The 57,449-nt window shown below is 62.8% G+C and carries 51 protein-coding genes and 1 pseudogene (2 of these 52 running past the window's edge); 41 read left to right on the top strand and 11 right to left on the bottom strand.

Translation table 11 applies throughout. The features are described 5' to 3' along the window. From IEX16_RS04590 to IEX16_RS04550, 9 genes are all read left to right on the top strand, one after another. On the top strand, positions 1 to 199 hold the 3' portion of the coding sequence (locus tag IEX16_RS04590; RefSeq protein WP_188707037.1) for an IclR family transcriptional regulator. Its footprint begins 530 nt before the window's first position; 199 of the gene's 729 nt are visible here — the last part of the coding sequence; its start codon lies beyond the left edge, outside the window; its stop codon occupies positions 197 to 199. A 171-nt stretch (positions 200 to 370) separates the two neighbouring features. Then, positions 371 to 1,390, top strand: coding sequence for a Bug family tripartite tricarboxylate transporter substrate binding protein (locus IEX16_RS04585; protein ID WP_188707036.1), 1,020 nt, complete (start codon positions 371 to 373; stop codon positions 1,388 to 1,390). Between the two features lie 28 nt (positions 1,391 to 1,418). After that, on the top strand, positions 1,419 to 2,432 hold the full coding sequence (locus IEX16_RS04580) for an NADP-dependent oxidoreductase (protein WP_188707033.1): 1,014 nt from the start codon (positions 1,419 to 1,421) through the stop codon (positions 2,430 to 2,432). 73 nt (positions 2,433 to 2,505) lie between these two features. Beyond that, positions 2,506 to 3,957 (top strand): NAD-dependent succinate-semialdehyde dehydrogenase, encoded by a 1,452-nt coding sequence (locus tag IEX16_RS04575; protein WP_188707031.1) that lies wholly within the window; start codon positions 2,506 to 2,508, stop codon positions 3,955 to 3,957. Positions 3,958 to 3,991: 34 nt separating this feature from the next. Continuing rightward, positions 3,992 to 5,107, top strand: a complete 1,116-nt coding sequence (locus tag IEX16_RS04570; protein ID WP_188707029.1) for an iron-containing alcohol dehydrogenase — start codon at positions 3,992 to 3,994, stop codon at positions 5,105 to 5,107. A 90-nt stretch (positions 5,108 to 5,197) separates the two neighbouring features. After that, positions 5,198 to 5,914, top strand: a complete 717-nt coding sequence (locus IEX16_RS04565; RefSeq protein ID WP_188707027.1) for a haloacid dehalogenase type II — start codon at positions 5,198 to 5,200, stop codon at positions 5,912 to 5,914. A gap of 40 nt (positions 5,915 to 5,954) precedes the next feature. Next, positions 5,955 to 8,171, top strand: a complete 2,217-nt coding sequence (locus IEX16_RS04560; protein ID WP_188707025.1) for a malate synthase G — start codon at positions 5,955 to 5,957, stop codon at positions 8,169 to 8,171. A 379-nt stretch (positions 8,172 to 8,550) separates the two neighbouring features. Then, positions 8,551 to 9,120 carry a fasciclin domain-containing protein gene (locus tag IEX16_RS04555; protein ID WP_188707023.1) on the top strand — a complete coding sequence of 190 codons (570 nt, stop codon included), beginning with the start codon at positions 8,551 to 8,553 and terminating at the stop codon, positions 9,118 to 9,120. Positions 9,121 to 9,341: 221 nt separating this feature from the next. Continuing rightward, a complete protein-coding gene (locus IEX16_RS04550; protein ID WP_229676168.1) occupies positions 9,342 to 9,719 on the top strand; it encodes a DUF1631 family protein in 378 nt (125 codons plus the stop codon). A gap of 300 nt (positions 9,720 to 10,019) precedes the next feature. On the opposite strand, the gene IEX16_RS04545 is transcribed toward IEX16_RS04550, so the two are convergent. Further along, a complete protein-coding gene (locus IEX16_RS04545) occupies positions 10,020 to 10,556 on the bottom strand; it encodes a type II secretion system protein N (RefSeq protein ID WP_188707021.1) in 537 nt (178 codons plus the stop codon). Between the two features lie 169 nt (positions 10,557 to 10,725). Between IEX16_RS04545 and gspG the strand changes: the two genes are divergently transcribed. The 11 genes from gspG to gspF all read left to right on the top strand — a co-directional run bounded on the left by gspG (position 10,726) and on the right by gspF (position 21,541). After that, a complete protein-coding gene (gene gspG / locus IEX16_RS04540; protein ID WP_308421326.1) occupies positions 10,726 to 11,175 on the top strand; it encodes a type II secretion system major pseudopilin GspG in 450 nt (149 codons plus the stop codon). Positions 11,176 to 11,270: 95 nt separating this feature from the next. Further along, entirely contained in the window at positions 11,271 to 11,777 is a 507-nt protein-coding gene (locus tag IEX16_RS04535) for a prepilin-type N-terminal cleavage/methylation domain-containing protein (protein ID WP_188707019.1), read from the top strand. Next, positions 11,774 to 12,157 carry a type II secretion system minor pseudopilin GspI gene (gspI, locus tag IEX16_RS04530; RefSeq protein ID WP_188707016.1) on the top strand — a complete coding sequence of 128 codons (384 nt, stop codon included), beginning with the start codon at positions 11,774 to 11,776 and terminating at the stop codon, positions 12,155 to 12,157. Before IEX16_RS04535 ends, gspI begins: the two co-directional genes overlap by 4 nt. After that, a complete protein-coding gene (locus tag IEX16_RS04525; protein ID WP_229676166.1) occupies positions 12,150 to 12,920 on the top strand; it encodes a PulJ/GspJ family protein in 771 nt (256 codons plus the stop codon). Before gspI ends, IEX16_RS04525 begins: the two co-directional genes overlap by 8 nt. Next, entirely contained in the window at positions 12,917 to 13,954 is a 1,038-nt protein-coding gene (gene gspK / locus IEX16_RS04520; protein ID WP_308421325.1) for a type II secretion system minor pseudopilin GspK, read from the top strand. The genes IEX16_RS04525 and gspK overlap by 4 nt, the downstream gene beginning before the upstream one ends. Further along, positions 13,951 to 15,186 carry a type II secretion system protein GspL gene (gene gspL / locus IEX16_RS04515; RefSeq protein WP_188707011.1) on the top strand — a complete coding sequence of 412 codons (1,236 nt, stop codon included), beginning with the start codon at positions 13,951 to 13,953 and terminating at the stop codon, positions 15,184 to 15,186. The genes gspK and gspL overlap by 4 nt, the downstream gene beginning before the upstream one ends. Continuing rightward, on the top strand, positions 15,183 to 15,689 hold the full coding sequence (locus tag IEX16_RS04510) for a type II secretion system protein M (RefSeq protein WP_188707009.1): 507 nt from the start codon (positions 15,183 to 15,185) through the stop codon (positions 15,687 to 15,689). The genes gspL and IEX16_RS04510 overlap by 4 nt, the downstream gene beginning before the upstream one ends. A 40-nt stretch (positions 15,690 to 15,729) precedes the next feature. Beyond that, on the top strand, positions 15,730 to 16,533 hold the full coding sequence (gspN, locus tag IEX16_RS04505; RefSeq protein WP_188707008.1) for a type II secretion system protein N: 804 nt from the start codon (positions 15,730 to 15,732) through the stop codon (positions 16,531 to 16,533). Between the two features lie 82 nt (positions 16,534 to 16,615). Then, a complete protein-coding gene (gene gspD, locus IEX16_RS04500) occupies positions 16,616 to 18,817 on the top strand; it encodes a type II secretion system secretin GspD (RefSeq protein WP_188707184.1) in 2,202 nt (733 codons plus the stop codon). A gap of 5 nt (positions 18,818 to 18,822) precedes the next feature. Further along, complete coding sequence (gspE, locus tag IEX16_RS04495) at positions 18,823 to 20,247, top strand: type II secretion system ATPase GspE (RefSeq protein ID WP_188707007.1); 1,425 nt, start codon at positions 18,823 to 18,825, stop codon at positions 20,245 to 20,247. Between the two features lie 61 nt (positions 20,248 to 20,308). Beyond that, the gene (gene gspF / locus IEX16_RS04490) at positions 20,309 to 21,541 is read left to right on the top strand and encodes a type II secretion system inner membrane protein GspF (protein ID WP_188707005.1); all 1,233 of its coding nucleotides are present in this window, start codon (positions 20,309 to 20,311) and stop codon (positions 21,539 to 21,541) included. Between the two features lie 55 nt (positions 21,542 to 21,596). Here gspF and IEX16_RS04485 read toward each other — a convergent pair whose 3' ends face one another. The 3 genes from IEX16_RS04485 to IEX16_RS04475 form a co-directional block, all read right to left on the bottom strand. Next, complete coding sequence (locus IEX16_RS04485; protein ID WP_188707003.1) at positions 21,597 to 22,517, bottom strand: ZIP family metal transporter; 921 nt, start codon at positions 22,515 to 22,517, stop codon at positions 21,597 to 21,599. 61 nt (positions 22,518 to 22,578) lie between these two features. Beyond that, positions 22,579 to 23,553 (bottom strand): ferritin-like domain-containing protein, encoded by a 975-nt coding sequence (locus IEX16_RS04480; protein WP_188707001.1) that lies wholly within the window; start codon positions 23,551 to 23,553, stop codon positions 22,579 to 22,581. Positions 23,554 to 24,036: 483 nt separating this feature from the next. Continuing rightward, positions 24,037 to 25,071: a hypothetical protein gene (locus IEX16_RS04475; protein ID WP_229676165.1), complete on the bottom strand. Its 1,035-nt coding sequence runs from the start codon at positions 25,069 to 25,071 to the stop codon at positions 24,037 to 24,039. An 823-nt stretch (positions 25,072 to 25,894) separates the two neighbouring features. On the opposite strand from IEX16_RS04475, the gene IEX16_RS04470 reads away from it, so the two are divergent. From IEX16_RS04470 to IEX16_RS04455, 4 genes are all read left to right on the top strand, one after another. Next, entirely contained in the window at positions 25,895 to 26,329 is a 435-nt protein-coding gene (locus tag IEX16_RS04470) for a hypothetical protein (protein WP_188706997.1), read from the top strand. A gap of 48 nt (positions 26,330 to 26,377) precedes the next feature. Then, positions 26,378 to 27,178 carry a Crp/Fnr family transcriptional regulator gene (locus IEX16_RS04465; protein WP_229676164.1) on the top strand — a complete coding sequence of 267 codons (801 nt, stop codon included), beginning with the start codon at positions 26,378 to 26,380 and terminating at the stop codon, positions 27,176 to 27,178. A gap of 448 nt (positions 27,179 to 27,626) precedes the next feature. Continuing rightward, a complete protein-coding gene (locus IEX16_RS04460) occupies positions 27,627 to 28,382 on the top strand; it encodes a YoaK family protein (protein WP_188706996.1) in 756 nt (251 codons plus the stop codon). 14 nt (positions 28,383 to 28,396) lie between these two features. Continuing rightward, entirely contained in the window at positions 28,397 to 29,191 is a 795-nt protein-coding gene (locus tag IEX16_RS04455) for a fused MFS/spermidine synthase (protein ID WP_188706994.1), read from the top strand. 27 nt (positions 29,192 to 29,218) lie between these two features. On the opposite strand, the gene IEX16_RS04450 is transcribed toward IEX16_RS04455, so the two are convergent. After that, positions 29,219 to 30,568: a zinc-binding metallopeptidase family protein gene (locus tag IEX16_RS04450; RefSeq protein ID WP_188706992.1), complete on the bottom strand. Its 1,350-nt coding sequence runs from the start codon at positions 30,566 to 30,568 to the stop codon at positions 29,219 to 29,221. 165 nt (positions 30,569 to 30,733) lie between these two features. On the opposite strand from IEX16_RS04450, the gene IEX16_RS04445 reads away from it, so the two are divergent. The 3 genes from IEX16_RS04445 to IEX16_RS04435 are packed head-to-tail and all read left to right on the top strand — an operon-like array spanning position 30,734 to position 33,209. Next, entirely contained in the window at positions 30,734 to 30,925 is a 192-nt protein-coding gene (locus tag IEX16_RS04445) for a 4-oxalocrotonate tautomerase (protein WP_188706990.1), read from the top strand. A 48-nt stretch (positions 30,926 to 30,973) separates the two neighbouring features. Continuing rightward, positions 30,974 to 32,419 (top strand): DHA2 family efflux MFS transporter permease subunit, encoded by a 1,446-nt coding sequence (locus IEX16_RS04440; protein ID WP_188707180.1) that lies wholly within the window; start codon positions 30,974 to 30,976, stop codon positions 32,417 to 32,419. A gap of 4 nt (positions 32,420 to 32,423) precedes the next feature. Beyond that, positions 32,424 to 33,209: a class II glutamine amidotransferase gene (locus IEX16_RS04435; RefSeq protein WP_188706987.1), complete on the top strand. Its 786-nt coding sequence runs from the start codon at positions 32,424 to 32,426 to the stop codon at positions 33,207 to 33,209. Between the two features lie 65 nt (positions 33,210 to 33,274). Here IEX16_RS04435 and gshB read toward each other — a convergent pair whose 3' ends face one another. From gshB to IEX16_RS04415, 4 genes are all read right to left on the bottom strand, one after another. Beyond that, complete coding sequence (gshB, locus tag IEX16_RS04430) at positions 33,275 to 34,222, bottom strand: glutathione synthase (RefSeq protein ID WP_188706985.1); 948 nt, start codon at positions 34,220 to 34,222, stop codon at positions 33,275 to 33,277. Between the two features lie 189 nt (positions 34,223 to 34,411). Further along, on the bottom strand, positions 34,412 to 37,954 hold the full coding sequence (locus IEX16_RS04425; protein WP_188706983.1) for a PAS domain S-box protein: 3,543 nt from the start codon (positions 37,952 to 37,954) through the stop codon (positions 34,412 to 34,414). 213 nt (positions 37,955 to 38,167) lie between these two features. After that, positions 38,168 to 41,119: a DNA topoisomerase III gene (locus IEX16_RS04420; protein ID WP_188706981.1), complete on the bottom strand. Its 2,952-nt coding sequence runs from the start codon at positions 41,117 to 41,119 to the stop codon at positions 38,168 to 38,170. After that, positions 41,116 to 41,640 carry a TlpA family protein disulfide reductase gene (locus tag IEX16_RS04415; protein WP_188706979.1) on the bottom strand — a complete coding sequence of 175 codons (525 nt, stop codon included), beginning with the start codon at positions 41,638 to 41,640 and terminating at the stop codon, positions 41,116 to 41,118. The genes IEX16_RS04420 and IEX16_RS04415 overlap by 4 nt, the downstream gene beginning before the upstream one ends. A gap of 85 nt (positions 41,641 to 41,725) precedes the next feature. On the opposite strand from IEX16_RS04415, the gene IEX16_RS04410 reads away from it, so the two are divergent. From IEX16_RS04410 to IEX16_RS04390, 5 genes are all read left to right on the top strand, one after another. Continuing rightward, positions 41,726 to 42,463: an SET domain-containing protein gene (locus IEX16_RS04410; protein WP_188706977.1), complete on the top strand. Its 738-nt coding sequence runs from the start codon at positions 41,726 to 41,728 to the stop codon at positions 42,461 to 42,463. A 13-nt stretch (positions 42,464 to 42,476) separates the two neighbouring features. Further along, positions 42,477 to 43,340, top strand: coding sequence for a biotin--[acetyl-CoA-carboxylase] ligase (locus IEX16_RS04405; protein WP_188706975.1), 864 nt, complete (start codon positions 42,477 to 42,479; stop codon positions 43,338 to 43,340). Then, positions 43,334 to 44,005 (top strand): SPOR domain-containing protein, encoded by a 672-nt coding sequence (locus IEX16_RS04400; protein ID WP_188706973.1) that lies wholly within the window; start codon positions 43,334 to 43,336, stop codon positions 44,003 to 44,005. Before IEX16_RS04405 ends, IEX16_RS04400 begins: the two co-directional genes overlap by 7 nt. A gap of 194 nt (positions 44,006 to 44,199) precedes the next feature. After that, the gene (locus IEX16_RS04395) at positions 44,200 to 44,679 is read left to right on the top strand and encodes a response regulator (protein WP_188706971.1); all 480 of its coding nucleotides are present in this window, start codon (positions 44,200 to 44,202) and stop codon (positions 44,677 to 44,679) included. A gap of 196 nt (positions 44,680 to 44,875) precedes the next feature. Next, positions 44,876 to 46,132: an MFS transporter gene (locus IEX16_RS04390; protein ID WP_188706969.1), complete on the top strand. Its 1,257-nt coding sequence runs from the start codon at positions 44,876 to 44,878 to the stop codon at positions 46,130 to 46,132. Here IEX16_RS04390 and IEX16_RS04385 read toward each other — a convergent pair. After that, on the bottom strand, positions 46,123 to 47,034 hold the full coding sequence (locus IEX16_RS04385; RefSeq protein ID WP_188706967.1) for a LysR family transcriptional regulator: 912 nt from the start codon (positions 47,032 to 47,034) through the stop codon (positions 46,123 to 46,125). The genes IEX16_RS04390 and IEX16_RS04385 overlap by 10 nt on opposite strands. 117 nt (positions 47,035 to 47,151) lie before the next feature. On the opposite strand from IEX16_RS04385, the gene IEX16_RS04380 reads away from it, so the two are divergent. From IEX16_RS04380 to IEX16_RS04345, 8 genes are all read left to right on the top strand, one after another. Further along, entirely contained in the window at positions 47,152 to 47,577 is a 426-nt protein-coding gene (locus IEX16_RS04380; RefSeq protein WP_188706965.1) for a GlcG/HbpS family heme-binding protein, read from the top strand. Between the two features lie 8 nt (positions 47,578 to 47,585). Continuing rightward, positions 47,586 to 48,623, top strand: a complete 1,038-nt coding sequence (locus IEX16_RS04375; RefSeq protein WP_188706963.1) for an amidohydrolase family protein — start codon at positions 47,586 to 47,588, stop codon at positions 48,621 to 48,623. Then, on the top strand, positions 48,620 to 49,525 hold the full coding sequence (locus tag IEX16_RS04370) for a VOC family protein (protein WP_188706961.1): 906 nt from the start codon (positions 48,620 to 48,622) through the stop codon (positions 49,523 to 49,525). The genes IEX16_RS04375 and IEX16_RS04370 overlap by 4 nt, the downstream gene beginning before the upstream one ends. A gap of 32 nt (positions 49,526 to 49,557) precedes the next feature. Continuing rightward, a complete protein-coding gene (locus IEX16_RS04365) occupies positions 49,558 to 50,421 on the top strand; it encodes a fumarylacetoacetate hydrolase family protein (protein ID WP_188706960.1) in 864 nt (287 codons plus the stop codon). Further along, positions 50,421 to 52,001: a bifunctional 3-(3-hydroxy-phenyl)propionate/3-hydroxycinnamic acid hydroxylase gene (locus IEX16_RS04360; RefSeq protein WP_188706958.1), complete on the top strand. Its 1,581-nt coding sequence runs from the start codon at positions 50,421 to 50,423 to the stop codon at positions 51,999 to 52,001. Before IEX16_RS04365 ends, IEX16_RS04360 begins: the two co-directional genes overlap by 1 nt. A gap of 46 nt (positions 52,002 to 52,047) precedes the next feature. Beyond that, a complete protein-coding gene (locus tag IEX16_RS04355) occupies positions 52,048 to 53,031 on the top strand; it encodes a Bug family tripartite tricarboxylate transporter substrate binding protein (RefSeq protein ID WP_188706956.1) in 984 nt (327 codons plus the stop codon). A gap of 406 nt (positions 53,032 to 53,437) precedes the next feature. Continuing rightward, positions 53,438 to 53,689, top strand: a complete 252-nt coding sequence (locus IEX16_RS04350) for a GlsB/YeaQ/YmgE family stress response membrane protein (RefSeq protein ID WP_188706954.1) — start codon at positions 53,438 to 53,440, stop codon at positions 53,687 to 53,689. Positions 53,690 to 53,850: 161 nt separating this feature from the next. After that, positions 53,851 to 56,640 carry a PAS domain S-box protein gene (locus IEX16_RS04345; protein ID WP_188706952.1) on the top strand — a complete coding sequence of 930 codons (2,790 nt, stop codon included), beginning with the start codon at positions 53,851 to 53,853 and terminating at the stop codon, positions 56,638 to 56,640. A gap of 138 nt (positions 56,641 to 56,778) precedes the next feature. Here the strand turns inward: IEX16_RS04345 and IEX16_RS04340 are convergent. Then, a pseudogene (locus tag IEX16_RS04340) lies at positions 56,779 to 56,979 on the bottom strand (flavin reductase family protein); the annotation flags it as partial. A 214-nt stretch (positions 56,980 to 57,193) separates the two neighbouring features. On the opposite strand from IEX16_RS04340, the gene IEX16_RS04335 reads away from it, so the two are divergent. Beyond that, on the top strand, positions 57,194 to 57,449 hold the 5' portion of the coding sequence (locus IEX16_RS04335; RefSeq protein ID WP_188706950.1) for an ABC transporter substrate-binding protein. 878 nt of this gene lie beyond the right edge of the window; only the first 256 of its 1,134 coding nucleotides appear in the window; its start codon is at positions 57,194 to 57,196; the stop codon falls past the right edge of the window.

The raw sequence follows: 57,449 nt of genomic DNA, 5'->3' as shown, positions 1-57,449 counted from the left end.
CGCGCGGATACGCCACCAGGGCTACTACGCTGCCAGCGGCGACCGCCTGGCCGGGGTGGCCGGCATTTCGGCGCCGGTTTTCAAGGCTGACGGCAGCCTTGGCGGCGCCCTGACCCTGACCATGCCGACCAGCCGTTACCAGGACAGGCATATCGAATCGGTGCTCAAGTTGGCCGGCAGTCTCACCGGTCAGGTCTAGAAACGCCTTGAATGCTTTCGCGGCTTGATGCAGTCGCCGGCGCTGCAGGTGCTGAAGCCGGAATCTCAGTGTGCAGCAGACAACACGCCAGCCGTCGGCTTGACAGGCCATTTTGGGCTCTATAGAATTATAGAACCAAGTTCTGTAAGATAGAATATGACTGGAGACCTGATGAATTCTGTACCTGCCCACACCCTGACCGACATGGGCCAGCCACGCCGCCGCCAGTTGCTGGCCCTGGCCGGCGCCACGCTGCTGACGTCCCTGACCGGCACCCGCGCCCTGGCGCAGGCCGACTGGCCCAACCGCCCCATCCGTTTCATCGTGCCCTTCTCGGCAGGTGGCGCCGCCGACACCGCCGCCCGCGCGATGGGCGCCAAGGTCGGCGACATCCTCGGCCAGTCCATCATCATTGAGAACCGCACCGGCGGCAACGCCGTCGTCGCGGCCAATGCGGTGCTCGGCATGCCAAAGGACGGCTATACCTTCATCTGGGACGCAGCGAACCAGCTCACCAACCCGCTGCTGCTCAAAGACCTGACTTTCGACTACGCCAAAGCGTTTGCGCCGGTCACCATGGGCGTGCGGGTGGCCCAGGCGCTGGTGGTGCGCAACGACTTTCCGGCGCGGACGGTGGAAGAGTTCATCGCCTATGCCAAAGCCAGGCCCGGCACCGTGTCATGCGGCACCCCGCCCGCCGGTGCCATGGGCCACCTGGCCATGGCGCTGTTGCAGCAACGTGCCGGCATCAAGCTGATCCACGCGCCCTACCGCGGAGGCGCCGATGCCGGCCGCGACCTGATGGGCGGACAGATCGACTCGGCCCTGATCACCACATCGACCGCACGCGGCGCAGTCGCGGCCGGCAAGGCACGCATCCTTGCGCTCACCAGCGCGCAGCGCAACCCGGCCTACCAGGATGTGCCGACGCTGGCAGAGCGTGGCTTCCCCCGCTACGACATGGATGACTGGTTCGCGTTGTTCGCCGCAAGCGGCACGCCCGTGTCCATCATCAACCGCATGCAGCAGGCTGTGGCCCAGGCCGCCCGGGACCCGGCGCTGACAGCGATTCTGGCGCCGCTGGGCGCAGTGGCTGTTGCCAACACGCCTCAGGAGTTCGGCGTCTGGCTGACGCAGCAGCGTGAGGTGCTCGACAAGGTCATCCGCGAAGCCAACATCACCCTGAGCTGAACACGCCACCCCGCCGCCGATATCTGTCATGACGCCCTCCGACAAGAACCGCAAGGTCATTTACGCCAAACGCCCGAGCGGCGCCCCCACCACCGACTGCTTCGCGCTGCAGGACATGCCTGTGCCGGTGCCCGGCGACGGGCAGGCGCTGATCCGCAACGATTACCTGTCGGTCGATCCGTACATCCGGATGCGCATGGAAGAAAAGGATTCCTACGCGCCGGTGATGGCGATCGGTGAAACACTGGTCGGGCGCACCGTCGGGCAGGTCGTCATCAGCCAGATCGGCGGATTGGCAGCGGGCGACTGGGTGGTAGGCCGGCTCGGCTGGCAGGATTTCAGCGTGGCCGGGGCGGCCGACCTGCAAAAAATCGACCTGGCTGCCGCGCCCGCCACGGCCTACCTCGGCGCCCTGGGCTCCACCGGCATCACCGCCTGGGTCGGCCTGATGACATTCGGGCGCCCCCAGGCTGGTGAGACCGTGCTGGTGTCGGCCGCTTCCGGCGCCGTCGGCAGCGTGGTCGGCCAGCTCGCCAAACTCCAGGGTTGCCGTGCCGTCGGCATTGCCGGTGGCGCCGCCAAATGCGCGCTGGTCAAGGAGGCTTTCGGGTTTGACGACTGCGTCGACTACAAGTCGCCGCGTTTTGCCGAAGAACTGGCCGCAGCCGTTCCCGCCGGCGTGGATGTGTACTTCGACAACGTGGGCGGACCCATCCTGGACGCGGTGCTTCCGCTGCTAAACAACTTCGCGCGCATCCCGCTGTGTGGCCTGGTGTCGCAATACAACGCGACCGAGCCTTATGGTGTGAAGCACCTGCGCGAGATCTTCAACCGCCGCGTCACGATGCGCGGCTTTGTGCTGTCTGACCACAAGGACCTCTGGCCCGCCGCCACGCAGGCGCTGGCCCAGGCCTATGCCGCGGGCAAACTGGCATACCGCGAGACCATCGCCGACGGGCTGGAGAACGCGCCGCAGGCCTTCATTGACATGCTTGACGGCCGCAACGTCGGCAAGCAGCTGGTGCGCCTGCGCCCGGCCTGAAGCGCGGGCCTGGCAAGGCCTGCCTGCGTCATCGTTGCCCTTATCTTTTCGCCGACACCCCAAAGACCGACCCATGCAAGAAGCGTATTCCATCATCAACAGCCAGCGCTGGGCCAGCCCCGGCGTGCGCGCCGTCGGCATCGTGAATCCGGCCACCGAAGAGGCCATCGGCCGGGTCGAGCTGATTGACGCGCAGGGACTGGATCAGGCCCTGGCGGCCGCAGCGCGCGGCTTCATGCTGTGGAAAAACACGTCGGCGTATGAGCGCGCAGCCATCCTGCGCAAGGCCGTCGGCATCATCCGCTCGCGCCAGGACGAGATCGCCCGCGTCATGACGCTGGAGCAGGGCAAGCCGCTGGCCGAAGCGCTCGCCGAAGTGGTCGCATCCGCCGACAACATCGAATGGATGGCCGAGGAAGCGACCCGCGCCTACGGCCGCCTGCTGGTGCCGCGCAACGCGGGCATCCACCAGCTGGTGCGGCGCGAACCGGTCGGCCCGGTCGCGAGTTTTTGCCCCTGGAACTTTCCCGCCCTCACGCCGGCGCGCAAGATCGCCGGTGCGCTGGCTGCGGGCTGCTCGCTGATCCTGAAACCGGCTGAAGAAACGCCACTCACCGCGCTGCATATTGTCAATGCCTTCCATGAAGCCGGCGTGCCAGGCGAGGTGCTGGGCCTGGTGTACGGCGACCCGCAGCAGGTGTCCGAACACCTGATTGCCTCGCCGGTGATCCGCAAGATCTCCTTCACCGGCTCGACGCCGGTGGGCAAGCTGTTGCTGGGTCTGGCTGCGCGGGGGGTCAAGCGCGCGACCATGGAACTCGGCGGTCATGCGCCGGTCGTGGTTTTCGATGACGTCGATCCCGCCAGGACCGCGCAGCAGGCAGTCGCTGCCAAGTTCCGCAATGCCGGACAGGTGTGCACCAGTCCGACCCGTTTTTACGTCCAGGCCGGCATCTACCCGCAGTTCGTCCAGGCCTTTGCCGACGCCGCCCGCGCGATCCGGGTCGGCGACGGCATGGACGCCGCCGTGCAGATGGGACCCCTGGCCAACAGCCGGCGCATCGCCGCCATGGCCGCCCTCACCGAAGACACGCTGGCCAGCGGCGCGCGCCTCGCGTGCGGCGGCAAGCGCATCGGAACGCGCGGTTATTTCTTCGAGCCCACGGTTTTTTCGGACGTGCCGGAAAACGCACGCATCATGCAGGACGAGCCTTTCGGCCCGATCGTGCCGATCGCTTCGTTCACCTCGCTGGACGAGGTCGCCGCCCGTGTCAACGCGCTGCCGTTTGGTCTGGCGGCTTACGCCATGACCCGTTCGCTGGCCCGCGCCACCGCCATCAGCGGGCTGCTCGAAGCCGGCATGGTCGGCATCAACCACTACACGGTGTCGACACCGGCATCGCCCTTTGGCGGCGTCAAGGAAAGCGGCTACGGGTCGGAAGGCGGCACCGAGGGGCTGGACGCCTACCTGGTGACCAAATGCGTGACGCAACGTTCATCGGGCGCCGACCTGGGGCCGCTGTAATCATTCCTTCGCCTTCCCTCCATAAAGCATCCGCATGACAACTCTTCTTTTCGGCACCGCTGTGCAGTTCGGCAACGGCATGCGGCGCGCACTGCCGGCAGAACTGGCCAAGGCGGGCATCCAGCGTCCGCTCTTCGTGACCGACAAGGGCGTGCGTGCCGCGGGGGTGTTTGCCAAGGCTGTTGAAACCGTCGATCGCGCCGACCACCTGCCGGTGTTCGACGACGTACCCCCCAATCCCACGGAAGCGGCGGCCGCGAGCGGCGCCGCGATGTACCGCCAGCACGGTTGCGACGGCGTGGTCGGCATCGGTGGCGGCGCCGCACTGGACCTGGCCAAGGCCATCACCATCCTGACCACCCATGCGCCCCCGCTGTGGAATTACTGCAACCGCCACGCCTCCCCGGGCCAGATCATCAATGCACCACCGCTGATCCTGATGCCGACCACTTCCGGAACCGGCAGTGAGGTCGGGCGCTCCGCGGTCATCATCTTCGACAACGGCATCAAGGCGGGTGTGCGCTGCCCGGACATCATCACCGCGGCAATTTGCGACCCCGAACTGACCACCGGCCTTCCTGCCCACATCACTGCCACCACCGGCATGGATGCCCTGTCCCACTGCATCGAGACCTTCTGTTCGCCGACCGTCAACCCGCCGGCTGATGCGATTGCACTCGACGGCATGCAACGGGTATTTGCCAACCTTGAGCGCGCCGTGACCGATGGCAGCAACCTGGATGCGCGCTGGAACATGATGATGGGCTCGCTGGAAGGCGCTTTGTGTTTCCAGAAGGGCATGGGCGCCGTGCATGCGCTGTCGCACCCGCTGGGGGCGCTCGGCCACCACCACGGCACGCTGAACGCCATCCTGCTGCCCCATGTGCTCGCCCATAACCAGCCGGCGTTGGGCGAGAAGATGGACCGCATCGGCCGGCAGGCCGGTCTGGGGCGTGGCGAGAATGTTGCCGAGGCCCTGGCAGCCCTGGTCGTGCGTCTGGGTATTCCCTCACGATTGAGCGAGATCGGGCTGACGCACGCCGATCTGGCAGGCATTCCCGCCGCAGCGCTGGAAGACAACGCCCACAAAACCAATCCCCGGCCCTTGCAACATGCGGACTACGAGAAGCTGTTGATGTCGGCGTATTGAGTGGATGCAGACAGACTACATTCAAAAAAGTCACTAATAAACACACTTTTAGATTCTTATTTGACGGCATAGTCTCGAATACAGTTGGGTATGGATAAAATCCACGCCCCCAGGCGGCTTAGGGCCGTCTTGTTCGACGCCTATGGCACGCTGTTCGATGTGTACAGCGTGGGCCTGCTCGCGGAACAGTTGTTTCCTGGCCAGGGCCAGGCACTCGGTGTGCTCTGGCGCGACAAACAGATTGAATACACCCGGCTGGTGACCACCAGCAATGGCGGGGAGTTTTACCAGTCCTTCTGGGACCTGACGCGCGCCGGCCTGCGTTATGCCTGCAAGCGCCTCGGGCTGGCGCTCAGTGCCTCAGCCGAAGAGCGGCTGATGAACCAGTACCGGCACCTGTCGGCCTTTCCGGAAACCCGCGAGGTGTTGCAGGCGCTGAAGAACCGCGGCATCGTCACCGGCGTCCTGTCCAATGGTGACCCCGCCATGCTGGACATCGCGGTGCGTTCGGCCGGACTCGAGGGCCTGCTTGACCACGTGCTGAGCGTCGACGCCATCCGCAAGTACAAGACCCATCCCGACGCCTATGCGCTGGGGCCGCAGGCGACCGGTTTGCCGGCGCGGCAGATCGCCTTTGTGAGCTGCAACAGCTGGGACGCGCTGGGCGCGACCTGGTATGGCTTTCCGACGCTGTGGGTCAACCGTTATGCGCTGCCCTTTGAAGAACTGGGCACGCTCCCTGCTCGCACCGGCAACAGCCTGCTGGATGTGCTGGAGTTTTTCCCCGATGCCATCGCCAGCATCTGACTTTTATCTTCTCTTTTCATCTATCCATTCGAGGCTCACCATGACAACAACAACCCCACGCACTTCCCTGCACGGCCTGCAGGTGGCCACGGTTTTGCAAGGCTTCGTCGATGACAAGGTTTTGCCCGGCACCGGCGTCAACAGCGCGGCTTTCTGGAAGGGCTTCGACGCCATCGTCAGCGACCTGGCGCCGAAAAACCTGGCACTGCTGGCCGAGCGCGACCGCCTGCAGCTGGAGCTGGACACCTGGCACAAAGCCAACCCGGGCCCGATCCGCAACATGAAGGCCTACCGCGCCTTTCTGGAAAAGATCGGCTATCTGGTGCCGGCGCCAGCCCAGGTGACCGCCACCGCCACAAACGTCGACGACGAGCTGGCGTTGCAGGCCGGCCCGCAACTGGTGGTGCCGGTTCTCAACGCCCGTTACGCGCTGAACGCCGCCAACGCGCGTTGGGGTTCACTCTATGACGCGCTGTACGGCACTGACGTCATTCCCGAAACCGAAGGCCTCGAAAAAGGCAAGGGCTATAACCCGGCTCGTGGCGCCAAGGTCATCGCTTATGCGCGCAATGTGCTGGACCAGGCAGCGCCCCTGGCCACCGGCTCTCACAAGGATGCCACGCTGTACAGCGTGGATGACGGCAAGCTGGTGGTGACGCTTAAGGGCGGCGCCACCACCGGACTGGCCGACCACGTGCTGTTCGTGGGCTTCCAGGGCGAGGCCGCTGCGCCATCGTCCATCCTGCTGCGCCACAACGGCATCCACATCGACATCCGCATTGACCGCAGCACCACCATCGGCAAGGACGATGCCGCCGGCATCAGCGACCTGGTGCTGGAAGCGGCGCTGTCCACCATCATGGACCTGGAGGATTCTGTGGCCGTGGTGGACGCCGACGACAAGGTGCTGGCCTACGCCAATTGGCTGGGCATCCTGCAGGGCACGCTGACCGAAGAAGTGCAAAAGGGCGGGAAGACCTTCACGCGTGGCCTGAACCCAGACCGTGAGTACACCACCGCCGACGGCCAGCCGCTCACGCTGCACGGTCGTTCGCTGATGTTCGTGCGCAATGTCGGCCACCTGATGACCAACCCCGCCATCCTCTACGACGACGGCAAGGAGATTCCCGAAGGCATCCTCGACGCGGTGATCACCGTGGCGATTGCCATGCACGACCTGCAGCGCATCGGCAAGGAGGCCATCGTCAACTCGCGCACCGGCTCCATCTATATCGTCAAGCCCAAGATGCACGGCCCGGCCGAGGCAGCCTTCGCCTCGGAGCTGTTCAGCCGCGTCGAGGCCCTTCTGGGCCTGCCGGAGAACACCGTCAAGCTCGGCATCATGGACGAGGAGCGCCGCACCAGCGTCAACCTCAAGGCCTGCATCGCCGAAACCGCGGCGCGGGTGGCTTTCATCAACACCGGTTTCCTGGACCGTACCGGCGACGAGATCCACACCGCCATGCATGCCGGCGCGATGATGCGCAAGCCACTGATGAAAAACACCAACTGGCTGCGCGCTTACGAAATGAGCAACGTGCAGATCGGCCTGGCCTGCGGGCTGCGCGGCCGGGCCCAGATCGGCAAGGGCATGTGGGCCATGCCCGACCTGATGGCCGACATGATGAAGCAGAAAATCGCGCATCCGCAGGCGGGCGCCAACACCGCCTGGGTGCCTTCGCCAACCGCCGCGACACTGCACGCGCTGCACTACCACCAGGTCGACGTGGCGGCGCTGCAAAAAGACATGGAAGTCTTCGTCAACGAGAAGAAGTCGCTGGCCATGGAGGAAAACCTGCTCGACGCCATCCTGCAGATCCCGACCGCGCTGATGCCCTTCTGGACCGAGGCCGAGATCCAGGCCGAGCTGGACAACAACGCGCAAGGCATCCTCGGTTATGTGGTGCGCTGGATTGACCAGGGCGTGGGTTGCTCCAAGGTGCCCGACATCCACAACGTGGGCCTGATGGAAGACCGCGCCACGCTGCGCATCTCCAGCCAGCACATGGCCAACTGGCTGCTGCACGGCGTGGTCACGAAAGCGCACATCGTCAAGACCTTCGAACGCATGGCCGCCGTGGTCGACGGCCAGAACGCCGGCGACCCGCTGTACAAAAACATGGCCGGCAACTTCGGCACCTCCGCCGCCTACAACGCGGCGCTGGACCTGGTGCTCAAGGGCCTGGAGCAGCCAAGCGGCTACACCGAACCGCTGCTGCACGCCTGGCGGCTGAAGGTGAAGGCCGGGACGGCCTGATCCATCAGGTTGTCATGCCGGGCTCCATAAGCCGCCCCGGACCGGGGCCGGGCATGCCAATTTGCTATTTAATCAATAGCTGTCCGAACTCGCCAGCCATGGGCTGGAGGGCGATTTGATGCATAAAGCCGGGTTCGATTTCCGAGCATCGAGGCAGCCGGCTAGCGCCTCCTCCACTGCCATGAGCCAACGCGCCCAGGGTGGGGGTTTGGTTGCCCCCCCGCGACAGAGCGACTGGCGACTGGCCCGGTGCGCCGGTCACTGCCTTGTCCTACATCCAGTTCGCGATTGGCCGCGTACTCTGCACAAGCGGTCAACAAAACGCTTGCGCGCTGTGACGGTTTCACAGACCACAACTACATCTTTATCAGGAGCCCTCATGAAAAAACTACTCATTGCAGCCGGCGTTGCCGTTCTTCTCAGCGCTTGCGCAGGCGGCATGTCCGGAAACACCATGTCCGGTGGCCCGTCGGTCATGGTCGGCGGCGCGGCCATGTTCCCGACCAAGGACATCATTGACAACGCTGTCAACTCCAAAGACCACACGACTCTGGTCGCCGCGGTCAAGGCCGCTGGCCTGGTAGACACCCTGAAGAGCCCTGGCCCGTTCACCGTGTTCGCGCCAACCAACGCTGCTTTTGCCGCCCTGCCACCCGGCGCTGTCGACTCTCTGCTCAAGCCCGAGAACAAGTCCATCCTGACCAAGGTGCTGACCGCCCACGTGGTGCCGGGACGCCTCGACGCTGCCGCATTGAGCCAGCGTGTGATGGCCGGCAATGGCCGCGCCATGCTGACCACCGCCAGCGGTGACACCCTGGTCGTGACCAGCAGCGGCTCCAATGTAATGGTGACCGATGAAAAAGGCGGCACGGCCATGGTCACGATTGCCAATGTGTATCAGTCCAACGGCGTGATTCACGTCGTCAACAAGGTGCTGGTGCCGAACTAAGCCAGGCGTCCAACCTGTACTTTCAACCGGTCGTGGCCCCTGCCAATGTTCCGGTGAACAGTGCCCAAGCCACCACGAACTGCAACGGTTTGTGGTGGCTTTTTTTGGGAAAAATTTGCACGTCACCTCTCTATGGCCATCCACCGAGTGACCACCCACGCACTGCAAAAATCAATTCAGCTATGAAATAAATAGCTCGACACTCTTATAGGAAAAGGGCTGTGAAGCTTTTTGATCAGAAAAGTAACGGCTGCCCTTCCAGTATCACGATGCTCCAGGGCAGCAAGCAGACCCGCCTGAACACACGCACACTAAATGTAAGCAGGTTCCAGATTTTTCTTGGCTTGCGAGAAGGTCGCTGGGTTGACCTGCACTCCAAGCGTCGCTGGCTGCGCGCCCAGCTGATCTTGGCCAGTGCGCGAGGCACGCTGTTCATGTTCGTCAGTCATGGTGGTCAGCCCCATTCCATGACCAAGCGCATCTGCGAACGCCTGATCACCCAAGGGCTGATGCGCCCAATCAACACCTCGGGCGTGGTCGATCACGCCCTCGACGCATTGCTTGCCCAAAGCGAAACACCGCTGCCGGATCTGACGTAAAGATCGCGACGGCCGCCAGCCCATCGCCTGAAAAACAGGTCTTGTCCTACGCCCGCTCGCGCGCACCACCCGACCTGCTGCACTCACACATAAATAGGCTGATATCTGAGGTCAGGTAGCAGCATTCTTTCTGCGATTCCTCTACGGAGAGCTTATGGCATCAAGAGTGTTTGCGAGAAAGGCCGCCATGGCGGTGGTTGGGCTCACCCATCCTGCGGCAGCTCCGGTGATGCCAAGGCCTTGTTCGTGCTCGGAGGGTGGTGCCATCCTCACAATTCCCGTACACGAACCGTGGGTAGATCAGGGCGTTCGTCTCTCGTCACGCCGCAAGTACGTCTGTGGCTGTCGCCGCGCGTCGGCCCTTGGGGGGACGGGCGGAGGCGACGGTTCAATTGCCACAGAAGGCGCAACGCCGGGAGCGCCGGCGGGCGCAAGCGTGGCGGCAGCCGGAATGCCTGGCGTGATCGGGACAGCAGACGCGAGGACCGGAGCAATGCTTGTTGCTTCGCCCTGTTGCGGCAATGGCAGGGACAACACCGCGCGCACCGGCGCAAAAAGTCCCTCAGCCAGCATCGCCGCCCGCGGAGCAACTGACACCAGCACATATCCCGGCGCAAGCTCCGAGCCCACAGCAAAGGGCCGGGCAGGTTTTCCATCCACCGATATCAACGCAGCGCCCTGGCCTACCAGGCTGGCAATCACGCCTGACAGGATAAAGCGGTCTTGCGGGCCGGGTCCAGGTCCGGCGGCTGCAGGCGCAACCGCCCCGAGGAGCCGAGCCAGTTCCATCGGGCTCGAAATTTCAGGGGCTGCCGCAGCAGGTGGTGTGTCCGTCATGGAGGGTCCTCCGGCAGCAAGACCCACCTGGGTCCAGTACCAGCCGGACATGGCAACGGCCGCCCAGACGACCGCAGTCGCCATCCGCCAACCGATTGCACTTTGCAGATTTGACATCACCCAGGAATCATCCCACAGCAAGCGACCCTGTCACAAGTCAGGCCATGGCATTGCGTCGTCGTGTCCTACACACAATCAGTTGGGCGCGTTCCGGGCCCGTGGTTTTACCTTGATCGAGCTGATGGTGGTGTTGGTCATCATCGGTGTACTGGCTGCATTGATTGTTCCCAACGTGCTGGACCGCGCCGACGATGCGCGCGTGATGGCCGCCCGCACCGATGTGAACAACCTGAACCAGGCACTCAAGCTCTACAAGCTGGACAACCAGCGTTTGCCCAACGGAGACCAGGGCCTTCAGGCGCTGGTCACCCGGCCCACCAGTGCGCCTGTACCGATCAACTGGAAGGCTTACCTGGACAAACTGCCCAACGATCCATGGGGTCGCCCGTATCAATATCTCAACCCCGGTGTCAAAGGTGAAGTTGACGTGATGTCCTTTGGAGCCGATGGTCAGCCCGGTGGCGAAGGCAAGAACGCAGACATTGGCAGCTGGCAGTAGGCAGTAGGAAATTGGCCCCCACACTCGTCACTGCGTGTACGTCGTTGCCCCCCGAGGGGGCTGGACTTCGCTGGGGGCGGCCCGGCGCTTCGTCCATGGCCCCCACACTCGTCACTGCGTGTACGTCGTTGCCCCCCGGGGGGGATCGACTTCGCTGGGGGCGGTCCTGCACGACGCGGCCTTACCGGGGATTTACCTTGCTGGAGCTTCTGGTGGTGCTGACCATCATGGCCATGGCAACAGCCGGGGTTTCACTGGTGCTGCGCGACAACTCCGATACAGCGCTTGAACGGGAGGCGCAGCGACTGGTGGCCTTGTTCGAATCAGCTCGGGCACAGTCTCGCGCCAGCGGTGTGGCAGTGCGCTGGCACACCACACCTGAGGGTTTTCGCTTTGAAGGACTTCCGCCTGGGGCGCTGCCCGGCCGATGGTTGACTCAGGGCATGGAGGTGTACGGGAACCTCAGCGTCCAACTCGGACCGGAGCCGATTATCGGCGCGCAAGCAGTCGAACTCGTCAACAACCAACAGCCCGAGCGCACCCTGCGCATTGCCACTAACGGACTGCGACCCTTCGTCGTACAGGCAAGGGATCAACCATGAAACCCGCGCGCCCGCGCCCGACACCCTATCCTGAATCGGGCTTCACCTTGATAGAGGTGCTGGTCGCGTTGGCCATCGTGGCGATTTCGCTGGTCGCCGGCCTGCAGGCCACCACGGCCCTGACCAACAACGCACTGCGCCAGTCGGATGTGCTGCTGGCCCACCTGTGTGCAGAAAATGAATTGATCAAGGTTCGTCTGCTACGACAAATGCCGGGTGTGGGAGACAACACATCACTCTGCGAGCAGGCCGGTCGCGGCCTGCAGGTGACGCTGTCGGTCCGGCCGACACCGAACCCCCAGTTCCGGCGAGTGGACGCTCAAATCCACGATGGCAACGCGCCGGTACTGCGGCTGTCCACTGTGGTGACCCATGACTGACGTCAGCATGACCTACCCCTTTGCTCCCGCCGGCCGCACAGGCGCTGCGTTGATCGGGGGCTGCGAGGTGGCTATCAGGCTACGGTCAAATCGGGCGTGCGGATTCACCCTGATAGAGCTGATGGTGGCAATCACCGTCATGTCATTGCTGGCGGTCCTCAGCTGGCGCGGCCTGGACGGAATGGCACGCGCGCAAGCGCAAACCAGCTTGCGCGCCGATCAGGTTCTCACCCTGCAAGCCGGTCTGGCGCAATGGAAAATTGATCTCGATGCGCTGACCCACACGCCACACGTCAACCCGCTGGACTGGGATGGCCGCGTGCTGCGCCTGACACGGCGCACCGCCGCGCCCGGCGATGGCTTGCTGGTGGTGGCATGGACTCGCCGCGCCGAAGACGCGGGCCAATGGGCGCGCTGGCAGTCGCCGGTGATTCGCACGTCCAGCGGCTGGAGCGATGCCTGGGGCCACGCCAGTGCGTGGGCGCAAGGCGCGAACACCAGGGACCAGACCAGCGAGGTGCGCATTGCGCCACTGGAGAACTGGCAGATCTTCTATTTTCGGGGCAACGCCTGGACCCACCCAATGTCCAGCGCGGGTGCGCTGACGGCGATACCCCCCGGCCAACCCGCCTTACAGATCGTTTCCGAGACGGTAATTCCGGATGGCATTCGGTTGGTGCTGAAGCTGTCCGCCTCGCAGGCCATCAGCGGCACACTTACCATCGACTGGGTCAGTCCGACCTTGAGCGGAGACAAGTCGTGACGAGACGCCGGGCCCGTTGTTTGCAGCCTTGCAGTGCTCCGGCATGCGACAAGCAAAAATCCGCCACGCAAACCGGGGTGGCCCTGCTAAGCGCCATGCTCACCGTCACACTGGTGGCCACCTTTGCCGCTGCGGCCTTGTGGCAGCAATGGCGCGGTGTGGAAGTGGAGTCGGCAGAGCGGGCGCGCGTGCAGTCAAGCTGGTTGCTCACTGGCGCACTGGATTGGGCTCGCCTGATTCTGCGGGAGGACGCCCGTTCCGGCGGGGTCGATCACCTGGCCGAACCATGGGCAGTGCCACTGAACGATGCGCGTTTGTCAAGCTTTCTGTCAGCCGACAAAAACGCAGACGACAGAGGTCAGGATGCCTTTCTCTCGGGCCAAATGACAGATTTGCAGAGTCGGCTCAATGTTGCCAACCTGATCGACGGCCATGCCGTTTCAGAATCAGGCATGGCTTGCTTCAGTCGTTTGTTTGCGACGCTTGGTCTGCCACCTGCAGAATTGGCGATGCTGGCTGGGCAACTGCTGCAGGCGACGCGAAACGGCCACTCGGCCATCCATCCAGGCTCGGCGCAAGCGGCCACGGACGGCATGCCTGCCCCGTTGATGCCGGAGCGCGTCAGCGAGTTGCTTTGGCTGGGCTTGACGCCAATGTCCCTGAACGCGTTGAGTCCGTACATCACCCTGCTACCGACCCGCACGCCGGTCAACCTCAACACAGCCAGCGCCGAGGTGATCCACGCCATCACGCCAGGTCTGGAAATGGCGGACGCGCAAAAGCTGGTGGGTGCGCGCCAGCGCGCCCACTTTCGCGCGCTGAACGACGCTACCCAGGTCAGCGCAGGTCGTCCCGGTCAGTTCAACGAAAGTCTGCACACGGTCAGCTCCCGATTTTTTGAGGTGCGCGGCAGCTTGCGCCTCGACCAGACCACACTGGAGGAGCGCTCTTTGTTGCAACGCGACGGGCTGACCGTCCGCACGTTATGGCGCCATCGCGGCGTGATCCCGGACAGCACAGGGGGCGTGCCGTGAGCACGCTGGTCATTTACTTGCCGCAGACCGCAGCGGAGGCCACGCTGGCGTATGACTATGCGTTGACGACGGACGGTGACACCGCCAGTGACCACGCCTGCGTGCCACCCCCCCTGCTGCCGTTTGCCGCGCGCGGCGGTGAGGTGGTAGCGGTGGTCCCGGTGGCGCTGCTGTCGTGGCACAGTGTCGACCTACCGAAAGGCATTGGGGTCGGATCGGCCCGGTTGCGGCCAGTGCTGGAAGGTTTACTGGAAGATCGGCTGCTGGATGATGCAGCGCAGATGCACCTGGCAGTCGCACCAGCTTCCAGTGCGGGCAGCGGGAGCGTCTGGGTGGCGGCCTGCGACAAAGCCTGGCTGCGCCGCCACCTCCAGGCGCTGGAGGCGGCAGGGCGCAGGGTTGGCCGCGTGGTGCCAGAATTTGCACCCGACATCGGGCCCTTGCGCTTGCATGCGATCAGTTGCGCCAGCCTGCCCCAGTTGATCATGATCGGCGGTGGTACCCAAGGTGTGATACGTTTGCCGCTGACGCCTGCAGCGCTGTCACTTGTACCCGATGCGTCTGCCGGTGAAAACGTCCTGGTCTTCTCCGAGCCCGCGGTTGCAGAACTTGCCCAACAGCTCTTGCAGCGCAAGCTCAGCCTGATTACCTGGCCCCAGCGCTTGCTGGAAGCGGCCCGCTCCCCCTGGGATCTGGCGCAATCTGATTTGGCATCCTCGCACCGTTTGCGAACTGTCAAACACTTGACCGCCCTCGGCCGCAAGCTGCTGCAGTCGCCCGCCGGACGGCCCGTACGCTGGGGCCTCGCGCTATTGTTGATCGTCAACCTTGTGGGCCTGAATGTCTGGTCTTGGCAGGTCCAAAGCACCGTGCAAATGCGGCGTGTGGCGCTTGCGGCCACACTCACGCAGACCTTTCCACAGGTCAAGCTGGTGGTTGACGCGCCGCTTCAAATGGAGCGCGAACTGGCATTGTTGCGACAGGCTTCCGGCGCTGCGACGAACCGCGATCTGGAACCGATTCTGGCGGCGCTTGGCTCGGTCGCCCGAGCAGATCTCTCGCTTGGCGCCATCGAGTTCATGGCTGGCGAAGCGCGCTTCAAAGGCCTGCAACTCCAGGTCCCGGAAGCCACCGACATATCCGAAAAACTCCAGCGCTTGGGTTACGCCGCACGTCAGGAGGAAGACACTTACTTCGTCAAGCAAGTCGCCGCAGCGGGTGGACCACGATGAAAATGACCACCTCTTTGTCCCTGCTACGGGACCGCTGGGCCGAAGCGACCCCTCGCGAGCAAGGCCTGATCCGCAGCGCAGCGGCGCTGGCCGGTCTGGCGTTGGTGTGGTGGCTGCTGGTGGCGCCGCCGCTTCGTACGCTGAGCCAGGGACAAATTGCGCAAGCCAGCCTTGAGGTGCAGTGGCAAAAAATGCAAAGCCTGCGCGCCCAGGCACTGGCTTTACAGACGGCCCCAAAGCTCAGTCGCGACGAAGCACTGCGCGCGCTGGACGCCGCAGTCCGCCAACAGTTCGGCGCTGCAGCCCAACTGAGCGTGCTTGGCGACAGCGCAACCGTCACCTTGCGCAACGCCCCAGCCAACGCACTGGCGAAATGGCTCCCACTGGCGCGGGTGAATGCACGGGCGCTACCCAGCGAGGTGCGCCTGACGCGCACCAACACCCTCCCACCGGGGCAAGCGGTGTGGAGTGGCTCCATCGTCCTGAGCCTGCCGCCCACCTAAGTCTGAGCCAACCCCCTCCCATCCCACACCTAGCTGCGCCATGTTGCATCCGACAAAAAACTCCCGCCCTCTTTCTGAGGCTGCACCGTGGCGATGGGCTGTGTTCGGCGCCTTGTCGGGCCTGGTCGTGGCGGCGGTGCTGTTAGCGCCGGCGGCCTGGCTGGCCGCCGCGCTCTACCAGGCGACGTCAGGGCGCGCCCAGCTCGTCGAGACGATCGGCACCGTCTGGACTGGTTCGGGACGGTTGGTGCTGACCGGCGGCTCAGGGAGCCGCGACAGTGCAGCCCTGCCGGGCCGCGTGAGATGGAAACTTCGACCGGCTGGTTTTGCGCTGGGGCTTGCGCTGAGCGCCGATTGCTGCGCTCCCCTGCCTGTGCAAGCGCGCGCACAGCCTCGCTGGGGTGGCGTCCGCCTGCAGATTTTTGACAGTGCATCCGAATGGCCTGCGCCTCTGCTATCGGGTCTGGGCGCCCCTTGGAATACCGTGCGGGCAGGTGGCAAGCTGCGGTTGATGACGCAGGGCCTGGCGCTCGAATGGCTGAGTGGGCAGGCGGTGCTTGCAGGGCGAGCCGAACTGACCGCCCTAGACCTCACCTCCAGCCTGACCACGCTCAAGCCCATGGGCAGTTACCAGCTTTCACTGACCGGGGGCACGGCCACCGAGCTCAAGCTGGCCACCCTGGAAGGCAGCCTGCAGTTAACTGGAACCGGTCGCTGGGTTGGCTCACGACTGAATTTTCAGGGCATCGCCACAGCGGCGCCCGAGCACGAGGCTGCGCTGGCCAATCTGTTGAACATCATCGGGCGCCGCGACGGCGCACGCTCCATCATCACTCTTGGCTAAAAGCATGACCAAAACTCACTCCCTCTCCCGCGCGGTCCTGACTTATGGCATCGGGCTTGAGCCCCAAGCCGCGGCCTTTTTGATGACCCTCTTCTTCGTCTTGATGGGTGCCGCAGCCTCATCAGACGCGCAAACGGCGCGAGCCTTTCCCACGCCGCCGAGCATCGCATCGCGTTCCGGGGCTCCGGTGACACTCAATTTCATCAACGCCGAGATAGAGGCTGTCTCACGAACCATGGCCGTGATCAGCGGCCGCAATGTGGTGGTGGACCCCCGCGTCAAAGGCACCATGACGCTGGTGACCGCCGTGCCCGCAACACCCGCGCAGGCCTTGCGCCTGTTTTCAGCCCAGTTGCGGACCCAGGGCTTTGCATTGGTGGAATCTTCGGGTCTGTTTCTGGTGGTCCCGGAGGCCGATGCCAAGCTGCAAAGCGGTGCGGTTTCCGCCACTTCACCGCCCACCGCGAGCGGCCAGATCCAGACGCAGATATTCCGGCTGAACCATGAAACAGCCACCAATCTGGTGCCAGTGTTGCGCCCCCTGATTAGTCCGAACAACACCATCAATGTGAACCCCGGCAACAACTCGCTGATCATCACTGACTACGCTGACAACCTGCGCCGCATTGGCACCATCATTGCGGCGCTAGACATCGCCAATGCGACGGGAGTGGAAATCATCCGGCTGCAGCACGCCATCGCGACCGATCTGGCGCCCATCGTGAACCGCCTGATCGACTCCAGCGGTCCCGGCACCATCGCACCGGGACAGACCGACACCTCGTTTAAAACCACGCTGCTGGCCGAGCCCCGCAGTAACTCGCTGATCTTGCGTGCAGCAAATCCGGCCCGCATTGCGCTCGTCAGAACGCTGGTTGACAAACTGGACCAGGCGGCTTTCAACAGTACGGGCAAGGACGCGGCTACTGGCAATATCTACGTGGTCTATCTTAAAAACGCTGATGCAACCAAACTGGCGACCACACTGCGTGCGGCGCTGGCTGCAACATCCGCGGGTCCCGTCGCCTTGAGCCTCGCCGGCGCTGCCGCCAACGCCCCGCCGCCTCCGGGCGGAGGCACTGGCAGTGGCAATGGCAGCGGGTCAGGAAGCAGCAGCACCCTCACCACCAGCCTGGTCAGCGCCCAACCGTCCACCGGGGGCCAGATCCAGGCCGACCCTTCCACCAACTCGCTGATCATCACCGCGCCCGAGCCGCAATACCGGCAACTGCGCGCCGTCATCGACAAACTTGACGCCAGACGCGCCCAGGTGTTTGTGGAAAGCCTGATCGCGGAAGTCAATGCTGACAAGGCCGCTGAATTTGGCATCCAGTTTCAGGGCTCGCTCGGCAGGAAAGGCGATGGCGCCATCGGCTTGCTGGGAACGAACTTCAGCATAGGCGGCGCCAATATCATCACGCTCGCTGCACAGGCCGCTGGCGGCGCCGGTACCGCAGTGCCCTCTACCGGCGGAAATATTGGCATCGCCAACCGGCAAGCCAACGGCATGTATGTGCTGGGCTTTCTGGCGCGGTTTCTGGAAGCCAGTGGCGACGGCAACATCCTGTCAACACCCAACCTCCTGACGCTGGACAACGAGGAGGCGCGCATAGTGATTGGTCAGAATGTGCCCTTTGTCACGGGCTCTTTCACCAACACCGGGGGGGGCAACGGCGGCTCCGTCAATCCCTTTCAGACCATTGAGAGAAAAGACGTCGGCCTGACCCTGCGGGTCAAGCCCCAGATCAGCGAAAACGGCACAGTGAAGATGCAGATCTTTCAGGAGGTCAGCAGCGTGCAGGCCTCCTCCATCAACTCCAGCACCGGCCTGATCACCAACAAACGCTCCATCGAATCCAATGTGCTGGTTGATGACGGCGCTATCGTGGTCCTGGGGGGACTGCTGCAGGACGAGTACTCCGGCAATCAGGAAAAAGTACCGGTCCTGGGAGACATCCCGGTTGTCGGCAACCTGTTCAAAAGCGAAACTCGATCGCGCAAAAAGACTAACCTGATGGTATTTCTCAGGCCGGTGGTGGTGCGGGACGCATCGGCAACCGATACCTTGTCGATGGACCGCTATGACCTGATGCGCGGCGTTCAAAGAGATTCGCAGCCAGTTCCCAGAGTCATGGTGCCCATCAATGAATCGCCGGTCATGCCGGCAGCAGTTCCGCCCGTCCCACCCGCCCCACGCCCGGAAACGCCTGGGGGCACTTTGCCGCCACTGGCACCCTTTGTTCCTCCACCGCCCCTGGCCGCTCCGCCCGTGCCGCTGCGCTAACCCCCATGCTCTACCCACTGCCTTATGCTTTTGCCCGCAGCAACGCGCTGCTTCTAGAGGACGACGGTCATGAACTCACGCTCTGGCATGACGCCAACCCGGACCTGAACGCCATCGGTGAGGTGATGCGCAAATACGCCACGCACGGTACCGCGCTTTCAATGGCACGGTCCGAAGCTGGCGTGCTGGCCCAGCGTATCAGCGCGGCCTACGCTGCCGGTGAGTCGAGCGCCGCCGCCGTGGTCAGTGAAGTGGAGTCCGATGCCGACCTGTCCCGCATCATGCAGGAGCTGCCTGCAGTAGAGGACCTGCTGGAGACGTCTGATGACGCGCCCATCATCCGCATGCTCAACGCCCTGCTGACGCAGGCCGCGCGCGACGGTGCCAGCGACATCCATATTGAACCCTATGAGCGGCATTCGAGCGTGCGGTTTCGGGTGGACGGCACGCTGCGTGAGGTAGTGCAACCCAACCGGGCCCTGCATGCGGCGCTGATCTCGCGTCTGAAGATCATGGCGGACCTGGACATCTCGGAAAAACGCTTGCCGCAGGACGGTCGCATCTCGCTGCGCATTGGCACACGCGCTGTGGACGTGCGTGTCAGCACACTGCCAAGCGCACATGGAGAGCGTGCCGTGCTGCGTCTGCTGGACAAAAGCGAGAGCAAGCTGAGTCTGGAGTCCGTCGGCATGCAGGGCGATGTGCTGCGTCGCTTCGAGCACCTGATTGCACAGCCGCACGGCATCATCCTCGTCACCGGCCCGACCGGCTCAGGCAAGACCACCACCCTGTATGCCGCCTTGCAGCGGCTAGACGCCAGTGCCAGCAACATCATGACCGTCGAAGACCCGATCGAGTACGAACTGCACGGCATTGGCCAGACGCAGGTCAACGCCAAAATTGACCTCAGCTTTGCCAAGGCCCTGCGTGCCATCCTGCGGCAGGACCCAGACGTGATCATGATCGGCGAGATCCGTGACTTTGAAACCGCGCAGATCGCGATTCAGGCGTCGCTGACCGGCCACCTGGTGCTGGCCACGCTGCACACCAACGATGCCGCAAGCGCCGTGACGCGTCTCACAGACATCGGCATCGAACCTTTTTTGCTCAGCTCCTCGCTGCTGGGCGTGCTGGCGCAGCGACTGGTACGCAAGCGCTGTACTTTCTGCAATACAGACGCCACCAGCTCGCCGCTGACAGCGGGATGCGCGCAATGCGGCCAGACCGGGTATTCGGGCCGCACGGGCGTGTTTGAGTTGCTGGTCACTGACGACGCCGTCCGCGCCCAGATTCACACCCGCGCTTCCGAGGCGGAAATCCGGATTGCCGCGCTGGTGGCCGGCATGACGCTGATGCGCGACGATGGCGCGCGGCTGGTGACAGCAGGCATCACCTCGCGCGAAGAGTTGCTGCGGGTGACCCGCGACTGACATACCGCACTCGCCAACAGCCGACGAAAACAAGCAACCAAAACAACCGACAAAGCAAGCCATGCCCGCCTACTCTTTTGAAGCCATGCAAAGCGACGGTAAATTTCGCCGGGGCATCATTGAGGCCGATACGGTCAAGGCCGCTCGCAGCATGCTGCGGATCCAGGCCCTGGTGCCCTTGGCCGTCAACCCGGTGGCCAGTGACGGAAAACTCGGCAGCACGCAGTCGGTATTGCAGACCCCGTTATTTGGCGGTCGCGTGTTCAGCGCCACTGGGCTGGCGATCTGGACCCGTCAGATTGCAGGGTTGGTTTCCTACGGACTGCCGCTGGAACGTGCACTGACTGCGCTGACCGAGGAAGCGGAAGACGACAAACAGCGCAATCTGGTGGCCTCACTGCGCGCAGAAGTCAACGGGGGGGCGACTTTTGCAAGAGCGCTGTCCCACCACTCGCGCGAGTTTTCCAACATCTACATCGCGGTGATCGGCGCTGGCGAGCAAACCGGGCATCTGGGTCAGGTGCTCGAACGCCTGGCCGATGATCTTGAAGAACGCCAGACACTCAAGTCCAAGCTCCTGGGCGCCGCGCTTTACCCTGCGATTGTGACGCTGGTGGCGGTCGTGATTGTGATGTTTCTGGTGGGCTACGTGGTGCCGCAGGTCGCCAATGTTTTTCTGGGTACCAAACAGGCGCTGCCTTTTTTGACGGTAGCCATGCTCGCCATCAGCGCCTTTGTACGCAGCTATGGCTGGGCGGCGGCAGGGGTGTTGGCAGTGATGGCCTTTGGCCTGCGTCTGGCACTGAAAGGTGAGCGCTTTCGCGAGAAGTTTGACACCGCCACATTGAAGTTGCCCATCATCGGCCGCGTCACCCGCGACTACAACGCAGCCCGTTTTGCTGGCACGCTGGCGATGCTGGCTGGCGCGGGCGTTCCCATTCTCAAAGCCTTGCAGGCTGCTGCGGAGACCTTGTCCAACCGCGCCATGCGTGCCGATGCTCTGGATGCACTAGTGCTGGTACGTGAGGGCGCGCCACTGGCGGTTGCACTGGCGCAAAAGACACGTTTTCCCGGACTGGTGAGCATGTTTGCGCGTCTCGGTGAGCAAACCGGTCAGTTGCCGGTAATGCTGCAGCGCGTGGCGACACAGCTATCGACAGAAGTGCAACGCCGCGCCATGGCCATGGCAACCATTCTGGAGCCCCTGCTGATTGTGGTGATGGGCCTGGTGGTGATGCTGATCGTGCTCGCAGTGCTCTTGCCCATCATTCAACTCAATCAATGGGTGAAATAGGGTCCCGGCAAAGTCGGGCTCCAAATCCAGACACAAAAGGGCCCGAATTCGGACATCAACCGAGCGCAGTGTCCAGCATCATCATCAATACAAATCCCAGCATCAGACCGCATGTGGCAGAACGCTCATGCCCCTCCCGGTGCGACTCGGGAATGATTTCATGGCTAATCACGAACAGCATGGCGCCAGCGGCGGCGGCCAGGCCCCAAGGCAACAGCCCCGCGGACAGGCTGATGACCGCTGCGCCGAATACCGCCGCGACCGGCTCAATCAGCCCCGACAGAACGCCCAGACCAGCAGAGACGAACCGCCCGTAACCCACGCCGCGCAGCGCCAGAGCAACCACCAGCCCTTCCGGCACATCCTGGATAGAGATGCCAGTGGCCAGCGCAAGGGCGGCCAGAGGGTCGGTGCCAGCATACGCCACGCCGATGGCCAAGCCCTCGGGTAGGTTGTGCAGGCTGATGGCAAAGACGAACAGCCAGACTCGCTTCATCTTGAGTGCCGCTGGGCCCTCCAGGCCTTTGACAAAATGTTCGTGCGGTACAACGCGGTCTATAAAAAGTAGCAGCAAGCCACCTAACAAAATGCCTGCGCCGACAATACCGCCAGCGCCCCAGGCACTGGCGCCTTGCTGTTTCGCGGCATTGAGGGCAGGAATGATCAGCGAAAACGAACTGGCTGCCAACATGACGCCGGCCCCAAAACCGAGCAGCGTGTCGTAAGTGCGCTGCGAAAAGTTCTGAGAGAACACCACAGGCAGCGTGCCCAGAGCCGTTGCCAGCGCTGCGATGGCACCCCCGGTGAGTGCACCCTTGATGCGAGGGTCCCAGTCAGCCCAGTGGTTCAACATATCCGCCATCAAGACGACTGCGCCGGCTGACACAATGGCCAAGCCGAGGAAATGCCGCCATCGCCACTGAACCCAGGCAGGCGCGGCGGCATTTTTTTCGGCACGTGGCAAAGGTCGCTGCATGGCTGTTCTCCGGAAGAAACAAAACGAAGTGGCCTCGCCGACGGGCGAGGCCTCTTCCCCTTTAGGCAAGCGCGCTACTGAGCACCAGTGCGCCATTGACGCCAGCCGGAAAGAAACCGCCCCGGGACACCGCACCCGAATTGAGGTAAACAATGTTCAGCACATCGCCAGGGGTTCGGCTGTAAGCCAGGCCGTTGCTGTCGAGGGGGACGATGTTTGAGCTGTCTCCAATCGGGCTGATGCCTTGGTCCACGTCCTGGCTGTTGTCAAGGGAGTCGCGGGCGTTGGAGATGGCGTCCGCCGAGCTCCTCAACGCGGGAGTGGCCACGCCCTTGGCGTACAGCACGGTACGAATCAGGCCAGCGTGGTAAGCCTCGGCGGCAAGAATGCCTGCGGCCGCCTCCAGGAATGTCTTGTTCTGGATCAGCGGAGACGCGCCCTTGTAAGCGGTGACACCGACGTCTTCAAAAATGTACGCGGCCAGCAGAAAGTTTTCGTCGCTGGCATAGGGATCAAACGCGACGCCGGGGCCGACCAGGCCAGCGGTACGCGCAGCGGTCGAGAAGGCTCCGTTGGGATCGGTACCGCCGATGTCAATGGCAGGCTGAGCCACGGCAGAGGCACCCAACGTGGTGCGCAGAAAAGCCACGTGCGCAATTTCGTCGCCGGCTATTTCCTTGGCATATTGGCGAACCACCGGATCCACAAAAGTCACCGCGCGACCGCCCGTGACAGCACCCTGGGTACCGGTACCAGTCAACTGCGAGGCCGGCAAACCCGTGCCATTTGCGGCGAACGCATAAAATTGCGCTTCGAGATATTCAAGGTTGAGTGCGAAGTTGAAGATGTCGGCATCGGAAGGGCCGGGCGGGGCCTGCGCGACCGACGACGACGAACCGCCGCCGCACGCTGTCAAAATGGCGCCGCCAGCAATTCCCGCTGCGAATCCGCTGCTTTTCTTGAAAAAGTCGCGGCGTTCGGAGCGGCGTTGCACCACATCGGCAACCTGGTTTCGTGTTAAATAATGTCCAAGCATGATCATTCCTTGAGTGAGTTGAGGGGGCGCGCTAACGCCCGTACAGACAACTCTTGTTGAAAAAAATACGACAAGGAAAAAAATATCGGCCGGCCACTATCTCATTCCCATTTGCATCATCTGGTTAGACGCGCAAGCGAAATACAGGAAATGGAGCCCGTGCTTGTGTAGGCAAATGCGCCGTTGAGAACGCGTGGTACTGAAGCCCGAAACTATTGAGCAGAAAAGCGCGTCTTCGAACTTCAGGCGGCGTCGTGCGTCGTCGCCGTTTATCCCGATTGGCTTTCTGCTCGCGCTCGCTCGAACCCGCATTGACAACACGAACCGGCAATGCCCAGACGAAACGCAGCGCCATCTGGTGGCCAAAGATGGCGCCGCCAGCGTCAATGGATGGCAGTCTGCCCCGGCACATTAATAATGCCCGGGGCTTTTTTGACTTTCCGGGGCGTGATTTTTTGCCCCGGAAGTCAGTGCCGTCTGCCGCTAGACGTCGGTCCGTCCTGAAAGAACGCTTTTGGTTCGCTGATAAAAGCCAAGCTCGTTGATGGTGATCATCGGACGGTTGGTGGTGAATGTTTTTTCAATCGAGGCCTGCTGCGCTTTGGCAACGGTCGTCAGGCCGCGCTTCGCCGCAGCCAGCCCCAAAACAGCAAATGGATAGGGGTCAAGCTTGCCCGCTTCCCAACCCGGCGAATTGACTGCCAGGAAGTTCCATGCGCGATCGTAGTAAGGTGCGCACTCCGTCACACCAAACACTTGGGGGAACACCTGACAGGTGGTTCCTGGGTAGAACGAAGTCTCGGTCTGGATGGACAGATCAGCCATGCGAAAAGCATTGGCCGCAGGGCTGAAAAGAGTTGCCATTGCGGTGGCGATGTTTTTCGCAAACAAGTCGTAGTAGGCCGCATCGCCCGTGTCCCCACGCTCCCTGAGCATGGCAGCAAAGTCTCGCAGGCCGCGATAGACCTCGGAGTTGTCCATCAAATACCCTGCGTTGTTGGTCTGATTGCGGGGGGCCTGAAAAACACTTGTCAAGCCATTGGGTTTCACCGCAAGGGCAATATTTCGGTAAGCCATGTCCTTGAGTCTGGTTTTGTTCTTGTCCCACCAGGCCCAGTTCTGGCTGGCCCGCAGGTAGCGCACCGCCAGGGTCAATGTCGTTGCGGCGTAGGAGTCATCCGAGTCGGCCATTGCCAGCGTGAAGCTGCTGGTGTTGGCGCGGCCAAACGGAAAATGCACATCCTTGATGGACACATCCGGTTCGAGCTTGCTGATGTACAGGTCCAGGTAGGTTCGGATGTACTTGTCGAGGTCGGGCGCATCAAGATATTGGACGATGGCGATCAATCCGAGATTCGAGAAGTACCAGTTGGAAAGTCCATTCGGCGCAATTTCGTACGCGCCGGCATAGGGGCCTGTAGGAATTCGCAGCGCCTTGATTTCCGCGACCGCGTTGATCCCCCCTGCAGGGGGTGCAGGAACACAGGCATCTACGGTTTGGGCAAGACTGGGGCGCATGCCGCCCAATAGAGTCGCGCTAAGCGCAGCAGTTCCAAGAAAAAAATTTCGTCTATGCATAAAAGTCCAGTGCAATATAAGTGCGTCAAAACCTGAGTCCAGCAAAAAACACCATGTTCACCACTCGCATGAGTTGCCGTGTACGTCAACGCGGGTCAAGTGCTTGTCTGCTGGCATGGCGCTAATGTGACGCTGATCGGAAAACCTTGGCGTTATGTGTGTTGCCGCACATTACTGTAGGACTTGGACTACAAAGCGTAGAGGATATGCCGCCAATTTCGTGGCAAAAGCGTAGGAATTGTCCTACGCTTTTTTCTTGCAAATTTGAGTCTTTTTAAGAGTTACTAAAACTCTTCGCCCCCAAAAAATATCTCCGATCTGTCGAGTAATTCTGTAGGTCTTTGCCTACAAAATTTAGGCTAGCAATTTTTCTTGAATTTCCTAGACGTAGGACTGTTCTTACACGTCAGCAGGTCCTAAAACGTGCGGAACGGATTGGCCTGAGTCGCTGGACAAAAAACCGAAAACGCCTCAGCGCAACAGAAAAAGGGCGGGAAAATGTGCCGATGACTGGCTTTTATGTAACCTTTTGTCGGACTTGCGAAACACGGATTTACCAACTGTGACGGTTGCTTACTGATTCGGCGCATCAAATGCCAACAGCTACTTTTGAGGACCGAACTGGGACCGCGGGTGTGGGCGCTTTCCGACACGCTGACAGCCCTTTGACCGAGGCGCTTCACACGGCAGAACCCGGAGCATTGATAGATGTCGGCATGGAACGACCATCCGTCCGCCCCGTCACTCCATAAAGTAAAAATCCATGAACAAATTTCTTCTATCCATGCTGAATGCGATGGTCTTCGCCTCGCCGTGGGGCCTTGCGAGTTTGGCCGTGTCGGCACCGCAGTCTGGCGCTGCAGTATTCACTACCGAGGGCCGCAATTATCAGGGTGAATACGCCATCAAGAACCAGGCTATCTCAGTCAACATTGATGGCTTGGTGTACCGAGGCAACTACGCAGCCAACCCACAGAAAGGCAGTCCAGCGCCCGGCGACGCCCAGGTCGGCAATTGGGGCCGTGCCTTTCTGTTTGCCACCAGCGCAAAGGTGTTGCAGTGTCAATTGGACTCCGGTTTTCCCCGCGTCAGCGGACGCTGCCAAAGTGCGGATGGCAGGAATTTTGATTTGAAGCCCGGTGCGCCAGGGAAACCTTCACGCACAACATCTGCGACAGTAACGGTGCCTGTGTCCTGAAGCGCGCATCGCAAGATCAGCCGCCTGGCTCATCGTCCGGAACTCCGGGTGACCGCCCCCAACCCACCGTTTACGTCAGTTCACTTGCCGCTGCAAAAGGATCTGTCGCTAGCCAATCGCCTGATTGCACTGATGCCGGCGGACGATCGTGCGATTTTTCTTGAACACAGTGAAATGATTGAACTGAAGGTTCAAACCGTCTTGACCCGGTCTGGCGAAAATTCTGACCACGCGTACTTTCCTGTGGACAGCGTTGTAGCGACGCTTTTGCCCGGAAATAGCGCTGATGGTCTGGAAATTGGCCTGATCGGCAATGAGGGCATGGTCAACACTTCGCTGGTATTGGGCGTAAGGGACTGCGCGTTTACAAGTGTGGTTCAGGGTGCAGGAAGATCTTTCAAAATTCACCGTCGATCGCTGCAAAAACTTCTTGCGGGAGATTCCTGTTTGCGCATTGTTCTTAACCGCTACATTGATGTGCGCATGAGCCACCTCGCGCAACAGGTGGCGTGCAAAAATTCTCATACGGTCGAACAACGCCTTGCGCGCTGGCTACTAATGACGAGAGACCGGGCTCATGCCAATGAGCTGTTCCTGACGCATGAAGTTCTCGCCCGCATGCTCGGCGTCCGCCGCGAGAGTATTTCCCAGTCCGCGCGATCGCTGCAAAGGCACGGGCTCATCAGCTACACCCGGGGCTATGTCATGCTGATGGATGCTGCAGCGCTGGAGCAAGTCGCCTGTGCTTGTTACCGGAGCGACCTCGCGGTCTACGAGCGCACGCTTCGTCAGCCCCGCGAGATCAACGGTCAGATGTCAGCACAGGACGCTGGAAAAGCTTTACTTTGAGGCTGCCGCCAGACACTGGCCAACATCAGGTCCAGTTCCAGCTCTGCTATCGCTGCACGGCCTGCGCGAAGGCAGTAGGTAGACCTGCACTCCAGACGCTGCTGGCAGGACGCCCGGCCCCCAGTTGAACTGGGCCAGCATCTGCCGCCCCCTGTTCTGGGTTGTCAGCCCTACCCCGGATCAAACGCAGCTGCGAAAAGCGGATCAGGGAAGTGGCGCCAGCGGATACAAGCAACGCTTCGCTATAGACCTTCGCGGGTACAGCCATCTGGCGCCCCTTTGGTCGGCAGAAATTGCTATAAATTCAATAGCAACTTGCGCCCGTCCAGCATGGGCGAGAGGCTGGTTTTTCTCTTGTTTGCCACATTCGTGTCGTGCCAGCACCGAATCCAGCACAGCCAGGGCCTGCCTGCGACCAGACTCACAAGCCGATAATGGGATCTTCGCCATGCTCTTCACCTTTTTGCTCCAGCTCACCGCACGGGAGCGCACTCGTCGCAGCAACCGGCAGTTCGGCGGCATTCTGGCCTTTGTCGCTGGCGCCATCAATGCCGGCGGCTTTCTGGCGGTGCACCGCTACACCTCGCACATGACCGGCATCGTCTCGTCGGTGGCCGATGACCTGGTGCTGGGCAGCATCGGTCTGGCACTCGCCGGTCTGATCTCGCTGGCCGCATTTGTCGCCGGCGCCATCACCACCACCTTGCTGATCAGCTGGGCGCGGCGCCATGCGCTGCGTAGCAAATACGCGCTGGCCTTGCTTCTGGAGGCCGTGTTGCTGCTGGTGTTCGGCCTGGTCGGGGCCAACCTGACGTCCTTCACCAGCCTGCTGGTACCCACCGCCGTGCTGCTCCTGTGTTTCATCATGGGCCTGCAAAACGCCATCGTCACCAAAATCTCCAATGCCGAGATCCGCACCACGCACATGACTGGCGTCATCACCGACCTGGGCATTGAGCTGGGCCGCCTGATTTACTGGAACCACTCCAAAAAAGCCAACGACATCCAGTTCGTGCGGGCCAATACCGACAAACTGTTCACTCACGCCAGCCTGCTCGGCCTGTTTTTTTCCGGTGGTATCGCCGGCGCGCTGGCCTTCAAGGCGATGGGCTTCAGCGCCACGCTGCCGATTGCCTTGCTGCTGGTGGCCATGGCTTTGCCAGCGATCGTGATCGACCTGCGCAGGCTGGCGCCGGTCCGGTGACCCCGCTGCCTGCCATGCCCACCATGACGGACACACGGACCCCCGCCGGCGGCGACTTCCTCTCGCTGCAACACGTCAAGCCTTTTGTGCGCGAGGACGGCGCCGGCAAATCGCTGCATTTCACGCTGGGCGAGTTGCAAAGCCGCATGCTGCTGCGCCGACCGGGCTACCTGGACCTCGACTACACCCGCACCATGATGGGTTTCCTGCTGTTCAGGCCGGCGCCGGTTCACATCGGCATGATCGGCCTGGGCGGCGGTTCGCTGGCCAAGTTCTGCCACCGGCAATTGCCGGCCAGCCGGATGACGGTGCTGGAGATCAACCCGCATGTGATCGCCTTGCGCCGCGAGTTCAAGGTGCCCGAGGACGACGATCGCTTCCAGGTGATCGCCGCCGACGGGGCGCTGTACCTGCAGCAGGAGGCGCCCGGTTTCGATGTGCTGCTGGTGGACGGTTTCGACCACCAGGGCCAGCCGGCGGCGCTGTGTTCACAGTGCTTTTACGACGACTGTTTTGCGGCCCTCGCGGCCGATGGTGTGCTGGTGGTCAATCTGCACTGCGACCACTCCGACTACCCCTTGCAGGTGGGCCGCATCAGCCGCAGCTTCAGCGGCAACGCAGTCGAAGTGATGGCCGTGGAAAGAAGCAACAGCATCGTGTTTGCGTCCAGGGGCCCCGCCATTTCGCCACGCCGCATGAGCCTGCCGAGCAGCCTGTCCGGACTGGATGCCGAGGCACGCATGCAGCTCAGGAGCGAGCTGGTACGGATCGCCTGGCAGATGAAAAAACTGGAGCCGAACACCGCCTGAGTCGCGCGGCGCACAGCCTGAAGCCGGTTAAAAGTTGTTCTGGCCCTGCACCTGCTGCTGCGGGTCAAAACGCTGGGCCTGAAACTGGGTTTCTTCCTGCTCCCGGCCGATGTCGCCGCTATGGGTGTTGCTGTGGTCGACCGTGGGCGGCGGCCCTTGACCCTGGTCTTGCGAGTCTTCACCGGAAAGCCCAGGCGCGTCGTTGACGGCACTCACCACCAGGTGGATGAACTGAAGCTTGGCCACCACCCCGTGCGGCAGCACAAAGGGGTAGAAGTCGGGCTGCCCCATGGCGCGCGACATCTCGTTGAGCAACATGGTCAAGCGGGTCCAGCAGTTCAAAAAAGCCAGGAAGCGCTCCGCATCCGGATGTTCCGGCTGGTACAGCGCGTCAAGGGTGAACGGCGTGAATTCCAGTTGCGCGGTGTCGGTGGCCAGGCCAAAACTCAGTGCCGTGTCCACGGTGTCGCGGATATGCAGGTAATGCGCCCAGCATTCGGCCCAGTCTTCCCACGGGTGAACGCTGGCATAGGCGCTGACGTAACGCAGCGCCCAGTCGGGGCGCGGACCTTGCGCATAATTGGTCTGCAGGCTGGCCGCGTAGTCCTGGGTTTCATCGCCGAACAGTTCACGAAAGCCCGGGAGCCAGTCGGTGCCGGCGATCAGGCGGTCCCAGTAGTAGTGACCGACCTCGTGACGCAGGTGACCCAGCAGCGTGCGGTAAGGCTCGTGCATGGCCTTGCGCACCGCCTCGCGCGTGGCGTCATCGGCCTCGTTGAGGTTCAGTGTGATCAGGCCGGTGTTGTGCCCGGTCATGATGTGCGGCCCGTAGTCCGGCGAGCGCAAAAAGTCGAACATCAATCCGCCTTCCGGGTCTTCACTGACACGCGAGGACAGCGGCAAACCGAGCGCCAGCAGCGCCGAAACCAGCCGTCGCTTGGCCAGTTCGACCCGGCCCCAAAGTTCTCCGTTGTCGGGGTGCTCGGGGTCGTTGAGGTCTGGAATGGTGCGGTTGAGCCGGCAGGCGCGGCACAGCAGCACCTGCGGCTGGCCTTCACCGACCGGCACCAGCCAGTTGCAGGCGGCCGGGCTCTGCAGGTTGGTGCAGCGCAAATAGGCCGGGGTCGGCGCATTGCCGGTCGTGGTGTCTGAGCTGCCTTCTGCCTGCCACGCCACCCAGGTGTCGGAGTCCTGACCGGGCATCAAGGGCAGCAGGCTCGCCTGGACAGTGTCGTAACCCAAGGGCGTGCCGCAGGCCAGGCAGGTGCTGTTGCGGAAGAACACCGGGCAGCCGCACTGACAGCGGTACGCGCGGCCCGCCAGGCTCGGCAAATCGTAGGCGGCCGGGGCGGGCGGCGTATCGGTGGTGTTGGACAATGATTACTCTCGGTCTCAAGGCACGGCTTCAAAGTTTGCCACGTTTGCAAACGCGCCCTGCGCCGACTTGCCTTGTCCGGGTGTCAGACTTTACTGACAGAAAAAACGTGCCGCCAGCCGGGCTTCTATCATGTGGGGCCTGATTGAACCAACCCAAGGAGTCCCATGCCCACCTACCACGTCGAAATGATGGAAGGCCGCACGCTTGAACAGAAGAAAAAGCTGGTCGCCGAACTGACCCGCGTCAGTGTCGAGGTGCTGGCCGTCAAGCCTGAATCGGTCGATGTCATCATCACCGACATCAAACGCGAGAACTGGGCCACTGGCGGCAAACTCTGGTCCGAACCGCGCGACTGAGACCTCACGCGAAGCCCCCCTTTGAGCCGCCCCGCCACCCTTCCTGAAATGCAGGCGCGTTACGGCCCGCGTTACCGCTGGCTGTTGCTGCTGTCAGTGATGGTCGGCACCATGGCGTCCATCATGTCCTCGACCATCGTCAATGTGGCGATTCCAGACATGAGCCAGCACTTCACTCTGGGGCAGGAGCGCGCCCAGTGGGTCACCTCTGGCTTCATGGTCGCCATGACGGTGTCGATGCTGACCACGCCCTGGCTGCTGGCGCGATACGGCTACCGCCGTACCTATGTGGGCACCATGTTGCTGCTGCTGGCGGGCGGCATCGGCGGCGGCTTTGCCAACAGCTTTGGGCTGGTGCTGGGCGCGCGCGTCGCCGAAGGCCTGGCTGCCGGCGTGGTGCAGCCGATTCCCGCCATCATCATCATGCGGGCCTTCCAGCCCAACGAGCAGGGTCGCGCCAGCGGCATTTTCGGCATGGGGGTGGTGCTGGCGCCGGCGATCGGTCCCAGCCTAGGCGGCGTGCTAGTCGACTTGTTCGGCTGGCGTTCGATTTTTTTCATGGTTGTGCCGTTTTGCCTGGCCTCGCTGTGGCTGGCCTGGCGCTATGTGCCGGTCACCGCGCCCGGCGGCGCGGCGGCCAACCGCAACGGCGCCTCGCTGGACTGGCGCGGCCTGCTGCTGGGCGGCGCTGGCACCCTGTGCCTGCTCAACGGCATGGTAGCGCTGCACGGCGGTTCGGTGATCGAAGCCGTGCTCCTTCTTGGCGCCGCCGTGGCGGCACTGCTGCTGTTTCTGGCCTGGCAGCGGCGCATGGCCGCCACCGGTCGCGAACCGCTGATGAACCTGGCGCTGTTCAGCTACCGCCCCTTTGCGATGGGCAGCATCGTCGCTTTTATCTACGGCACGGCGCTGTTTGGCTCGACCTATTTGCTGCCGGTCTACATGCAGTTAGGCCTGGGTCTGTCGGCGTCCTATGTCGGCAGCATTTTGTTGCCCGCGGGTTTTGTGCTGGCCGTCACGATTGCACTCGTAGGCCGGCTTGCCGACCGCCGCCCCACCTGGCTGCTGGTCAGCATCGGGCTGGCCTTGCTTGCGCTGTCGTTTGCGCTGATGCTGACCGTGACGCTGACTACCGCGATCTGGCTGCTGGTGCTGTGGGCCATCCTGGGGCGCATCGGGCTGGGTTTCATCCTGCCGTCGCTAAATCTGGGCTCGCTGCGGGCCCTGAGTTCGGACCTGATCTCCCAAGGGTCGAGCGCGATCAATTTTGTGCGCATGCTGGGCGGCGCCATTGGCGTCAGCCTGTGCGGCATCGTGCTGGAATGGCGGCTGGCTGCGCACGGTGACTCGCTGACGCAAACCGCCAGCAGCCCGGCGCGGCTGGCGGCCTTCAACGAATCGTTTCTGATGCTGGCGGCGCTGTGTGTGCTGGCGCTGTTCGCTGCATGGCGGCTGCGGCCACTGGCCGCTGCAAACCCCACAGCCGGAGCTTGAGATCATGTGCCAACTGCTGGGGATGAACTGCAACACGCCGACCGACGTGACCTTCAGCTTCACCGGTTTTGCGCAACGTGGCGGCAACACCGACCACCACGGCGACGGCTGGGGTATCGCGTTTTTTGAAGGCGGCGACTGCAGCGAGAGCGACCGCGGCCTGCGCCATTTTGTCGACCACCAGTCGGCCTTCCAGTCGCCGGTGGCCGAGCTGATACGCCGCTACCCGATCAAGAGCCGCAACGTGGTCGCCCACATCCGAAAGGCCACGCAGGGCCGTGTCGCGCTGGAGAACTGTCACCCGTTTGTGCGCGAACTCTGGGGGCGTTACTGGGTGTTCGCGCACAACGGCGACCTGAAAGACTTCAACCCGCGCCTGCACGGCAGCTTCCGCCCGGTCGGTACCACCGACAGCGAACGCGCCTTTTGCTGGATCATGCAGGAACTGGCCAAGTCCCATGCCAGCGTGCCCAGCGTGGATGAGCTCACGCTGACCTTGCGCGAACTGGCCACGCAGATCTCGCCGCACGGCACTTTCAACTTTTTGCTCAGCAACGGGTTGGCGCTGTGGGCGCATGCCTCGACCAGCCTGTATCACGTGGAACGCAGACACCCGTTTACGCATGCCACGCTCAGCGACGAGGACCTCAGCGTCAACTTTGCCGAGCAGGCCGCGCCGGGCGACCGCGTGGCCGTGGTGGTGACCGCACCGCTGACCACCAACGAAGCCTGGCAGGCCTTTGCGCCGGGTGAGCTGCGCGTGTTCGAGGGCGGCGTGCTGCGCGTTTGAACTTGTTTTGCTATTGATTCAGGAGCTGTTTGCGCCCACTGCTTATGGGCTAGAAACCGATTTGACTAGTTTTTCAGGGCGGCCTCGAGCGCGTCAACAAACATCGCCGCCACATCAAAACCGGTCTGGTCAAAAATTTCCTGGAAGCAGGTCGGACTGGTCACATTGATCTCGGTCACGTAGTCACCGATCACGTCGACCCCGGCCAGCAACAGGCCGCGCGCGGCCAGCACCGGTCCCAAGGCCTCACCAATTTCGCGGTCGCGCTCCGACAGCGGCTGCGCCACGCCCAGCCCGCCTGCCGCCAGGTTACCGCGCACCTCGCTGCCTTGCGGAATACGCGCCAGGCTGAAGGGCACCGGCTTGCCACCGATCACCAGCACACGTTTGTCGCCCAGGCTGATCTCGGGCAAAAATTTCTGGACCATCACGCTTTGCGCGCCGTCCTTGTTGAGCGTCTCGGTGATGCTGCCCAGGTTCAGTCCGTCTTCCTTCACGCGGAAGATACCCATGCCGCCCATGCCGTCCAGCGGCTTGAGGATGATGTCCTTGTGCTCGGCGTGAAAGCGCTTGATGTCGGCCGCGCTGCGCGTGACCAGGGTCGGGCCGCTGAACTGCGCGAACTCGAGGATAGCAAGTTTTTCCGGGTGGTCGCGCAGCGCACGCGGCTTGTTGAAGACATGCGCGCCTTCGCGCTCAGCCTGCTCGAGCAGGTGTGTGCTGTAAAAAAACTCGCTGTCAAACGGCGGGTCCTTGCGCATGACGATGGCGTCGAAGTCACAGAGCTGCTCGCGTTCTGCGGGTTCGGCCGTATACCAATCGGTCGCGTCGCCGGTCAGCCTGATGCGCTGGGCCGTCGCCGTAACCTTCTCGCCAGTCTGCCAGCGCATGTCTTTGGGTTCACAGGTCGCCAGCGTGTGGCCGCGCCGCTGCGCCTCGCGCATCATCGCAAAGGTGGTGTCTTTGTAGATCTTGAAAGAAGCGAGGGGGTCGGCGACAAAAAGAAGGTGCATGAACGGCTCAGTCAGTAAAGGGGCGCTGCCGGTATTGTTGTACAAATAGCGCCGCCCCGCCGGCCACCCCGCCCCAGAACGTGCAGCCGACCCCGGCAATCGTCCCGCCCGGCAACGCCGCAAGAAACGTGATAGATGCTGCCTGACGGTGCCACGCCATGCCCAGCGCCTGCACGCTGGAGCCGGCGATCAGGCAAGGTCGCCGAAACTTGAGCTGGCGGAGGGCGTCAGCCCCGGCAAGGTGAAGAAGAAGGTGGCGCCCTCACCGGGGTAGGAGTCAGCCCAGATACGCCCGCCATGACGCATGATGATGCGGCTGACAGTCGCCAGCCCGACGCCCGTGCCGGGGAATTCGGACGCAGCATGCAGCCGCTGGAAGGTGCCAAACAGCTTGTCGGCATAAGCCATGTCAAAGCCGGCGCCGTTGTCCTTGACATAAAACGCTCCTGCGTTCTCGCTGAATCCCACCGAAATGTGGGTCTGCGGCTGCCTTGATGAAAACTTCCAGGCGTTGCCCAGCAGGTTATCCATCGCCGCGTGCAACAGACGACCGTCACCACGGGAGGACAAGCCTTTGTCAATGTGGATGGTCACCGCGCGTCCCGGCTCACGGGACTGGAACCGGTCCAGGATATTCTGGGCGATCTCGCTCAGATCCACCTCATCGCGCCGCAGCGCCACGCGTGAAACCTGAGCAAGGGCCAGCAGGCCCTCAATCAGTTGGCCCATCTGCTCGACCCCCGTCTGGATGCGCGAAATGTAGTGCTTGACCTTCGGATCCACCGTGCTGTCAAGCTGGCGCGCCAGCAGGTTGCTGAAGCCATTGACCGTATTCAGGGGTGAGCGCAGGTCATGAGAGACCGAGTAGGAGAAAGTTTCAAGCTCCTGGTTGGACACGCGCAAGGCGGTTTCGATCGCCTTGAGTTCGGTGATGTCCGCATCAATTCCGACCCAGAACAAGATCTCGCCCGCGTCGCCCCGGACCGGTGAGGCGCGGTAAGACATCGTATGGTAAGTGCCGTCCTGCGCCAGCAGCCGCCGAATGCCCGTGTAGAGATCTCCACTTTTGGCACAACGTATCCAGTTGGCCGTGACTTCGGCCTGGTCATCGGGGTGCACCACTTTGAACCAGTGCGTACCGAGCCAATTCTCTGCGGTGCCCCCCATGAGCTCGTACCACCGGCGATTGATGTAAGTCAGAGCGCCACGAACGTCAGTGTTCCACACCACCTCCGGCGCCTGCTCGGCGAGCGCACGGAAAAGCGCTTCCTGCCGTGACAGCGCGGCGGTACGCTCGGTCACCTTGCGCTCAAGGCTGTCATTGAGCAGTCTGACCTGCTCAAACAGCCGGGCATTTTCCAGGGCAATCGAAGCCAGCTGGGCCAGCTCGACAGCCACATATTCGTCCAGCACGCTGAATTCGCCCTCGTGTTTGTCGGAAAGCTGCAAGAGGCCGATGTTCTGCCCATCGCGGCCGGTCAGCGGCACAGCCAGCCAGCCGCGCATTACCGGATGATCGTGACCATGTGCGCCGAAACCGCGCCAGCGCGGATGCGCCTCCAGTTCGTCTTGCGTCAACCGTATCGGCCGGTTGGTCTCGCAAACCAGCGCATAAATTCCAGAGCCATCTGACGGCTGCATGTAGTCACGGTAAGCCGCGTACTTGTCAGACCGCGAGATCGAAGAGATCACCTGACTCCAATCCTGGCCATTGGTCAGACTGACCACGGCCTGATGGGTCCCGATCACGCCACGCGCCTGGTCCGCCACTTCCTGCATGGTCGCCTCCAGCGTCAGGTGCGCGGTGATTGCCTGAACCGCATCAGCAGAGCGCTGCAAGGCAAAAAGATGGCCTTGCAGGCTCTCTTCTGCCTTGACCTGATTCGAAACATCGTAGGCAACGACAAAGCGTGCCTGCTGACCGGCATAAACGATGTGGCGCGAAATCGGTCGGGCCCAGAAAACACTGCCATCCTTGCGCTGGTGTCGCACAGACAGACGAGGATCTTCCTTGCGATTGGCCGAGGCTGCAGCGAGCCATTTGTCCAGCAGTTTGTGGTCTTCCGCCGGCCGCAGATCGTACAGGGTCATGGCCAGAAACTCGGATTCACTGTAGCCATATTCGTCAATGGCAGCACGATTGACTGCCAGGAATCGACGTGTTTCTTCGGCAAACACCCACATCGGCGAAGGGCTCGATTCAAACAGGATGGCGTACCGTTTTTCAATTTCGTCCAGGGCTTGCTCTGCGATCTTGCGCGCTGTGATGTCCTGACCCACGCCAACCACCCGCATGACGGACCCATCGCCATCGAGCACCGGGTAGGCCCGGTCGGAGATCCACCGCTGCTCGCCGTCGGGCCGGAGGATGCGAAACTCGACCTGCGTCGGGCGTCCTGCCCGTTGCAAGTGAAAAGCGTCTCTGGTTTTTTGCTGGTCGTCGGGATGAACTGACTCGCGGATGGTCTGCGTGTCGTCATAAAGGCTTTGGCAGGAGCGTCCCCACACGGTTTCGTACGCCGGGCTGATGTAATGAACGCGAGTGGTTTTGGCATCAAAACTGTAAAACACTTCGTCGATGTTGCGAACAAGCTCCTGAAAACGGGCATCACTGGCCTGAAGGGCCTGATGGGTCTTCTCCCGCTCGATCGCCAAGGCCTGGGTCCGCTCGCCCTGCAGATAAGTGACACAGATGCCGCCAGCGTATTTCACCAGCGCTTCGATACACCGCTGCTCTTCGTCGGTATACCCACCCTTCCGGTTGGCCAGAGCAACCACGCCACAAACTTCATGGCCGGCACGAATAGGCACACCGAGAAAATTGTGCATCGGGGGATGCCCATGAGGCCGCCCTGCAGCCTGTGGATGACCATCGGGCTGGTTGGTGATCACCACCTGCCCGGTGGTAATGGCCTTGCCAAACAGGTTGTCGAAACTCTCAAATACGAGGTAGCCGTCGTGCTCATAGTTGGCCATGGCGCGCTCGTAGAACGCCCGGTTGACCACCTGGTCCCAGACAATGCCCTCCAGCGCCAGCACGCGCAGCTTATGCCCCTCGACCACCACACCAATAAATCCATATTCGCTTTGGGTTTGGGTCAGGGCACCTCGCAGCAAACGGCTGAAAGCGCCTTTCCAGTCGGCATTGTCAACGTAGGCAGCCAGCGATTCCGTGATGGTCGTGAGGGTTTCGGTTTGGCTTGCAAGTTGCGCTGCACTGCCGCGCAAGCGTTGTTCACTCTCTCTCAACGCCTGCTCAGCGCTTCTGCGTTCTGTGATGTCGGTGACAAACCCTTCCAGCCAAAGCAGTTCGCCGTTAGCCGAGCAAACTGGAATGCCTTGCTCCCACACCCATTTGATGCCCCCATCAGCTGTCACGATGCGATATGTCAGGCGAAAGGCGTCGCCCTGGCGAACAGCATCCTGTACATCGGTCTGCACGGCCTGCCGGTCTTCGGGATGAATAAGGTCTCCGAAGCGCACACCGTGCACACCGGTCAACATTTCCGGCGAATAACCGGTCAATGCCAGGGCGCCCGAACTGACAAAGTTCATGGTCCAATCCGCGTCATTGAGACAGCGGTAGACCATGCCCGGCAGGTTATCGAGCAAGCGGTTCAGCGATAGCGCGTTCTCACCATGAAGTCCAGGCGACGGGGCGGCCACTGGAGAACTGGACGAGGCCTCATGCCGTCCGGGAGGCTGCGGTCGGTCGGAGTGCGAGATGGTCATCGTTGCTCAGGAATATGAGTCAAATGGTAGTCGGAAATCTGCCGGCGTACCAGAGCCGGTTTTGACTCATCGTTGAACCGGACACCCCGTGCAAGCTCGCGCAACGATAGCAAATTCTTTGACCTCGCCGGCAGGTTTTAAACAAAGCAGGTCAACGCCTTCTGATCAAGAGTCATGACTGCGAATAGGTGCCGTAAGCCGGGCATCCCCCCTTTAACTCAGATGCTTGCCCACAATTCCTGCCAATTCAAACATCGTCACCTGCGGCTTGCCGAACACCGCCAGCAGCTTGGCATCGGCATTGATGGCACGCTTGTTGGCCGCGTCCTGCAGGCCCTCAGCCTTGATGTAGTCCCAAAGTTTCTTGATGACCTGGGTGCGCACCACCGGTTCGGCACCGATCACCGCGGCCAGCGCCTCGCTGGGTTTCAAGCCGCTGCCCGGCTTGGCAACACGTGGCGCTTTCGGTTTGGCAGTTTTCGCAGCGGGCGTCTTTTTGGCGGCGACTTTTTTCGCTGCCACTTTTTTGGCTGCCGGGCCTGCCGTCTTCGCCGCCACGGTTTTACCGAACGGGGTTTTCACCGTGCCAGTGCGGGGCGGGCCGGCGGTCTTGCGCGGCGGGAATTTCGACGGCGCGAATTCGAAATTGACCTTGCCGGCCTCGGCGTCCCAGGCAAGCATGGCTTTGAACGGGCGGCGCGTGCGCATGGAAACAAACTTGTCGAGCAGATCGGTCTTGCCGCTGGTGAGCAGCTTGACCATCTGTTCGCGCTCCACCGGCTGCTGCAATATCACCTGACCGGTCTTGAAGTCGCAGCTCGGCGTCGGCTGGCCATGGGTCGGCACGGATTTTTCACACACGTAGTTCTTGCCGTGCTCGAAGACGCCGCCCGCACACTTGGGGCAGGCGCCCAGCGACTGCTGGCCGCTGAAATCCACGATCTCGCCGGTTTCGCCGTTCTTGTCATCGCCGAAGTCGAACTCGAGCTTGTAGTTCTTGGTCTCGTCGTCGAACTTGATAACCATTTCGGCGGTAAAGGGCCAGCCGGCCTTGGAGCGGAAACCGTCGAGCGGCCCGATCTTCTTGTCGCGCAGGAACTGCTCAACCTCAGCCACTTCGAAAGTGCGACCGGCCGGCGTTTTGCCGAAGGAAAAACCGCAGCCCTCGCCGTTTTTGCCGGTGCAGGTGTAGCGCCGGTAGTTTTCCTTGATCACGCCGCCGCAGTTGGGGCAGGGCGCGGTGAGCGTTGCGTAGTCGCCGGGAATCGTGTCCTTGTCGTAACCCTTGGCCTTGTTGACCAGGTTTTTCGTCATGTCGGCAATTTCGGCCATGAAGGTTTCGCGACTCAGGTTGCCTTTCTCCATTTGCGCAAGTTTGTACTCCCAGTCGCCAGTCAGGTCGGCGCGCGAGAGTTCTTCCACGCCCAGGCCGCGCAGCAGGGTCATGAGCTGGAATGCCTTGGCGGTCGGGATCAGTTCGCGGCCTTCGCGCAGCATGTACTTCTCGTTGATCAGGCCCTCGATGGTGGCGGCGCGCGTGGCGGGCGTGCCCAGACCTTTCTCCTGCATGGCTTCACGCAGTTCGTCGTCGTCGATGGTTTTGCCCGCGCCTTCCATGGCGCCCAGCAAAGTCGCTTCCGAATAACGCGCTGGCGGGCGTGTCTTCAGGCCTCTGGCCTCACACACCTCGGCGCGCACCATCTCACCCGGCTTCACCGCCACCAGGGTCTTGCTGTCTTTCTCGTCGGTGTTTTCGTCTTCGGCTTCCTTGCCGTAAATAGCCAGCCAGCCCGGCTTGACCAGCACCTTGCCCTCGGTCTTGAAGCTGTGGCCCACGGCCTGTGAAATTCGCGTAGTCACCAGGTATTCGGCGCTCGGAAAAAATACCGCCATGAAGCGGCGCACCACCAGGTCGTAGAGTTTTTGTTCGGCGTCGCTCAGGCCGCTCGGCGCCTGCAGGGTCGGGATGATCGCAAAGTGATCGCTGACCTTGGTGTTATCGAAGATGCGCTTGCTGGGCTTGATGTAGTTGCCCTTGAGCGCCGCCTGCGCATGCGGCGCCAGGTGGTTCATGGGGCTGCCCGCCAGCATCTCAAAGGTCTGCTTGACCACCGGCAAATAGTCTTCGGGCAACGCGCGCGAATCGGTACGCGGATAGGTCAGCGCCTTGTGCCGCTCGTACAGGCTTTGCGCAATTGACAGTGTGGTCTTGGCCGAGAAGCCAAACTTGCCGTTGGCCTCGCGCTGCAAGGACGTCAAATCAAACAGCAGTCCCGATGCCTGGGTGGTGGGCTTGCTTTCTTCGGTGACGGTGGCGGCCTTGCCGCGCACGGCCTCGGCAATCGCCAGCGCCTCGCGTTCGGACCAGACGCGGTCGGCCCGGAGCTCGGCATCCGGCTCTGCGTTGTCGGCATTGGCCGCAGCCTTCTTCCACTTCGGGTCGAAAGACTTGGCCGGGTACTCGCCGGCCTCAGCCAGAAAACTCGCATGGATCTCCCAATAGTCCCTGGAGACGAACTTGCGGATCTTTTCCTCGCGCTCGACCACCACCGACAGCGTCGGTGTCTGCACCCGCCCGACGGTGGTCAGGAAGAAGCCGCCGTCGCGGGAGTTGAAAGCCGTCATGGCCCGGGTGCCGTTGATGCCAACCATCCAGTCGGCTTCCGAGCGCGAACGTGCCGCGTCGGCCAGGCCCTGCATCTGCTTTTCGGTGCGCAGGCTGTTGAAGCCGTCGCGAATCGCCGCTGGTGTCATCGACTGCAGCCAGAGCCGCTTGACCGGGTGTTTGCTCTTGGCGTACTGCTGGATCAGCCGGAAAATCAGCTCGCCTTCGCGGCCCGCGTCACAGGCGTTGACGAGCGCGTCCACGTCCTTGCGTTTGGTCAGCTTGACGATGGCGTTGAGCCGCGTCTTGGTCTTGTCCATCGGCTTCAAGTCGAAGTAGGGCGGGATCACCGGCAGGTTGGCAAAACTCCACTTGCCGCGCTTAACGTCGAATTCTTCCGGCGCCTGGATCTCGACCAGGTGGCCGACGGCCGAGGTGATCAGCCACTCGTCGCTCTCGAAATATTCGTCGTGCTTTTCAAACTTGCCCGCCGTCGGCGTGATGGCGCGGACGATGTCCTGCGCCACCGAGGGCTTTTCTGCAATCACAAGGGTTTTCATATGTACTTCTTCAAACCTTCAACATCTTCGGGGAACATTTCCCCGGCTTCTGCAAATACGACTTTCCCGCTGCGCCCATTGCGCGCCAGCTTGAGCACCACCACCACCGGCAGGCCGGCCGGTTTGGGCAGTATTTTGGCCACCGCAGGCGTCAGCATTCCCGCAGGAAAGCTGTAGCCCTTGTTCTTCATATAGGCAACAGCCGACTCGGGCTTGCTGTCAATCGACAGGGCCAGCACTTCCAGCCCCTTGGCCTGATGGGCCCGCCACAAGGCCTCGATATGGGGCGACTGCACCGCACAAAAAGGGCACCAGCTCGCCCACCAGTACACCACAAGCGTCTTGCCGCCTGCCGCAGCGGGGGGCCATGCACGCCCGTCCAGCAGGCTCAAGGCAGGCATCGCCAGACTGCTGCCGACCTTGGGCAGGGGGCTGCTTGACGCCCGCGCCCAGGCCCGCGCAGCCACGCCGGGGGCGGCCAGCGCGGCCAGGGACTGAATCAGGTTTCTGCGGTTGAACATCATCGGGCGATCATGGGTAACAGGTACGCATCACTACAATAGCGGCTTCGCGCGTACGCACGCGCGCACCCGCACAGGCGCGCACATGCATGAATTAACCATACCAAAAAAACCCGTCGTGTCAAAAACTCAGGTCTTGTCCCCTTCTTCCAGCCGTCCCTCCAGCCCTTCTGCCCGCCCCGCTTCCGCCCCAGGCCGCCGCATCCAGACCCGAACTTCGGACGTGCACGGCAAGGGAGTTTTTGCGGTGCAGGACCTTACCGAGGGCGAGACCCTGATCGAGTACATCGGCGAGATCATCAACTGGAAAGAAGCGCTGCGCCGGCACCCGCACGACCCGAAGGACGCCAACCACACCTTCTACTTCCACATCGACAAAGACCATGTGATTGATGCCAAGTACGGCGGCAACTCCTCGCGCTGGATCAACCACAGCTGCAAGCCCAACTGCGAAGCCGACGAGCAGGACGGCCGCGTTTTCATCAAGGCGCTGCGCAACATCGCCGCCGGCCAGGAACTGTTTTACGACTACGGCCTGATCATCGACGCGCCCTATACCAGGAAGCTGCTGGCCGAGTACCCGTGCTGGTGCGGTGCCAAGCAATGCCGCGGCACCCTGCTGGCGCCCAAGGACGACAAGCCTGGAAAAAAAGTCAGGAAATCCAAAAAGTCCAAAGCGGCGAACAAGCCCGTCAAGGACAAAAAGAAGGCAGACAAAGCCGTGAAGCCGAAGAAAGAGTTCAAGGAAGAACTCAAAAAGGTCCTCAAAAAGTCCGACAAAACCGGCAAACCGGTCAAGCCAGCAAAAAGCAAAAAGGCCTGAGCCCGCTGCCGTTGTGAGCTTTGTCCCCCTCACCCCGATTCGCTGGCCTGCCGAGGCCATCTGGGAAGCCGTGGCGCCGGTGCTGCCCGGCTTCACGGTCGAGGTGTTGCCAACCATTGACTCCAGCAACACCGAGCTGATGCGGCGCTTCCGTGCGGCCGGCCCGACTGCCACCGAAGCGGTGCTGCTGGTGGCCGAGCAACAGACCGCCGGCCGTGGCCGCATGGGCCGCGCCTGGCAAAGCCGGGCCGGCGACAGCCTGACCTTTTCGCTGGGCATGGCACTGCAACCGGCCGACTGGTCGGGCCTGTCGCTGGCCGTTGGCATCAGCATTGCCGAAAGCCTGCAAGCGGTCGTGCCACCGGACGGCCAGCCCCGCATCCGCCTGAAATGGCCAAACGACCTGTGGCTCATCGATGCCAAGAGCGAGCGAAAACTGGCCGGCATCCTGGTCGAGACCGCGAGCTGGGGCGAGCTGCGTTACGTGGTGATCGGCGTCGGTATCAATGTGCGCGCACTGGCGCTCGATGGCGCAGCAAGCGCCGCCGACCAGCCCGCAGCACTTCCGCCTGCGGCACTGGAGGACATCTTGCCAGGCGTGGACGTGGCACTGGCGCTGCAGCTTGTCGCGAAGCCGCTGGTGCAGGCTGTGCAGGCCTTCGGGCTGTTCGGCTTTGCGCCTTTTCAGGCGCGTTTTGCGGTGCGCGACGCGCTGGCCGGACGCGCCGTTCAGCTCTCCGACGGGACTGAAGGCGTGGCCCACGGCGTCGGCGAAAACGGCGCGCTGCTGGTGCATACTGCGGCTGGCATGCAAGAAATCACCAGCTCCGAAGTCAGTGTCCGGCCAGTTTCTCCTGGAAGCGCCCGCCCATGCTGAGGCTGCTGGTGCTGCTGCTGGTGCTGGCCAACGCCGGCTACTGGGCCTGGTCGCAAGGCCTGCTGGCCGCCTACGGGCTGGCGCCTGGCGTGCAAGCCGAGCCGCAGCGCCTGACCACACAAATCCAGCCCGAGGCGATTCGCCTGCTGACAGCCGAAGACGCAAAAAAACTGGAAAGCGCGCCCTTCGCCAGCGCGTCCTCTGCTGCATCGGCCCCCGAGTGCCTGCAGGCCGGCCTCTTCAACGAGCAACAGACCGCCATCCTGCGCAGCAGCCTGGAGGCGACACTGCCGCCGGGTAGCTGGCAGCTGGAGAGCAGCGTCGAGCCGGCGCGCTGGATTGTCTATATGGGCAAATACAACAACCCAGAGAACCTGGCTAAAAAACGCAGCGAGTTGCGCCAGCTCGGCGTGCCTTTTCGGGCGGTGAACAACGAGACCCTGGCGCCCGGCCTGGCATTGGCCAGCTTCCCGCTGGAGGCCGATGCCGAGAACGAGCTGGCGCGCATTGCCACCAGGGGCGTGCGCACCGCCCGCGTGGCGCAAGAACGCGCCGAAGCGCGCGGCCAGATACTCAAGTTCGCGACCGTGAACGCCGCGCTGCGCGCCCGGCTTGAGGCGATCAAGCCGCAGCTTGAAGGCAAGGCACTGCTGTCTTGCCCATGAGGCGCTGACAGCCATGGGCAGCCCGTTCACTCCTTTTTTGATAGCTGTGTGCCCATGCCCGGATTGGGCTGCCGGTACTTTTTATTCACATTGTAGGATGCGGCCTACAAGCCCACAGGAACATCGATGGCCTGCACAGGGGTGTGGCATGGTTAGCGTCAGGCAATCGTTTCGAGGGGCAATCAAGGGGCCGTATGCTGATCAACACATTTTTGGTGGAAGACCGCGCCGACATACGCGACACCCTGATCCAGTCCATGGAAGAAATTGCGCCCTGTCGCTTTGTCGGGCACGCCGACAGCGAGAGCACCGCGCGGCAATGGCTGCACACCTACTCTGATGACTGGCAACTGGCCATTGTTGACCTGTTTCTTGCCGACGGTTCGGGCTTTGGCGTGCTCAGGGACTTGCAGCAGCGCCGACGGGGGCAAAAAGTCGTGGTACTCACCAGCTACAGCCACGGGAACATCGTCAGCAAATGCCTGGACCTGGGCGCCGACCAGGTCTTCGACAAAACCGGCGACCTGGAAAAATTGGTGACATATTGCCGGGCCCATGCAGCGCTTCTGGGCGGGGAGCCCGTGCCGGCGCCTCCGGCCGCCTGGATGGTTCAGAGTTTCCCCCGGCCCGCTGAAGTACCCCGTCGTCCTGCGTCTTGCGGAAGCGCTGAATAAGTCCCTGCGCTGTCCGGCAACCGGATCGGGATGAGATTGCCAATGCGGATGTCGCAGGCAATCGTTGACGATTGGCAAGAAATCAAACGCTGCGCACCGCCCCCGTCCGGATGATCGCGCAGCAGGAGATGTGTTCAGCACTTCCCTCACCCGGCGGCGCCACGCCGGTCGCAAGCCATCGTGTACGCTTGCCGCCATGACCGCCGCCCCCGCGCAAGCAACCCGCCTGCCGCCTGCCCCCGCTTCCAGCCGCTCTGTCTGGATCATGCTGCTTGCACTGACCACAGCCTTTGCGCTGAGTCAGTCCTACCGCAGCGTGGCCGCGCTGATGGCCTCGCCGCTGCAGGGCGACTTCGGCCTGGGCGCGCAGGCCCTCGGCCTGTTTGCCGGTGCCTTCCACTTTGCCTTCGGCGCCATGCAGCTCTTCATGGGCATAGGCATTGACCTGCACGGCGTGCGGCGCACCGTGCTCACTGCCTTCCCGATCGCGATTGCCGGTTCGGCAGTGTCGGCCCTGGCCGGCAGCTACGGCATGCTGGTGGCGGGACAGGTGCTGATCGGTATCGGCTGCGCGCCGGCTTTTCTGGTCTGCACTGTCTTCATCGCGCGCAACATGCCGGCCGACCGCTTCGCTGCGATCTCGGGCATCACGCTGGGCCTGGGCGGCATCGGCATGCTGCTGACCGGTACACCGCTGGCCTGGCTGATCGAGGCCTCGTCCTGGCGCATGGGCTTCTGGGTGCTGGGGGGACTAGCGGGCCTGGCCTGGCTGCTGATTTGGGCGCTGGTGCATGAGCCGGTGCAACCCGCGCACAACACGCACCCGAAAGAGTCGGTAAGCCAGGCGCTTGCCGGTTTTGCCGCGCTGTTCACCTTGCCACACACGCTGGGCATCATGCTGCTGGCCTGCGTCGGTTATGCCTCTTTCATCGCGCTGCGCGGCCTGTGGCTGGGGCCGCTGCTGATGGAGCGGCACGGCTTTTCGCTGGTACAAAGCGGAAACGTCGCGCTGGTGATGTCGCTGGCCTCGCTGTTCGGACCGCCGCTGTTCGGGCGGTTTGATCCCGGCCCGAAACACCGCCGCCGCTGGATCACCGGCTTCACACTGTTGCTGGCCGCGCTGTTTGCGGCGTTTGCCATGACGCACAACACCGTCATCGACGTGGTCGGCCCGGTCGTGATTGGCGTGCTCTCGGGCTTCATGGTGTTGCAGTACGCCGACGTACGCTCGGCTTACCCGGCGGCCATGACCGGCCGCGCCATGGCCGTCTTCACCATGGCGATTTTCCTCGGTGTGGCGGCCATGCAGTGGTTCACTGGCCTGGTGGCATCGCTGGCTTCAAGCTACGGCGTCGAGCCCTACACCGCCGTGCTGGCCGCGATTGCGCTGCTGCTGGCCCTTGGTGCGTTGGCCTTCACGGCGCTGCCCGGGCCGCCCAAAGCTCAAGCCTGAGCGGCCGTGAACAGCGCCTGTACCATGCCGCGCAGCCAGAGGCTGGCTGGGTCCTTGTGCACACGCCGGTGCCAGAACTGGTGCACGGCGATGACCGGTGACTTGATCGGCGTATCCACGATACGTATGGTGCCGTAGCGGCGGCAGACATCAGCCAGGTCGCGCGGCACGGTGGCAATCAGGTCCGAGCTTTCGATGACCGGCAGCAGGCTCATGAAATGCGACAGTTCCAGCAGCACGCGTCGTTTGAGCCCGCGCTGCTCGAAGAACTGCTCGAACACATGCTCGCGCCCCTCGGGCCGCACCACCGCATGCGACAGCGCCATGTACTCCCTGAGCGTCAGCCGCTCGCCGACTGTGGGATGGTCAGTGCGGACGATACAGACGTGCGCGCTGTCAAACAGCTTTTGCTGGAAGAAGCCAGCCTTTTGCAGGTCCGGGAAATAACCGATGGCCAGTTCGGCCACGCCCGATTCGAGCGCCTCTGCGGCAGCCGGGCGTGATTTCGCGATGGTGCGCAACTGTGCGCCTGGCGCCAGCTGTGACATGCGCGCCAGCAGCCTCGGCACAAAGTTCACCTCGCCGATGTCGGGCGTGATGAGGGTGAAAGTCCGCTCGGTACGGGCCGGATCAAAACCCGAGCGCTGGAGAATTTCGCCCCTGACGGTCTCGATGACCCGGCGCACAGGAATCGCCAGTTCTTCGGCGCGTGGTGTGGGCTTCATCTCCATGCCGGTCTTGACAAACAGCGGGTCGTCAAACCAGCCACGCAGCCGGGAGACCGCCGCGCTCATGGCCGGCTGGCTCAGGCCAATGGCTTCGCCGGCGCGTGTCACGCTGCGGTGTTCGACCATGGCGTCGAACACCAGCAGCAGGTTCAGGTCGATGGCCCTTATATCCATGTCATATCCATGGCGTGGATTGTACGTATTCACAACATTGACTAGCTGGATGCATCGGCCGTCCCTACACTGGCCGTCGCGCCACTCGTTGCGCAGCGGATTCGACAGGAGACAAGCATGACGGCACTGACCTTGGCACAAGCCAACACCATCGCGGGCGCGGCGCTAGAAGCGTCACAAAAGGCCGGCTACAAGCCCATGGCTGTCGTTGTGCTTGATGCATCGGGGCATCTCAAGTCCGCCCAGCGCGAAGACGAGGCCAGCATGTTTCGCGTGGACATCGCCACCGGCAAGGCCTGGGCTGCCATCGGCATGGGCGCCGCCAGCCGTGTGCTGGGCCAACGCGCCAAGGACAACCCCAACTTTTTCGTCAGCCTGGCCGCCACTGCGCAGGGGCGCTTTTTGCCGCAAACTGGTGCGGTCCTGATCAAGGACAGCCAGGGCAAGGTGCTGGGCGCGGTCGGCGCGTCCGGCGGCACCGGTGATGAAGACGAGGCCATCTGCATCGCGGGTGTGGTGGCCGCTGGCCTTCAGCACGGGTAAAGCCATCCATGCATCCCACCTGCAGTTGCGGCATCGACGTGCATGCCCACGTTGTGCCTGAAAACTTTCCGGCCTATCTGGGCAGTGCCCAGCCGGCGCTGTGGCCTTCCGCTGCTGACGCCCCCGAGGCCGGCGGCCTGTGCCACCGCCACATCATGATCGCCGGCAAGAACTACCGCACGGTCTCCGAGAAATGCTGGAGTCCGTCGCGGCGCCTGGCCGACCTGCCGGCCATGGGCCTGGCGCACCAGGTGATTTCGCCGATGCCGGAGCTGCTGTCCTACTGGTTAGCGGCGGCCGATGCGCAACAGCTGTTGCGCTACCTCAACGAGCAAATCGCCGCCATGGTGGCCGAGTCGGACGGCGCGTTGATCGGGCTGGGCGCCGTGCCGCTGCAGGACATGGACATGGCGATTGCCGAGCTGCGCTATGTGGTTGAAACCCTGGGTTTTGCCGGCATCGAGATCGGCAGCAACATCAACGGCGTGGCCATAGGTGATGCGCGCTTTGACCCGTTTTTTGCTGCCTGTGAAGCACTGGGCGCCGCGGTGTTTGTACATGCACTCAAGCCCACCGGCATGGACCGTCTGGTCGGTCCGCCGCCGCTGCAGCAGGTGCTGGCCTACCCGACCGATGTGGGCCTGGCCGCCGCCTCGGTGATCACCGGCAACCTGATGCTGCGCCACCCCCAACTGCGCATCGCCTTCAGCCACGGCGGAGGAACGCTGGCCAGCCTGTTGCCGCGCCTGCAGCAGGGCTGGTCGGTGTTTCCTGCGCTCAAGGAACAGGTGCAGTCCTCGCCCACGGCGCAGGCACGCAAGCTGTATTTCGACACGCTGGTGTTTGACACCCCCACGCTGCAACACCTGACGGCGATGTTCGGCGACACGCAACTGATGCTGGGCACCGACTACCCCTTCAACTTTCATGACCGCACGCCGGTGGCGCGTGTCGAAGCCGCCGGCTTCGACAGTGCCAGCGCCGAGCGCCTGATTTACCGCAATGCCGAGGTCTTTCTCGGCCGGCCCACAAGGACACCCGCATGAGTTCTCCCTGGATACAGGCGCTGCGCAGCGTCGCCCTTGACCTGCCTGACCTGGATAAGGCCGAGGCTTTTTACACCGAGGTGTGGAAGCTCCGCGTCGTGGCGCGGGAGCGCGATACGATTTACCTGCGCGGCACCGGTGCCGACCATCACCTGCTGTCCATCCACGCCGGCGGCGAGCTGCCGCAGATTCGCCACGTCACACTGCGCGCGCGCTCGGAAGCGGCGCTGGCAGAGATAGCCACAGCCACGGTGCAAGCCGGCGGCAGCATCATGGTGCCGCTCGCAGCGCTTAACGACCGCGCGGGTGGCATCGGCCTGACCCTGCGCGATCCAGACGGCCGGCTGGTACAGGTGGTGCATGGCGATACGCGGCACAGCGATGTGGGCGAAGCGCAAGACCAGCCGATCCGGCTGGCGCACGCGGTGCTCAATGCGCATGACATCCCCAAAGCCCAGGCTTTTTTCGAGCAGGCGCTGGGCTTTCGCCTGGTGGACCGCACGCGCATCATGGCTTTCCTCAACTGCGATGCCGATCACCACAGCATTGCGCTGGGCGACACCGACAACGACGCGCTCAATCACATCGCGTTTTTGATGCCCGAGGTCGAGTCCGTGATGCGCGGCGGCGGCCGCATGAAGGATGCCGGTCATGCCATTGAATGGGGCCCCGGCCGCCACGGGCCCGGCAACAACAGCTTCAACTATTTCATTGATCCGTTTGGCGTGGTCATCGAGTACACCGCCGACGTGCAGCAGATCGACGACAACTACCGCGTAGGCGCGCCTGATGACTGGAAGTGGCCCCCCGGCCGCGTGGACCAGTGGGGCATTTCGGCGCCGCCCAGCGCCAGATTGAAAGAAGCCCAGCGCGCCGTTTTTTTTGTTCCCTCCGCAGCCTGAGCTGCCTACCTTTCTCCGGAAAACACAGCCCCATGAAATTCACCACCTTTTTGAGCAAGGGCCAAGCCCGCCTCGGCGTCGTCGACGGCGCGGATGTGATTGACCTCAACGCGGCCCAGCCACAGGTACCTGCCGACCTGCGCGCGGCACTGGCCGCAGGCATCGACCTCGCCGCTGCGGGTCAGGCCGCCATTGCAGGCAGCGCACCACGCCTGAAGCTGGCTGACCTGAGCCTCGCGCCGCTGGTGCCCGAACCCGGCAAGATCATCTGCCTGGGCCTGAACTACTTTGACCACGCCAAGGAAGGCGGCCGCGAGAAGCCCGAGTACCCCTGGTTCTTTTTGCGTTCCGCCTCCTCGCTGCTCGCGGCCGGCGGCAAGGCCCTGCGCCCGCGTGTGTCAGTACGCTTCGACTATGAGGCCGAGGTTGCGGTGGTCATCGGCAAAACCGTCAAACACGCGACCCTGGACAACGCGCTCGACGCCGTCTTTGGCTACACCTGCTTCAACGACATGTCGGTGCGCGACTACCAGAAGAAAACGCCGCAGTGGAGCATCGGCAAAAACTTTGATCGCACCGGCGGCTTCGGCCCGGTGCTGGTGACGGCCGACGAACTGCCACCCGGTGCGAGCGAGCTGCGCATCCAGACCCGGCTGAACGGCCAGGTCATGCAGGACGCCAACACGCGCGACATGATCTGGGGTGTTGCTGAGACCATCAAGCTCATCACCGAATGCATGACGCTGGAGCCCGGCGACGTGATTGTCATGGGCACACCCGCCGGCGTGGGCCAGGCGCGCACGCCGCAGGTCTGGATGAAACACGGCGACACCGTTGAAATCGAGATCGAGCGTATCGGTGTGTTGTCCAACCTTGTCGAGGACGAGGCCGCCTGATGACGCAACCGGTGTACGACGTGGCGATTGTGGGCTTTGGCCCCACGGGCGCGGTGGCCGCTGCCCTGCTGGGCCGACGCGGCATCCGGACCTTTATCTGCGACCGCCAGCGCGAGGTTTACGACAAGCCCCGCGCCATCGCACTCGACCATGAAATCATGCGCGTTTTCCAGGCGCTGAGATTGGCCGACGAGCTCACCGCCTTCATGGAGCCCTTCACCGACTCGCTGTTTTACGGCGTGGACGGCACGCTGATCAAACGCATGTCCACCGTCGCACCGCCCTACCCGATGGCTTACCCCCCCTCGCTGGTGTTCACGCAGCCGCTTGTCGAGGAAGTGCTGCGCCGACATGTGGGCGGTTTGGCGGGCGTGACAGTGGCACTGGGCCAGAGCGTGACCGGCTTGCAGCAGGCGGACGACCACGCCACCCTGAGCCTGTGCCACGAAACCGGAGCAACATCCACGGTGCAGGCCCGCTACGTGATCGCCTGCGATGGCGCGTCCAGCACCGTGCGCGGCCTGGCCGGGCTGGAACTGCAGGACCTGGGCTTCGACGAGCCCTGGCTGGTGGTCGATGTGCTGGTCAACGAGCGCGGTCTGGCCAAGCTGCCCGCGCTCAGCGCCCAGTACTGCGAGCCGCAACGACCCTGCTCCTACATCATCGGACCCGGCAATCACCGGCGCTGGGAAATCTCGATCAACGAAGGCGAAGACCCGCAGCACCTCGCCACGCCCGAGGGCACCTGGCCGCTGCTGGCGCGCTGGATCACGCCGGACGATGCCACTCTGTGGCGCCAGGCCAGCTACCGCTTTCATGCGCTGGTGGCAAAAGAGTGGCGGGCCGGCCGCGTCTTCCTCGCCGGCGATGCCGCGCATCAGCAGCCTCCGTTTCTGGGTCAGGGCATGTGCCAGGGCATGCGCGACGTGGCCAATCTGTGCTGGAAGCTGGACGCCGTGCTCACCGGCAAATCGCCAGAGTCGCTGCTGGACAGCTACGGGCCCGAACGCAAGACCCATGTCACCGAACTGACCAGCCGCATCAAACACATCGGCCAGCTGATCGGTGAACGCGACCCGGCTGCGGCGCGCGCGCGCGACCAGAACCTGCTGGCGCAGGCCGGCGGTGTGGTCAACCCCACACCGCGGCAGGACGTGCAGCCGTCGATCGCCGGCACGCAAACCGCGGCAAGTTGCCTGGCCGCGCAAAAGCACGGCGCGAACGGCACCCTGTTTCCCCAACCCTGGATACTGCGGCCTGCGGGCCGGGTGCGGCTGGACCATCTGGCGGGCAGCGACTGGCGTCTGGTGCTGGCGGCCGACGCCGGCGATGCCGTCAGGACCAGCGCCCAGGGCCTGGCCGACGACAAGCCACTGACGCTGGTGGACATGGCCGACCCAGCCTGGCCGGAAGCCGATCAGGTGGTGGCCGTCTGGATGGCGCGTCATCAGTGCCACGCGGCGCTGGTGCGACCTGACCACTATGTGTTTGGCGTCGCATCCAGTGCGACCGACCTCGATGCGCTGGCAGCTGAATGGGCCAGGCACCTGTTACCAGCTCGCACGCTGCAGGCCGCGTGAACCTGCTGGAAATAACGATTGAACCACAACCCCAGGAGACAACACCATGAACCGCCGTCACTTCACCCTCTCGCTCTCTTCCGTCGCCGCGCTGACCATCGCCGGCTGGCTGCCCACCGCCCGCGCTCAGGCCTGGCCGGACAAACCCGTCCGTTTCGTGCTGTCGCAACCCGCAGGCTCCGGCCCCGACAACGTGGCACGCCTGCTGTCGGACCGCCTGGCCAAAACCTGGGCCCAGCCGGTGGTCATCGACAACAAGCCGGGCGGACAAAACATCACTGGCGCGCTGGTGGCCGCGCGTGCGCCGGCCGACGGTTCATCGTTCTATTTCGCCACCACGGCTGCGCTGGTAACCAACCCGCTGCTGTTCAAGACCCTGCCCTACGACCCGCAGAAAGACTTTGTCCCGGTCGCTTTTGTGGCCAAAAGCCCATTCGCGATTCTGGTCGAAGCCAGCTCGCCGATCAGGACGATGGAAGACCTGATTGCGCGCTCGAAAGCCGAGCCTGGCAAACTCACGCTGGGCAACGAAGGGCCGCGCACCTTCAGCGGCATGATCGCGCGCCTGTTCAACGCCCGCTCCGGCGCACAGGCCAATCTGGTGTCCTACTCCTCTGTCGGCGTGGGCTCGCAGGACCTGATGGGCAAACACATCGACGCGATGGTCGCCGACCTGGCCTCCACCGCTGCGCTGGCCAAACAGGGCCGCATGCGCGTGCTGGCCACCACCTCGGCCAAACGCGTCGCGGGCTGGGAACAGGTGCCGGCGCTGGCCGAACTGCTGCCCGGCTTTGACATGGTGGGCTGGTTTGCCGTGGTAGCGCCCAAAGGCACACCACAGCCGGTCATCACGCGCGCCAACCGCGACATCAGCAGCTTGCTGGCCGACAGGGAGGTGGCCGACCGGATTGCCGCCATCGGCCCGATTGCCGAACCCGGCCTGTCGGTGGACCAGGTAGCGGCCTTCCTGGCCGGTGAACATACGCGCTGGGCCGCCATCACCAAAGAAATCGGCGTGCTGCCGGAATGAGCACACCGCAATTCGCTATTATTTCCATAGCTGGTTGCGCTCGCCAGTCATGGGCCAGAGGCCAATTTGGCTCTTTAACTCAAGCCAGCAATGCATCCGCAGCCGCACGCCCTGGCCAGGAGTCTGGGCGGCAGAAGGCGTCGAAGAGAAAAGTGGCCCCGGCGAGGACAGTTTTTGCCAGGTTTGCAGCGCCATAGCCGTAGCTATGGGGCAAAAAGCCGGTGAAAAATGGACCGTCGCGGCCGCTTTGCAGCCGACGTTCCTTCGGCCGCCCAGGCTCCTAGACCTCTGGTCCTACAGCAGGCGGGCGAGCTTTCCGATAGGCGCTGTCACGCGCCTTGCGTAGTCTCACGGTTTAGCTGACTGTGTCGGCTTTTCAACCCCTCACTACTTCTGAAAGACCATCATGGGCATTCTCTGGACCATCCTCATCGGCTTTGTCGTCGGCATTGTTGCCAAATTTCTGATGCCCGGCCGCGACCCGGCAGGCTTCATCATCACCGTGCTAATCGGTATCGTCGGCTCTGTCATTGCCACCTACCTTGGCCGCTTCCTCGGCTTTTACCAGATCGGTGAGTCGGCGGGCTTCATCGCCGCCGTGCTGGGCGCGATAATCCTGCTGTTCATCTACCGCGCTGTGTCCGGCAAGCGCGGTTAGCCCCGCCGGCGCGCAAGCGCTAGGGATAACCCCGTCAAAAGCCCGCGCCCCTTAGCGGGCAAAAGAGGAGGAAATCCCACATACTGCCCACATCACACCGGCAAGCGGGTGGGCTGTGACCCGCACATGCCGGCCCTGGTCAGACCACCCACAGGACAAGCATGAAGCAGACGGAGCAGAACACGCAAAATGCGCAAAGTCTGCAAGACCGCGTATTGATACTGACGCAGTTGACGAAAGACCTGCAGCAACAACTGCAGCAACAGGTGGCCCAACTCCAGGCCTATGAGCGGGCCGTGCAGCAGCAGCAAGCGTCGCAAGGCCAGCCCTCCGCCAGCGACGCGACCAGCGGGCAGCAGTTCACCAGCGCTTTCGAGAATGCCGCCATTGGCATGGCCGTGCTCGGCACCGACTCGCGCCGGCTGCGCGTCAACCGGGCGTTTTGCGCGATGTTCGGTTATTCGCTGCCTGAATTGATGGCCACCGGAGCGCCCGAGGTCACCCACCCGGACGACAGGGCCGAGGACAACCTGCAACGCAGCCGCGCGCTGGCCGGCGAGATTGAAACCTACCAGCGTGAAAAACGCTACCTGCACAAGTCCGGTAGCGTGGTGTGGGCTGCATTGACCTGCTCACTGGTGCGCGACGCGCAGGGCCAGCCGCTGCACTTCATCTCGCAGTTGCAGGACATCACCGAGCGAAAGCTCGCCGAACAGCTTTCACATGCGAACGAGGAACGCTTTCGCGCGCTGGTCCAGTTGTCCACCGACTGGTTCTGGGAGCAGGACGAAAATTTCCGCTTTGTCCAGATCTCGGGTGAACTGGTCGACATGGGCCCGCTCACCAGCGACAGCAGCATCGGCAAACTGCGCCGCGAGTTGCCCTATGTGAACATGGACGAAAGCGTCTGGGCCGCGCACGAGGCGCAGCTTGCAAGGCGCGAGCCGTTTCGTGATTTTGAAGTCACGCGGCTCGACTCTCAAGGCCAGGTGCGCCACCTGAGCATCAGCGGCGTGCCGATTTTTGACGCCTCGGGGCGTTTCACCGGTTACCGGGGCATGGGCCGCGACACGACCGCGATGCGCAACTCCAACGACCGCGTGCGCGCCAGTGAGCTCCAGTTGCGCGAGATCACCGACGCCGTGCCGGCGCTGATCGCCTATGTGGATGCCGACCAGCGCTGCCGCTTTCATAACCGCGCCTACCAGGAGGCCTTTGGCCTGCGCAGCGAAGACATCCTGGGCAAAAGCATGCTCGAGCTGATGGAGCCGGCGTTTTACGAAGCTCTGCGTCCCAAGGTCGAAGAAGTCCTGGCCGGCTACCCGGTGATGTACGAGCGCAAGCAGCGCTCGGTCAACGGCGACGTGCGCAATTACGTGGTCAATTATTTTCCGCGCTACGGCGAAGACGCGGACGAGGGCAAGGTCATCGGTTTTTATTCGCTGGCCACCGACATCACTGAGCTCAAGCGCATCGACCGCCTGAAAAGCGAATTTGTCTCTACCGTGAGCCACGAGCTGCGCACGCCGCTGACCTCCATCCGCGGCTCGCTGGGCCTGATCTCGGGCGGCATTGCCGGCCAGTTGCCCGACGCCGCCATGAAGCTGATTGGCATCGCCAAAAACAATTGCGAACGCCTGATCCGGCTCATCAACGATATTCTGGACATCGAAAAAATCGAGTCCGGCCAGATGCGCCTGGACTTGCAGCCGATGGCGCTGATACCGCTGCTCACGCAGGCGATTGCCGCCAACGAAGGTTATGGCCTGGCCAACCAGGTCAGCTTGATCCTGCAGTGTGACGAGCCCGAGCTGCAGGTTCAGGTGAACGTCGAAGCCGACCGGCTCACGCAGGTGGTGACCAATCTGCTGTCCAATGCGCTGAAGTTTTCGCCCACCGGCAGCACGGTAGAAGTACGGGTGACGCGTGCCGGGCTGGGCGTGCGGGTCGCGGTGCGCGACCACGGCCCCGGCATCCCCGAGGAGTTTCGCACCCGCATCTTCCAGAAGTTCTCGCAGGCTGATTCGTCCGACACCCGCCTGAAAGGCGGCACCGGACTGGGCCTGAGCATCTCGCGCGCGCTGGTGGAAAGCATGGGCGGCAGCATCAGTTTTTCATCCAGGCTCGGCGAAGGCACGACGTTTTTCTTCGAGCTGCCGCTGTGGCACGGCACGTCCGAAGCGGCACCGCTGGCGCCCCGCTCGCGCATCCTGGTGTGTGAGACCGACGTGGATGTGGCCAGGCTGATCGCCATCATGCTGGACAAGGCCGGTTTTGACTCGGACCTGGCGCACAGCGCGGAGCAGGCCACGGCCTTGCTGGCCGCCCGCAGCTACGCCGCAATGACGCTGGACCTGCGCCTGCCCGGCCAGACCGGTGGCGCCTTTCTCAATCGCCTGCGCCAGAACGACGCCACACGCGCGCTGCCCGTCATCGTGATCTCCACGCTGGCCAGCGACGGGCAGCTTCAACTCGACCACAAACCGTCGGCGGTGTCGGACTGGCTGACCAAGCCAATTGATGAGGCGCAGCTTGAGTCGGCCATGCAGCGCGCCATGGCCGCGCTGCACGGCCGCAAGCCGCGCATTTTGCATGTCGAAGACGATGTGGACATCCAGCACATTGTTGCCGCCATCGCGGCCGATTTTGCGACCTTTGAATTCGCCAACAACCTGACCGAAGCTCGCCAGCGGCTGCGTGACAAACCGTTTGACCTGGTGCTGCTGGACCTGGGGCTAGGCAGCGAGTCCGGCTGGGACCTGGTGGAACTGATCGACAGCCTGCAGCCCCGTCCGGCGCTGGTGGTGTTTTCTGCCAGTGAGGTCTTGCCCGACGCCGGCACCCGGCCCGATGCGATGCTGGTCAAGGCCTCGACCTCCAATGCCGATTTGCTGCAAACCATTCAACGCGTGCTGAAGATGCCGGCAACCCCTCCTGCCGCAGATACTTAAGCCGGGGCGCTATGTTATTGATAGCTGCTTGTGCCCACGGAATAACGGCCAGTCTGTCATTGCGGGCCCCGACCCGCAATCCATGCCACATCAGCCGCGTCCGTCGCCATGCCCCGCGCGCCGCAACACCCAAGCAGATCAGCGCGGCCGGAACATGCGAAACAGCTGCTGCGGCCCCACCGTGAAATAGTCGCCCGGCCCGCCAGCGCGCAGCACGTGGCCGGCAGCGGCCGTGTCGTAAATGCCGTCTTTCAACAGCGCTTTGGCAATGTGCACCGCCACATCACCGAGCACCAGCCAGGTATCTACCTGCTGGCCGCCCAGGCCTTCGAGCCGCAAACACCGCAGCGCACAGAGCCTGCTGCCCCTTCATCTCAGAAAGAGTTGATTTGAATTAATTTCTGGCCACAAAACAGATAAAAGAACCATCTGCACGCCGAAAAAGCACTACATTAATCGCGAGGTCATTTGCAATAACTCGTAACATCCGCGAGTATTTGCAATTTTATCCAGATCGGTCGACCGCAACACCAGCCAAACTGAAGGAGGCCTCATGAAATCAGCATTAGCTATTTTGCTCACCCTTTTCGCCGTCGTCGCCGCACCTGCCAGTGCGCAGAAAGAGAAAGCGGCGGTAGCCGGGCCCATTCTTGTCGGCCAAAGCGCCGGCCTCACCGGCGGGCAGGCGCAGTACAGCGCCGACGTCAAGCAGGGTATCGAGGCCTTTTTCAACGCTGTCAACACGGGCGGCGGTATCAACGGGCGGCAGATCAAGCTGATCAGCGAAGACGACAAGGGCAAGAAGGAAA

This window comes from Polaromonas eurypsychrophila, assembly GCF_014641715.1.
Classification (GTDB): Bacteria; Pseudomonadota; Gammaproteobacteria; order Burkholderiales; family Burkholderiaceae_C; genus Polaromonas; species Polaromonas eurypsychrophila.
The sequence above is the reverse complement of the archived record's forward strand: the minus strand, read 5'-3'. Positions and strand labels throughout refer to the sequence as shown.

Coding starts and splice junctions, on each gene's coding strand:
- IEX16_RS04510 (WP_188707009.1), top strand. CDS start 15,183: ATGAAAATGACCACCTCTTTGTCCCTGCTACGGGACCGCTGGGCCGAA.
- gspD (WP_188707184.1), top strand. CDS start 16,616: ATGACCCTCTTCTTCGTCTTGATGGGTGCCGCAGCCTCATCAGACGCG.
- gspF (WP_188707005.1), top strand. CDS start 20,309: ATGCCCGCCTACTCTTTTGAAGCCATGCAAAGCGACGGTAAATTTCGC.
- IEX16_RS04435 (WP_188706987.1), top strand. CDS start 32,424: ATGTGCCAACTGCTGGGGATGAACTGCAACACGCCGACCGACGTGACC.
- IEX16_RS04485 (WP_188707003.1), bottom strand. CDS start 22,517: ATGCAGCGACCTTTGCCACGTGCCGAAAAAAATGCCGCCGCGCCTGCC.
- gspN (WP_188707008.1), top strand. CDS start 15,730: ATGTTGCATCCGACAAAAAACTCCCGCCCTCTTTCTGAGGCTGCACCG.
- IEX16_RS04585 (WP_188707036.1), top strand. CDS start 371: ATGAATTCTGTACCTGCCCACACCCTGACCGACATGGGCCAGCCACGC.
- IEX16_RS04420 (WP_188706981.1), bottom strand. CDS start 41,119: ATGAAAACCCTTGTGATTGCAGAAAAGCCCTCGGTGGCGCAGGACATC.
- IEX16_RS04365 (WP_188706960.1), top strand. CDS start 49,558: ATGAAATTCACCACCTTTTTGAGCAAGGGCCAAGCCCGCCTCGGCGTC.
- IEX16_RS04575 (WP_188707031.1), top strand. CDS start 2,506: ATGCAAGAAGCGTATTCCATCATCAACAGCCAGCGCTGGGCCAGCCCC.
- IEX16_RS04525 (WP_229676166.1), top strand. CDS start 12,150: ATGACTGACGTCAGCATGACCTACCCCTTTGCTCCCGCCGGCCGCACA.
- IEX16_RS04350 (WP_188706954.1), top strand. CDS start 53,438: ATGGGCATTCTCTGGACCATCCTCATCGGCTTTGTCGTCGGCATTGTT.
- IEX16_RS04345 (WP_188706952.1), top strand. CDS start 53,851: ATGAAGCAGACGGAGCAGAACACGCAAAATGCGCAAAGTCTGCAAGAC.
- gspI (WP_188707016.1), top strand. CDS start 11,774: ATGAAACCCGCGCGCCCGCGCCCGACACCCTATCCTGAATCGGGCTTC.
- IEX16_RS04390 (WP_188706969.1), top strand. CDS start 44,876: ATGACCGCCGCCCCCGCGCAAGCAACCCGCCTGCCGCCTGCCCCCGCT.
- IEX16_RS04370 (WP_188706961.1), top strand. CDS start 48,620: ATGAGTTCTCCCTGGATACAGGCGCTGCGCAGCGTCGCCCTTGACCTG.
- IEX16_RS04415 (WP_188706979.1), bottom strand. CDS start 41,640: ATGTTCAACCGCAGAAACCTGATTCAGTCCCTGGCCGCGCTGGCCGCC.
- IEX16_RS04380 (WP_188706965.1), top strand. CDS start 47,152: ATGACGGCACTGACCTTGGCACAAGCCAACACCATCGCGGGCGCGGCG.
- IEX16_RS04555 (WP_188707023.1), top strand. CDS start 8,551: ATGAAAAAACTACTCATTGCAGCCGGCGTTGCCGTTCTTCTCAGCGCT.
- IEX16_RS04565 (WP_188707027.1), top strand. CDS start 5,198: ATGGATAAAATCCACGCCCCCAGGCGGCTTAGGGCCGTCTTGTTCGAC.
- IEX16_RS04410 (WP_188706977.1), top strand. CDS start 41,726: ATGCATGAATTAACCATACCAAAAAAACCCGTCGTGTCAAAAACTCAG.
- IEX16_RS04470 (WP_188706997.1), top strand. CDS start 25,895: ATGAACAAATTTCTTCTATCCATGCTGAATGCGATGGTCTTCGCCTCG.
- IEX16_RS04425 (WP_188706983.1), bottom strand. CDS start 37,954: ATGACCATCTCGCACTCCGACCGACCGCAGCCTCCCGGACGGCATGAG.
- gspE (WP_188707007.1), top strand. CDS start 18,823: ATGCTCTACCCACTGCCTTATGCTTTTGCCCGCAGCAACGCGCTGCTT.
- IEX16_RS04535 (WP_188707019.1), top strand. CDS start 11,271: ATGGCCCCCACACTCGTCACTGCGTGTACGTCGTTGCCCCCCGGGGGG.
- IEX16_RS04375 (WP_188706963.1), top strand. CDS start 47,586: ATGCATCCCACCTGCAGTTGCGGCATCGACGTGCATGCCCACGTTGTG.
- IEX16_RS04355 (WP_188706956.1), top strand. CDS start 52,048: ATGAACCGCCGTCACTTCACCCTCTCGCTCTCTTCCGTCGCCGCGCTG.
- IEX16_RS04400 (WP_188706973.1), top strand. CDS start 43,334: ATGCTGAGGCTGCTGGTGCTGCTGCTGGTGCTGGCCAACGCCGGCTAC.
- IEX16_RS04440 (WP_188707180.1), top strand. CDS start 30,974: ATGCAGGCGCGTTACGGCCCGCGTTACCGCTGGCTGTTGCTGCTGTCA.
- IEX16_RS04455 (WP_188706994.1), top strand. CDS start 28,397: ATGCCCACCATGACGGACACACGGACCCCCGCCGGCGGCGACTTCCTC.
- IEX16_RS04395 (WP_188706971.1), top strand. CDS start 44,200: ATGCTGATCAACACATTTTTGGTGGAAGACCGCGCCGACATACGCGAC.
- IEX16_RS04460 (WP_188706996.1), top strand. CDS start 27,627: ATGCTCTTCACCTTTTTGCTCCAGCTCACCGCACGGGAGCGCACTCGT.
- IEX16_RS04570 (WP_188707029.1), top strand. CDS start 3,992: ATGACAACTCTTCTTTTCGGCACCGCTGTGCAGTTCGGCAACGGCATG.
- IEX16_RS04475 (WP_229676165.1), bottom strand. CDS start 25,071: ATGCGCCCCAGTCTTGCCCAAACCGTAGATGCCTGTGTTCCTGCACCC.
- IEX16_RS04560 (WP_188707025.1), top strand. CDS start 5,955: ATGACAACAACAACCCCACGCACTTCCCTGCACGGCCTGCAGGTGGCC.
- IEX16_RS04480 (WP_188707001.1), bottom strand. CDS start 23,553: ATGCTTGGACATTATTTAACACGAAACCAGGTTGCCGATGTGGTGCAA.
- IEX16_RS04580 (WP_188707033.1), top strand. CDS start 1,419: ATGACGCCCTCCGACAAGAACCGCAAGGTCATTTACGCCAAACGCCCG.
- gshB (WP_188706985.1), bottom strand. CDS start 34,222: ATGCACCTTCTTTTTGTCGCCGACCCCCTCGCTTCTTTCAAGATCTAC.
- IEX16_RS04385 (WP_188706967.1), bottom strand. CDS start 47,034: ATGGATATAAGGGCCATCGACCTGAACCTGCTGCTGGTGTTCGACGCC.
- IEX16_RS04545 (WP_188707021.1), bottom strand. CDS start 10,556: ATGACGGACACACCACCTGCTGCGGCAGCCCCTGAAATTTCGAGCCCG.
- IEX16_RS04445 (WP_188706990.1), top strand. CDS start 30,734: ATGCCCACCTACCACGTCGAAATGATGGAAGGCCGCACGCTTGAACAG.
- IEX16_RS04360 (WP_188706958.1), top strand. CDS start 50,421: ATGACGCAACCGGTGTACGACGTGGCGATTGTGGGCTTTGGCCCCACG.